Genomic DNA, 57,240 nt, shown 5'->3' with positions numbered 1-57,240 from the left:
CGATGGCCACACCCCACGCCGTGTGCTGCAGATGCAGCCCGACCGGGCTGTTGTTGCCGTACAGCGCCAGCATCACCAGGCTGGCGACGATGGTGGGCAGCGCGAACGGCAGGTCGATGACCGCGTCGACCAGTCTCTTGCCGATGAAGTCGTCGCGCACCAGGATCCAGGCGATCAGCAATCCGAAGACGACGTTGATCACCGTGACCACGGCGCTGATGGTCAGCGTCACCCGGAACGAGTCCACGGCCGCATTCGACGTGACCGCCAGCCAGAAGGCGTGCCAGCCGCCGCCGGCGGCCTGCCACGCGATCGCGGCCAGCGGCAGCAGCACGATCACCGAGAGCCACACCGTCGCCACGCCGATCCGCAGCGACGTGGCCCCCGGCCGGACGAACCTGTCCGCCCGCTGGGCAAGGCCATCGTCGGCGTGCTCGAGTTCGGGCCGGATCGCCTCGGGACTGGCGCTCTTGCCTATAAAAGACCCAGTCATCCGGTGGCCTTCGTATAGATCTTGGTGATGCTGCCGTTGTTCTTGTCGAACAGCTGCGGGTCCACCGTTGCCCAGCCACCCAGGTCGGCGATCGTCCACAGTTTCGCCGGCGCCGGGTACTGGTCGCGGAAGTCGGCGGCGACCGCGGGGTCCACCGGCCGGAAGCCGGCCTGCCCCCACACCTTCTGCGCGGCGGCGGTGTACTGGAAGTTCTTGAAGGCGGTCGCGGCGTCCAGGTGCGGGCTGGTGGTCACCACCGCAACCGGGTTCTCGATCTTGAAGGTCTGCGACGGGATGACGTGCTCGACGGGCTTGCCCGCCCGCTCGGTGGCGATGGCTTCGTTTTCGTAACTGATCAATACGTCGCCGCTGCCCTGGACGAAGACGTCGGTGGCTTCGCGTCCCGACCCCGGGCGCAGCTTGACGTGTTCGCGCACCAGCTTGCCGATAAAGTCAATGCCCGCTTGGCTATTGCTGCCGCCGTCGCTTTTCGCGGCGTAGGGGGCGAGCAGGTTCCACTTCGCCGAACCCGAACTCAACGGGCTGGGCGTAATGACCTCGACGTCGGGCCGCAGCAGATCGTCCCAATCTTTGATGTGTTTCGGATTACCCTTTCGCACCACCAGCGACACCACCGATCCGAACGGAATGCCCTTGGTGGCATCGGTATTCCATTCCTTGGAAACCTTGCCCGCCTTGACCAATCGGGTGATGTCGGGTTCGACCGAGAAATTGACCACGTCGGCCGGCTTGCCCTCGGCGACGCCGCGGGACTGATCGCCGGACGCCCCGTACGAGGTGATCACCTGCACGCCCTTGCCCTCCTCGGAGGCGTTGAACGCGGGAATCACCTTGCTCCACCCGGGTTCTGGGACGGAGTAGGCAACCAGGGTGATGGTGGTCCGGGCGTTGGACGGCCCGCCCCCACCGACGACATCGCTCGGGCCGCCCTGGCACGCGGCCACCACTACGGCCACCAGTGCGAGCGCCCAGGCATGCCGGAACGACCGCCAGCGCGGTGCGCTGCCGATTCGGTGATGCATTCGCGGCCTTCCAGTGCGGGACGTAGGGATCTTGTTCCCGTTACCGCGGAAAGGCATTCAGAGCTGAAGGAGAATTCGCCTATTTCCAACCAGACCGCGCAACGGGGTGGTAATCAGCGACAACAGTGCACGCAAAGGTGACAGGCCAGGAATCGGGCTGTCAGGTGCATGGCGCGAAGCCTAACAGGAATTCGTTGGCCCGCCACCGGGCCACCCGTGGGCGCAACACGTTCCGGGCTCAGTGCGTCAGCAGCCAGGCGACGATGACGAGCACCACCAGCGCGACGAGCACCAGGGTCACGTGCGACCGCGGCATAGCGATTACCCGGGCGTCCCGTCGGCGTGGCGGGCGCGGCGCATCAGCGCGATGCCCCGGCCCAGCACGGAGTCCAGCACATTGGCGGTGACGTAGGCGACCACCAGAACGACGGGCATCACCACCATGGCCTGCAGCACGAAAGCCAGGCCGGAAAGCCACAGCTCGTTGCCGTCCCACCAATTGAGGAACCCGTTCATCCGCCCCACACTATCTATTCGGCCCAGCACCGGAAACGGGTGTGTCAAGATCGGCCAATGACCACTGCATCCCCGTCCCCCGAGGCTACGACCTGTCTGATCGCCGGAGGCGGTCCGGCCGGCGTGGTGCTCGGCCTGCTGCTGGCGCGCGCGGGCGTAAGAGTCACCGTGATGGAAAAACACGCCGACTTCCTGCGGGACTTCCGCGGCGACACCGTCCACGCGAGCACGCTGCGGCTGCTCGACGAGGTGGGCCTGGGGCCGCGGTTCGCCGCGCTGCCGCACCGCCTCGTCGACACTCTGCACATGGAGATGCAGGGCCAGCCGCTGGACCTCGACCTGTCGCGCCTGCCCGGCGCGCATCAGCACATCGCGCTGGTGCCGCAGTGGGACTTCCTGGAGCTGGTGGCCAGCGCCGCCGCGGCCGAGCCCGGCTTCCAGCTCCTGCGCAGCACCGAGGTGACGGGGCTGGTCCGCGACGGCAACCGCGTCGTCGGCGTCACCTACCGCGACCCGAGCGGCGAAACCAAGCAGATGCGCGCCCTGCTCACGGTGGCCTGCGATGGCCGCGGGTCGACCGTGCGCTCGGCGCTGGGCGTGGCGCCACGCAGCTTCGGCGCCCCGATGGACGTGTGGTGGTTCCGGCTGCCGCGCCACCCCGACGACCCGGGCGGTCTCGCCGGCACCTTCCGGTCCGGCCACGGCGTGATCCTGATCGACCGCGGCGACTACTACCAGATCGCCTACATCATCCCCAAGGGCGCCGACGCCGAGATCCGCAGCCAGGGCATCGAGGCGCTGCACGGGGTGCTGGTGGAGATGGCGCCCTGGCTGGCCGACCGGGTCGGCACGCTGAGTTCGTTCGACGACGTGAAACTGCTTGACGTGCAACTGAATCGGCTGCGGCGCTGGTACTCCGACGGCGTGCTGTGCATCGGCGACGCGGCGCACGCGATGTCGCCGGTCGGCGGCGTCGGCATCAACCTGGCGGTCGCCGACGCGGTGGCCACCGCGCGCATGTTGGCCGGTCCGCTGCTGGCCGGGCGGGTGTCCACCCGGCAGCTGGCCCGGGTGCAGGCGCGCCGCTGGATACCGACGGCGATCATCCAGACCATGCAACGCGCGATTCACGCCCAGGTCGTTGCCGGCGTGGTGGCCGGGGGCGACCCCAACGCGCCGCGCGCGATACGCGTGGTCAGCCGGTCGCTGACGTTGCGGCGATTCATCGCCTACCTGGTCGCCATCGGGCCGCTGTCCGAGCACGCACCCGCGTTTGCCAGGCGCAGCGCGCAATAGCCGTCGGCTCGGCAAAACCGTGGACGCCGGGCAGGTCCACAGATGATGATTGCTGAATGGTCCTGCAAGCTCAGCCTGCCGATCAGCCCGGCGATATCGGTGCGAACGGAACCTTCGAAGGCGTTCCGCCGACCGTCCGCGAACCGGCCCTGGAGTCGCCCCTCGACTTCAGCGGGCCCGCGCAGTTCACGTCCAACACCGCGCTGCGCAACCCGTTCCCGCCGATCGCCGACTACGCGTTCCTGTCCGACTGGGAGACGACCTGCCTGATCTCGCCGGCCGGCTCGGTGGAATGGCTGTGCGTGCCCCGGCCCGACTCCCCCAGCGTGTTCGGCGCGATCCTGGACCGCAGCGCCGGCCATTTCCGGCTGGGCCCCTACGGCGTCTCGGTGCCCTCGGCCCGCCGCTACCTGCCCGGCAGCCTGATCATGGAGACCACGTGGCAGACCCACACCGGCTGGCTGATCGTGCGCGACGCCCTGGTGATGGGGCCGTGGCACGACATCGAGCGCCGGTCCAGGACGCACCGCCGCACCCCGATGGACTGGGACGCCGAGCACATCCTGCTACGGACCGTGCGCTGCGTCAGCGGCACCGTCGAGCTGATGATGAGCTGCGAGCCGGCGTTCGACTACCACCGCGACAGCGCGGCCTGGGAGTGCTCGGGCAGCGCGTACAGCGAGGCCACCGCGCGAGCCAGCAATGCACCCGACGACCATCCCCCGCTGCAGCTGACCACCAACCTGCGGATCGGGATCGAGGGACGCGAGGCGCGGGCCCGCACCCGGATGAAGGAGGGCGACGACGTCTTCGTCGCGCTGAGCTGGACCAAGCACCCGGCGCCGCAGACCTATGCCGAGGCCGCGGAAAAGATGTGGCAAACCACCGAATGCTGGCGGCAGTGGATCAACATCGGCAACTTCCCCGACCACCCGTGGCGGGAGTACCTGCAGCGCAGTGCGCTGACCCTGAAGGGACTGACCTATTCGCCCACCGGCGCGCTGCTGGCGGCCAGCACCACCTCGCTCCCGGAAACGCCTCAGGGCGAACGTAATTGGGACTACCGCTACGCCTGGGTGCGTGACTCGACGTTCGCGTTGTGGGGCCTGTACACGCTGGGGCTGGACCGCGAGGCCGACGACTTCTTCGCCTTCATCGCCGACGTGTCCGGCGCCAACAACAACGAGCGCCACCCGTTGCAGGTGATGTACGGCGTGGGCGGCGAACGCAGCCTCGTCGAGGAGGAACTGCACCACCTGTCCGGCTACGACCACGCCCGTCCGGTGCGCATCGGTAACGGCGCGTATGACCAAGTGCAGCACGATATTTGGGGCTCCATCCTGGACTCGTTCTACCTGCACGCCAAGTCGCGCGAGCAGGTGCCGGAGACGCTGTGGCCACTGCTCAAGAAGCAGGTGGAAGAGGCGATCACGCACTGGCGCGAGCCCGACCGCGGCATCTGGGAGGTGCGCGGCGAGCCGCAGCACTTCACGTCGTCGAAGGTGATGTGCTGGGTCGCGCTGGACCGCGGCTCGAAACTGGCTGAGCGACAAGGCGAGAAGAGCTACGCGCAGCAGTGGCGGGCCATCGCCGAAGAGATCAAGGCCGACATTCTCAAGCACGGGGTGGACTCGCGCGGGGTGTTCACCCAGCGCTACGGCAGCGACGCGCTGGACGCCTCGCTGCTGCTGGTGGTGCTGACGCGATTCCTGCCGCCCGACGATCCGCGGGTGCGCAACACGGTGCTGGCGATCGCCAACGAGCTCACCGAGGAAGGCCTGGTGCTGCGCTACCGGGTGCACGAAACCGATGACGGGCTCGCCGGCGAGGAGGGCACCTTCACCATCTGCTCGTTCTGGTTGGTCTCGGCGCTGGTCGAAATCGGCGAGGTGCGTCGCGCCAAGCGGCTGTGCGAGCGGCTGCTGGCCTACGCCAGCCCGCTCTACCTCTACGCCGAGGAGATCGAGCCGCGCACCGGGCGGCACCTGGGCAACTTCCCGCAGGCGTTCACCCACCTGGCGCTGATCAACGCGGTGGTGCACGTGATCCGCGCCGAAGAGGAACTCGACGGCTCCGGGATGTTCCAGCCCGCCAACGCGCCGATGTAATTGGGCGCCCGGCGCAAAAACGACGGCAACGGGATTCCGGTGTGGAATGCCGACGTATGGGATCTCAATATCGACGAGCACTTGGTCACCATCAACGCCGTCACCGGAGACGTGATCGCCAACAAGACGGTGTAGCCGCCTCAGCTCAACGCGCTGACCTTGTCCATCATGGCGTGCGCGACGTCGATGCCGCTGGTGTCGAGGTCGCCCGATCCCGCGTCGGAGGAGCGCCGGTTGGCGAAGAACACGACCTCGACCTCGACGAGGCAGTTCGCCCGGACGCCTATGACGCGCGCCTGGGGTGTCGGCAGTAGCGGCGGCAGGTTGCCCCCCACCGACGTCGCCGTATTGGTCGCGGCGACAACGGAATCCACTACCCGCACGTCGCTGATGACGTTGGTCGTGGTGATCGGGCCGGCCTGGTCGATCGCGGTCGTGCCGTCGCACTGCTGCCACTGCTGGGCGAATTGCGTGAACAGCGCCCGGGCCTGAGCGACGGAGCCCAGCGCAACCGCGCCCTCGATGACGGTGATCACCTTCCCCCGTAGGCCATAGTTCAACCAGGACGCCGACGCGGCGTCGGTGACTTGGGCGGACCCGTAGACGCTGCGCTGCATCATCGCCGTCACGCCCAGACAGCCGGCCGGCGAGATTGTCTCGTCGCGGTGGAACAACTTCTCGGGGCCGCCGACATCCAAATCGCCGTGAGAGATGAACGGCTGCTTGAGCATTCGTGACAATTCGTCCTCATTGAGGAGGACCCGCGCGACGGTCTCACCGCTGATCGGGTGCGGCTTCAAAGTCGGCGCCGCCTGCACCGCACCGTCGACGATTGTGGTGCAGCCTGTCGAAAGCGCCGCGATCGTCACAAGCGTCGCCGCAGTTTTAACCATCCGCATGGCTACTCCCACCCCGATGTAGCTACTTCTTGCCCTTGTCCCCCGCGGCATCGGTGGACAAGGCCGCGACGAAGGCCTCCTGCGGCACGTCGACGCGACCGATGGTCTTCATCCGCTTCTTGCCTTCCTTCTGCTTCTCCAGAAGTTTGCGCTTACGGGTGATGTCACCGCCGTAGCACTTCGACAACACATCCTTGCGAATTGCCCGAATATTCTCGCGCGCAATGATTTTCGATCCAATGGCGGCCTGGATCGGCACCTCGAACTGCTGGCGCGGGATCAGCTCCTTGAGCTTGGTGGTCATCTTGTTGCCGTAGGCGGCGGCGCCGTCCTTGTGCACGATCGCGCTGAACGCGTCGACGGCCTCGCCCTGCAGCAGGATGTCGACCTTGACCAGATCGGCTTCCTGCTCGCCCGACTCCTCGTAGTCGAGGCTGGCGTAGCCCCGGGTGCGCGACTTCAGCGAGTCGAAGAAGTCGAAGATGATCTCGCCCAGCGGCATCGAGTAGCGCAGCTCGACGCGCTCCGGCGACAGGTAGTCCATGCCGCCGAGCTCACCGCGCCGCGACTGGCACAGTTCCATGATGGTGCCGATGAACTCGCTCGGCGCGATGACGGTGGTCTTGACGACGGGCTCGTAAACCTCGCGGACCTTGCCCTCGGGCCAGTCCGACGGGTTGGTCACGATGATTTCGCTGTTGTCCTCTTTGACCACTCGGTAGACGACGTTGGGCGACGTCGAAATCAGGTCCAGGTTGAACTCGCGCTCCAGGCGCTCCCGGGTGATCTCCATGTGCAGCAAACCCAGGAAGCCGCAACGGAATCCGAAGCCCAGCGCCACCGACGTCTCGGGCTCGTAGGTCAGCGCCGCGTCGTTGAGTTGCAGCTTGTCCAGCGCATCACGCAGATCCGGGTAGTCGGATCCGTCGACGGGATACAACCCCGAATAGACCATCGGCTTGGGTTCGCGGTAGCCCGTCAGCGCTTGCTTGGCGCCGTGGCGCTGGGTCGTCACGGTGTCGCCGACCTTGGACTGGCGGACGTCCTTCACGCCGGTGATGAGGTACCCGACCTCGCCGACCCCCAGGCCGTCGCTGACCTTCGGTTCGGGCGAGACGATGCCGACCTCGAGCAGCTCGTGGGTGGCGCCGGTCGACATCATCGCGATGCGCTCGCGCGGCGTGATCTTGCCGTCCACCACGCGGACGTAGGTGACCACGCCGCGGTAGATGTCGTAGACCGAGTCGAAGATCATGGCGCGGGCGGGCGCGTCGGCGTCGCCCTGCGGCGCCGGCACCTCGCGCACCACGTGGTCGAGCAGGTCGCCGACGCCCTCGCCGGTCTTGCCGGACACCCGCAGCACGTCGGTGGGTTCGCAGCCGATGATGTGGGCGATCTCGCCGGCGTAGCGGTCCGGGTCGGCGGCGGGCAGGTCGATCTTGTTGAGCACTGGGATGATGTGCAGGTCGCGATCCAGCGCCAGGTACAGGTTGGCCAGCGTCTGCGCCTCGATGCCCTGCGCGGCGTCGACCAGCAGCACCGCGCCCTCGCACGCCTCCAGCGCGCGGGACACCTCGTAGGTGAAGTCGACGTGGCCGGGGGTGTCGATCAGGTGCAGGACGTAGTCTTCGCCATCGACCTGCCACGGCAGCCGGACGTTCTGCGCCTTGATGGTGATCCCGCGCTCGCGCTCGATGTCCATCCGGTCCAGGTATTGCGCCCGCATCGACCGCTCGTCGACGACGCCGGTGAGCTGGAGCATCCGGTCCGCCAGCGTCGACTTGCCGTGGTCGATGTGAGCAATGATGCAGAAATTCCGAATCTGCGCCGGCGCGGTAAAGGTCTTGTCGGCGAAACTGCTGATGGGAATCTCCTGGTCGGCTGTGCTGCAAATCTGGGTTGAGCGGCGGTTTGTGGGCACATCCAGGGTATCCATGACCCGCCGTCCAGACACACTCGGACACAATCCCGCCCGGCCGCTCGCGTCTATGCTGCGAATATGGCGTCTGCCGGGAAATCGCAGTGGAAGACGTTCCAGCGGTTTGCCGAGAATCTGGTCGTCAACACGGCTCCCCGGCTCGTCCGGCACGTGCAGACGTCGCAGGTCGTGCTGCGAGAACTGCAGCACGCCGTGAAGATCACCGCGAACGTCATCGCCGCGGCCGCACCGCCACCGCCCGCCGCGATCACCGAGGGCCGGCCGGTGACCAGCGCCAGCACCCCCACCGCGCACCGCGCCCGCAAGGTCGTCTACGCCCCCGACCTCGACGGCCGGGCCGATCCCGGCGAGATCGTGTGGACGTGGGTGGTCTACGAGGACGATCCGACCCGCGGCAAGGACCGACCGGTGCTGGTCGTCGGCCGCGAGCGCAGCGTCCTGCTGGGCCTGATGCTGTCCAGCCAGGAACATCACGCGGCCGATCCGGATTGGGTCGGGATCGGTGCCGGCGACTGGGATTACGAGGGCCGGGCCAGCTGGGTCCGGCTGGATCGAGTGCTCGACGTGCCCGAGGAGGGCATTCGCCGCGAGGGCGCGGTCCTGGGACGCGAGACGTTCGACGTGGTGGCGGCGCGGCTGCGCGCCGAATATTCCTGGCGCTAGCTCGGCGAAAAAGGGCCGCGGTCAGCCCTGCGCGATGTAGGAGTGCAGCTGCTCCTGCTCGGCCTCGAGTTGCTCCATCCGCGTCTTCACCACGTCGCCGATGCTGACGATGCCGATGAGCTTCTTGCCGTCGAGCACCGGAACGTGACGCACCCGGTTGGTGGTCATCAGCCGGCTGATGGCGTCGACCGTGTCGGTCTTGGTGCAGGTGGCCACCATCGTGGTCATGATCTTGGAGATCGGCCGGGACAGCACGCTGGCGCCGTGGGTGTGCAGCTGGCGCACGACGTCGCGCTCCGAGACGATTCCGACGACACCCTCGTCGCCCACCACGACCATGGCGCCGATGTTCTGCTCGGCGAGGCCGGCGAGCAGCTCGGCAACCGTGGCGTCGGGGTTGATCGTCGTCACCGCCGCACCCTTGTTCCGCAAGACGTCCGCGATCCGCATCAAGCCTCCCGCCGTTGTGATCTGCTTCACACAGGCTACGGCCAACTCGCGCGGCGGGAAAGCCAACGCGAAAACCGGCAGCCAGCAGGCGCCATACCCTCAGGTCCGCGGCCGAAAATCAGCACCGGCGATCGGAGTGAAATCTTGGCCCGCAACCGATGTGTGTCCGCCGAATCGGCCGCCGCGCGGCGGCTCGGCTTGCGAGGATTGGGGACATGATCGAGATCATCCTGCTGGGCACCGGCAGCCCGATACCCGACCCGAACCGCGCCGGCCCCTCGACACTGGTACGGGCCGGAGGACAGGTGTTCCTGGTGGACTGCGGCCGTGGCGTGCTGCAGCGCGCCGCCGCGGTCGGCGTGAGCGCCAGCGGGCTGTCGGCGCTGCTGCTCACGCACCTGCACAGCGACCACATCGCCGAGCTCGGCGACCTGCTGATCACCCGGTGGATCAGCACCTTCGACCCCGACCCCACGCCGCTGCCAATCATCGGGCCGCCGGGCACCGCCGAGACGGTCGACGCGATGCTCAAGGCGTTCAGCCACGACATCGGCTACCGGATCGCCCATCACGCCGATCTGAATGCGCCGCCGGCGATCGAGGTGCACGAGTACACCGAGGGCTCGATCTGGGCCCGCGACGGCGTCTCGATCCGGGTGGCACCCACCGATCACCGCCCGGTGGCGCCGACCATCGGGTTCCGGATCGAATCCGGCGGCGCCGCAGCGGTATTGGCTGGGGATACCGTGCCCTGCGCCACTCTCGACGAGCTGGCGGCCGGCGCGGATGCGTTGGTGCACACCGTGATCCGCAGGGACATCGTCATGAACATCCCGCAGCAGCGGCTGCAGGACATCTGCGACTATCACTCGTCGGTGGAGCAGGCCGCGGCGACCGCGGCCCGCGCGGGTGCGGGCACCCTGGTGATGACGCACTATGTCCCGGCCCTGGTGCCAGGCCAGGAAGAACAGTGGCGGGCGCTGGCGGCGTCGGAGTTCAACGGGCGCATCGAACTCGGCGACGACCTGCTCCGCGTCGAGGTCTCGCCGTCCTGACGCGGCCGACTAGGCCAGCCGGGTCACCTCGACCACCACGTCGAGGTCGGTCGCGCCCTGCCCCGAGTAGATCCCCTTCAGCGGCGCCACGTCGGTGTAGTCGCGGCCGACGCCGACGCTCACGTAGCGTTCGTCGATTTCGCTGTCATTGGTGGGGTCGTAGTTCCACCAACCGTCGGTCCAGGCCTGCAGCCACGCGTGGCTTCGGCCGTCCACGGTGTCGCCGATGACGGCGTCGCGATTGGGATGCAGGTATCCCGAGACGTAGCGCGCGGGAATCCCCATGCTGCGCAACAACATCAGCGACAGGTGCACGAAGTCCTGGCAGACGCCCTTGCCCGCCTTCAGCGCGTCCAGCCCCGACGTGTGCACACTGGTGGTTCCGGGCAGATAGTCGAGCTCGCCGTGCACCCACTTGGCCGCGGCGACAACGGCTTCGGCGGGGTCCCGGTTCTTGGCGATCTTCTTGCCGATCGACTTCAGCCGCTTGCCTTCCGGGGCGTGCTCGGTGGGCCGCAACAGTTCGTCGAAACGGTCGATCACCGCGTCGGACTGCAGGTCGTCCCAGCCGACGTCGGTCGCCGGCGGCTCCGGGCGTTCGGTCTCGACGACCGACGACGACGTCACCGTCAGATCGGCGTGCGGCGCGTGCAGGTCGAATGCCGTCACTGCGGTGCCCCAGTAGTCGATGTAGCGGTAGGACCGGGTCGCGGGGATGGTTTCGACGCGGTTGAGGATGACGTTCTGCCGGGTGTCCGACAGCGGCGTCAGGCGGGCCTCGTTGTAGGAGGCGATCACCGCCGACTGGTAGGCATACCCGGTCGTGTGCACCACACGCAGCCGCCACATCAGGCGTCCCCCTGCCTGCTCACCAGCCCGGCACCGGCGTCCGACCACGCGACCCACGGGGTGACATGGAAGTACTGCAGCGCCAACGCTTCTCCGACGTCACTACAGGTTTTCTGCAGCCCGGCCAGCCGGCTCTCCAGCGACTCGAGCAGCACACCGGGCTGGACGAACTCCAGCTCGCTGCGCGCCCGGCCGAGCAGGCGTTGTGCCTCGGCGGTGGCCCCGATTCGGCTCTGCGGACTGTGCACCAGCTCGTCGAGGTTGTCTTCGGCCAGCCTTAGCGAGTAGTACACCGAACGCGGAAAAAGCCTGTCCAGCAACATGAATTCGACCACCCGGCTGGCGTCGAGCACCCCGCGGTAGGTGCGCAGATACGTGTCGTGCGCACCCGCCGACCGCAACAGCGTCACCCACGCCGGCGACGACGCGCTGTCCCCCACCCGTGACAGCAGCAGCCGCACCGTCATGTCGACGCGCTCGATCGCGCGGCCCAGCAGCATGAAGCGGTACCCGTCGTCACGCGACAACGTCGAATCGGCCAGGCCGGCGAACATCGCAGCGCGGCTCTCGATGAACGACAAAAACCCATGCGGCCCAAGGCGTTTGGCTGAACGCTGGCGTTCGCCCAGCGCGTTGTAGGTGGTGTTGAGGCACTCCCAGATCTCGCTGGACGTCACCTCGCGCGCCGATTTCGCATTCTCGCGCGCGGCCGTGATCGCGGCGACGATCGACGAGCCGCCCCGGTTGTCGGTGCTGTAGGCCACGACATCGGTCAGCGACCACACGTTCAACTCCTGCTTCGGAGCCTCGATGCCGAGGACCCTCAGCAGCACTCGGGATGCCTGGTCGGGGTCGACGCTGGAATCCTCGAGCAACTGGTGCAGCGCGACGTCGAGGATTCGGGCGGTGTCGTCGGCCCGCTCGACGTAGCGGCCAATCCAGTACAGCGCCTCGGCATTACGGGCCAGCATCGTCGACCGCCTTTTGCTGTTGGCGCTGCTGTCGCTGCTGCCGGGGCTGCCCATTCTGCGGCGGATCGGCGGATTGTTGCGCCGACCTCGACGCCCCGTCCGGCGCCGCATCCGACATCGACGCCGGCAGCGAACGCACCACCTCGGCGGCGCCCAGCTCACGGTCGGCGGAAGAGGCCCGCGACGCCAGCACCCAGGTGTCCTTCGAGCCGCCGCCCTGACTGGAGTTGACCACCCGCGAGCCCTCGACCAGGGCCACCCGGCTCAACCCGCCCGGCAGCACCCACACCTCGTCGCCGTCGTTGACCGCGAAGGGCCGCAGGTCGACATAGCGCGGCGCCAGGGTGTTGTCGATCTGCGTCGGCACGGTCGACAGCTCCATCATGGGCTGGGCGATCCAGCTGCGCGGATCGTCGCGGATCTTCTTGCTGATCGCGGCCAGCTCCTTCTCGGAAGCCTCCGGGCCGAAGACGATCCCGTAGCCGCCCGACCCCTCGACCGGCTTGACGACCAGCTCGGCGATCCGATCGAGCACCTCTTCGCGCTCGTCGTCGAGCCAGCAGCGGAAGGTGTCGACGTTGGCCAGCAGCGGCTTTTCGCCCAGGTAGTACTCGATCATCGTCGGCACGTAGGTGTAGACGAGTTTGTCGTCGCCGGCGCCGTTGCCGATCGCGCTGGAGATGACGACGTTGCCGGCGCGCGCGGCGTTGACCAGACCCGCGACCCCGAGCACCGAGTCGGCCCGGAACTGCAGCGGGTCCAGGTAGATGTCGTCGATGCGGCGATAGATGACGTCGACCTGGCGCTCACCCTCGGTGGTGCGCATGTAGACCTGGTTGTCGCGGCAGAACAGGTCGCGGCCCTCGACGAGTTCGACGCCCATCTGCCGGGCCAGCAGCGAATGCTCGAAGTACGCGGAGTTGTAGACCCCCGGGGTCAGCACCACCACCGTCGGGTCGGCCTCGTTGGTGGCCGCGGAGTTGCGCAGCGCCCGCAGCAGGTGCGACGAGTAGTCGTCGACGGCGCGCACCCGGTGGGTGGCGAACAGGTTGGGGAAGACCCGCGCCATCGTGCGCCGATTCTCCATGACATAGGAGACGCCGGACGGCGAGCGCAGGTTGTCCTCGAGGACCCGCCAGGTGCCCTTCTCGTCGCGGATCAGGTCGATCCCGGCGACGTGGATGCGCACGCCGTTGGGCGGGACGATGCCCATGGCCTGGCGGTGGAAGTGTTCGCAGGAGGTGACCAGCCGGCGCGGGATGACGCCGTCGCTCAGGATTTCCTGGTCGCCGTAGATGTCGTCGAGGTACATCTCAAGGGCTTTGACGCGCTGGATGATGCCGCGCTCCAGCCGGCTCCACTCGGCGGCCGAGATCACCCGCGGCACCAGGTCCAGCGGAAACGGCCGCTCCTGGCCGGACAGCGAGAAGGTGATGCCCTGGTCGATGAACGCGCGGGCCAGCGCTTCGGAGCGGGCCTCGAGGTCCGAGGCGTCCGACGGCGCGAGCTCGGCGTAGATGCCCTTGTACGGTCCGCGGACGTTGCCCTGGGCGTCGAACATCTCGTCGAAGGCCAGCTCGTAGGAGTCCGAGGTGGTGTTGTAGCCGCCGAAAATCCGCTCGTTGCGCGCGAGGGAGCCCTTGGCATCGCGGGATCCACGCCTGGCTTTATCCAGTTGAAGACTCACTTTTCAGATGCTGCCTCAAATTGACGTTATGGCAGGCCACGGGTTCCCGTTTTGGGAGAAAACGTAACCGACTGCTAACCTGGGCAGTCGCAATCGGGTGTGGGACTCCCCGAGACGAAGACTGCAAATCTGAGGAAAAGACGAAGGAATCTCCGTGGCCAACATCAAGTCGCAGCAGAAGCGCATCAAGACTAACGAGCGCGCCCGCCTGCGCAACAAGTCGGTGAAGTCCTCGCTGCGTACCGCCGTGCGCGCGTTCCGCGAGGCCGCCGAGGGTGGCGACAAGGAGAAGGCCACCGAGTTGCTGGTCGCGACCAACCGCAAGCTGGACAAGGCTGCGACCAAGGGCGTGATTCACAAGAACCAGGCGGCCAACAAGAAGTCCGCGCTGGCCCGCGCCCTCAACAAGCTCTGAGACCACCGGGGCACTCGCCCTACCGGCCGCCGTCGGCCACCAGTTCGGCAACTTGCCGCACCGCTGATTCCAGCGCGTAGTCGGCGTCCGCCGCGGCTCCCTTGACGTTCGCGTTGAGCGCCGCCACCACTTTCATGGCCTCCGCCACCGAGTCGCGCGACCATCGCCGCGACTGCTTCTGTGCCTTCTGCACCCGCCACGGCGGCATGCCCAGCTGCCCGGCCAGCCGGTAGGGGTCGCCGGACAGCGGCCCGACCCGCCCGATGGTGTGCACGGCCTCGGCCAGCGCATCGGCCAGCACCACCAGCGGCTCACCGCGCATCATCGCCCACCGCAGCGCCTCGGCGGCGCCCGCGACGTCGCCGGCGACGGCCTTGTCGGCGATGTCGAAGCCCTTCACCTCGGCCTTGCCGCTGTGATAGCGGCGCACCGCGGCGGCGTTGACCTCGCCGGCGGTGTCGGCGACCAGCTGCGAGCACGCCGCGGCGAGCTCGCGCACGTCGGAGCCGACGGCGTCGATCAGGGCGGTCACGGTCTCCTCGTCGACCTTGACGCGCAGCGCACGGAACTCCTTGCGGATGAAGTCGACGCGCTCGCCGACCTTGCTGATGCGCGCGCACGGATGCACCACGGCGCCAAGGGATTGCAGCTCGGTGGCCAGCGCCTTGGCCCGTCCGCCGCCGGAGTGCACGACCACCAGCACGGTGCCGGGCGGAATGTCGGCGCAGGCCGACGCGATCATCGCCGCGGCCTCCTTGCCCGCTTCACCGGCGGCCTCCAGCACCACGACGCGCTCGTCGGCGAACAGCGACGGGCTCAGCAGCTCGGCGAGCTCGTAGGTGCTGACGTCGCCCGCCCGCATGCGGTTGACCGGCATCGCGTCGGGGTCGGAGCCCCCGCTCTTGCGCGCCGACTGCAGCACCTCGGCCACCGCGCGCTCGACCAGCAGCTCTTCGTCTCCCAGGACCAGGTGCAACGGCGAAACCTCGCTCACCCCTTGATGGTGTCACGCCGCACCGACCGAATCAGAACGCCCATGGGGCCGGCGGGCCCGGTGATAGCTTGCTGATCGAGCGACACGACAACGGGGGTGGCTGATCGCGGCCCTGCCAGGAAACCGAGAGCCATGTCGAAACCGGCATCCGAATCGCCGTCCGGCCACGCGGATGATTCCCCGCCCGAATCCGCGGACCCGCCGGGGCAGCCCAAGCCGACGGACTACGACGCGTTCCTGTCGTATGCGCATCACGACCGTCAGGTGGCCGCCGGCATCCAGAAGGGGCTGCACCAGATCGGGCGGCGGCTGGGCCAGCTGCGCGCGCTGCGCGTGTTTCGCGACGACACGGACCTGACCGTCAGCCCGGACCTGTGGGGCAAGATCACCGACGGCCTCGACCGGGCGCGCTATCTGGTGGTGGTCCTCTCGCCGGAAGCCGCCCAGTCGTATTGGGTGAACCAGGAAGTCAGCTACTGGCTCGAGCGCGGCGGCCGCGAGCGTCTGCTGCTGGTGCTGGCACGCGGACAGCTGCAATGGGATCCGGTGCACGCCCGGTTCGATCCAGACGTCTCGGATGCGGCGTTGCCGGTGTTGACGGAGCGCGGGTCGCTGCCGGCCGAACCGTTCTTCGTCGACGTCAGCGACGATGCGCCGTGGGACCCGAACGCCGCGGGGCCGCGCGAGAAGATCACCGCGCTGGCGGCCCCGATTCACGGCAAGCCGAAGGACCAACTCGCCAGCGACGACCTACGCGAACAGCGGCGGTTCCGTCGGTTGCGCGCTGCGGCCATCGCCGGGTTGGTGCTGCTGACCGTCCTGGCCGTCGTCGCGGCGCTGATCGCCATCGGCCAGCAGCGCGAGGCGGTCCGCCAGCGTCAGGCCGCCATCCAGCAGCGGGATCAGGCCATTGCGCTGAAGTTGACGTCGCAGGGCCAGGCCATGCTCGGCGGCGTGCAAGGCGGCGGCGACGAGCGGGCGATTCAACAGATCCTCGCCGCCCGGGCGATCGCGCCGGGCACCGGAATCGGCGCGCTGCTGGATACGGTGGCCGCCCGGAGCGCCACCCTCAAGATCCTTCCGCTGTCGCCGACGACCGACGGGGTGATGGCGCTCGGCCCGGACGGGCGGCGCATTGTGACCGGCGGCAGCGACAAGGCGCTGCGGCTCTGGGACGCAGCCACCGGCGCGGCCGTCGGCACCCCGCTCGCCGGGCACACCGACGACGTGACCGCAGTGGCGTTCAGCCCCGACGGGCGGCGCATCGCCTCCGGTAGCCGGGACAACACGGTGCGGCTGTGGGACGCGGCGACCGGCGCGCCGATCGGCGGCCCGTTCGTCGGGCACACCGAGCCGGTGTCCAGCGTGGCGTTCAGCCCGGACGGGCGGCGCCTCGTTTCTGGCAGCTGGGACGACACGGCCCGCCTCTGGGACACCGGCACCGGCGCGCCGATCGGCGGACCGCTGCGAGGCCACGCCAACGACGTGATCAGCGTGGCGTTCAGCCCCGACGGGCGCCGCATCGCCACGGGCAGCACCGACTACACGGTGCGACAGTGGGACGCGGCCACCGGCGCACCGATCGGCGCTCCACTGACCGGCCACACCGACAACGTTGCCAGCGTGGCCTTCAGCCCCGACGGGCGCCGCATCGCCTCCGGCAGCTGGGACGACACGGTCCGGCTCTGGGACGCGGCCACCGGCGCGGCCGTCGCCGCCCCGCTGAGCGGCCACACCGACAACGTCACCAGCGTGGCGTTCAGCCCCGACGGGCAACGCGTGGTGTCCGGCAGCTGGGATAAAACGTTGCGGCTCTGGGACGCCGGCACCGGTGCCCCGATCGGGACACCGCTGACCGGGCACACCGACTACGTCACCACCGTGGCGTTCAGCCCCGACGGCAAGCGCATCGACTCCGGCAGCCGCGACGGCACCATGCGACTGTGGGCGGCCGACCCGGACGCCGCGATCGGCACACCGCTGGTCGGCCACACCGACACCGTGACCAGCGTGGCCTTCAGCCCCGACGGCAAACGCATCGTCTCCGGCGGCTACGACAACACCGTGCGGCTGTGGGACGCCGCGACCGGCGCGCAGATCGGCACCCCGCTGACCGGCCACACCGGCTACGTGACCGGCGTGGCCTTCAGCCCCGACGGCAAACGCATCGTCTCGGGCAGCTGGGACAGGACCCTGCGGCTCTGGGACGCGGCCACCGGCGCGCCCATCGGCGCCCCGCTGACCGGCCACACCGCCAATCTGACCAGCGTGGCCTTCAGCCCCGACGGCACCCGCATCGCGTCCGGCAGCGGCGACCAAACCGTGCGGCTGTGGGACGCCGCGACCGGCGCGCAGATCGGCACCCCGCTGACCGGCCACACCAGCTTCGTGCAGAGCGTGGCGTTCAGCCCCGACGGCAAACGCATCGTCTCCTGCAGCTGGGACAACACGCTGCGGCTGTGGGACGCCGGCACCGGCGCGGCCATCGGCGGCCCAATCACCGGCCACACCAACCACGTGCGCAGCGTCGCGTACAGCCCCGACGGGCGACTCATCGCGTCGGGCAGCTGGGACAAGACCGTGCGGCTGTGGGACGGCGCCACCGGCGCACCGGTCGGCACCCCGATGGTCGGCCATAGCGCGGCGGTGCTCGGCGTGGCGTTCAGCCCGGACGGTCGGTACATCGCGTCCGCGGGTACGGCCAAAACGGTGCGCCTGTGGGACGCCGTCAGCGAGCAACAGGTCGGCGCACCGCTTTACGGGCACACCAGCCGGGTGACCAGCGTGGCATTCAGCCCCGACGGGTGGTACCTCGTGTCAGGCAGCGAGGACCACACGCTGCGGCTGTGGCCGGGCCCGGCGGCGTGGCCGGACCTGTTGTGCGACAAGCTCACTGCGAACATGAGCCATCGGCAGTGGAGCGACTGGGTGTCCCCCGACATCGGCTACATCACGGTGTGCCCGCGCCTGCCCGTCGCGCCCGACTGATCACCGCCGGGCAGATCAGCTCCCGCCCGCCTCCTGCAGCAGGGCGAGCGCGGAGGCGTGGGTGATCTTCCAGCCGCCTTGATCGACGAAGGTTATGTTGCGGGTAGTCGGCGCGACCTTCGGACCTGAGATGGTGACGTCGACCGTGGCCGAATTAGCCCCGGCCGCATGGATATTCGCCAGGCTCGCCGTCAGCGGCACCTCGCCCCGGGCGACGGCCTGCTTCATCCGCACATCCGCGATGCGCGCTTCGACCGGACTGATGCCGCCCTCGACCAGATAGCTCTTGTTGGCGAACGGAACGCCGGGGTCCTGCAACGCGTTGAGCACGCCCAGCAATTGGTCGACGGTCGGAACGTCGGCCGCTGGGTCCAGCGGCAGCGGCAGGTCGAGGACGACGAGGCGCGCGGGCGCCGCGGGGCTCACCACGGCGACCGACGTCATCCCGGCGCCGGCGACTCCGATGGCGACCGCGACGCCGACGAGCGTTTTGATGGGCATGCTGTCCCTTCGATTCGGACGTACCAGAGGCCGATGATATCGCCGGTGACAGCGTCGAATTCGGTATTCGCACGCAATCGGGCGACGACACCTAACCGGAGAACAGCCAGGCCACGGCGGCCAGCGCGGCCACGCCCGTCGCGATGCGAAACGGGCGCCACCGCCACAGCACGAACCCGAACACCGCGACGGCGCCGACGATCGCGACGCCGGGCACGCCCTCGGGCATCGGGATCGTCGCGCCGGGCAAGCCACCCGCCCACCTCGCCACCCCCAACACCCACCACAGTTCGGGACCGGTGAAACGGATCAGCAGCTGCGCACCGGCCGGCCACCCCACGCACAGCAGCGCCGCGGCGCTGCCCAGCACGGTGATCGGCGCGATCACCGGCGCCACCGCGATGTTGGCGGCCGGCGCGACCAGGCTGAAGCGCCCCGAGATGCCGGCCACCAGCGGGGCGGTCACCAGGTGTGCCGCCGCCGCCACCGCGAGCGCCTCCGCCAACGGTTTGGGGCAGCCCCTGGCCACCAGGCGCCGCGACCACGCCGGGGCGATGACGACCAGCGCGGCGGTCGCCACCGCAGACAGCGCGAAGCCGACGTCGACGGCCAGCTGTGGGGCGACGGCCAGCAGTATCAGAATCGTCGCCGACAGCGCCGGAATCGCTTGGCGCCGACGGGAAGACAGGATCCCCAGCAGCGCGATGGCGCCCATCACGGCAGCGCGCAACACGCTCGCGGTCGGCTGCACGACGATGACGAACGCCACCAGGGCGATGGCCGCGGCCAGCACGGCCGTCCGCCGGCCGATCAGCCGCGCGCAGAACAACACCGCCGCGCACACGATCGTGACGTTGGCCCCCGACACCGCCGTCAGGTGTGTCATCCCCGCCGCGCGAAATTCGCCGGCAGTGTCGGTGTTGAGCGCCGAGGTGTCGCCGAGGACCAGCGCGGGCAGCGCCGCGGCCTGATCGGCCGGCAGCACGTCGCGAACCGCGGCGGCGAACCGGCTGCGCACCGCGTGGGCGGCGCGCTGGATCGTTCCGGCCCGGCCCATCGTCGGGCGACCGGCCGCGTTGAGCACCGCAACCGTCAGGTCGTGGCGAGTCGGGCGAGTGATCCGGGCGCTGAACCGCACCGGCTGGCCGACCATCACGTCGCCGAAGTCCGAGGCGCGCGCGAATACGACGACCCGTCCCGAAGTCTCGTCGGCGCCCGCGCGCTGCAGGCTAGCCCGGAACATCAGCCGGCCCCGGCCCAGCGACTGCGGGCTTTCGGTCGGCGTGACCGTCACGGGCGCGGTGGTTCCGAATGCGGCGGTAAGCGGGTGGCGAGCGACCGCCTCGGCCCGCAGGCCGATCGCCAGCCCGAACCCCGCGCCCACGACACCGCACGCGACCAGGCCGGCGCCGATGCGCCGCAGCCGTGCGCCGGTGCGGGTTGCCCAACACAGCAGGGCCGCCCCGGCAACCAGCGCGACGCTGCCCAGCGCCAGCGCGCGGCCGACCGGCCACACGATCCCCGCGGCGGTGACGATCCAGCCGGTGAGCGCGGCGGGAACCAGGCGGACGTCGATGTGGGCCGGCGCCGCGTCGCCCAGGCCAGGATGCTGCACCGGCGTCAGACACGGACCAGCGCACGCAACTTGTCCAGCCGCGCCGGGCCGATGCCCTCGACGTCGCCGAGCTGGTCGACGCTGGTGAACTTGCCGTTGGCCTGCCGCCACGCCACGATCGCCGCGGCGGTGACCGGTCCGACGCCGGGCAAGGCATCCAGCTGTTCGGTGGTCGCGGTGTTGAGATCGACCGCCCCGCCGGCCTTCGGCTTGCCCGGGCCCGGGCGCGGCGCCGGCGGTTTCGAGGCCGGCGGCGAACCCGGCGTCACGGCGCTGCCCAGCGCCGCGGGCTGCCCGGGTGCCGGGGCAAGCCCGACGACGATCTGCTCACCATCGCCGAGAGGTCGGGCCATGTTCAACCCGATCGTGTCCGCGCCGTTCACGGCGCCGCCGGCGGCCTGCAGCGCATCGGCGATGCGCGCGCCGGGAGCCAACGTGACCAGGCCGGGGGTGCGCACCAGGCCGACGACGCTCACGACGACCGGGCGATCAGGAGCGGCCGACGGGCTCGCCGAGGAGCGGAGGCTCGTCGTGGACGCCTTCTCCACCGGCGGCAGCTTGGCGGACATCACCGGCGCCGGCCGGTCGCGCACCAGCGTGAAGATCGTGATCAGCACCGCCAGCACGGCCACCGCCCCCAAGCCGATCGCGCCGGCGCGCCCGGGATCGGCGCGCAGCCGGGCCAACCAGCCGTCGCCCTGGGAGGCGTCGGGCAGCCAGCGTGGCAGCAGCGAATTCTGATCCTCATCCGGCGCGTCGGGGCCGGATTCCGCGTCCGGATCGGGATCGTGCGGCTCGGTATCCGGGGCGGCGCCGAGCCGTCGCTGCAGCCGATCGGCGGGAAGTTCTGCTCGCATGGGCCGACGGTAGGTGCGCCGACCCCCAAACCGCTCCGCCCGAGGGCGTCGGCGCGGCCCGTTGTGGACTAACCGGAGGCTGTGCACAGGCACAGCGGCCGATAGGTCAAGATGGAAGTTGGAACGCGTCGCTCATCTCACCGAAGCGAACGCCACGTTCACCCCCCATGCAAAGGAGGCAGCCATGCAACTGGCGCTCACACCGGAGGAAGCCGCGTTCCGCGACGAACTTCGCAACATCTTCACGACGAAGATCCCGCAAGAGATGCGCGACCGGGTGCGTCAGGGCTCGGCCGAGGCCAACCGCGACGACATCGTCACCAGCCACAAGATCCTGCACGAGCACGGCCTGGCCGTACCGAGCTGGCCGGTCGAGTGGGGCGGCAAGGACTGGACCGCCACCCAGCACCAGATCTGGGCCGACGAGATGCAGCTGGCGTGCGTCCCGGAGCCGCTGAATTTCAACACCAAGATGGTCGGCCCGGTGATCGCCGAGTTCGGGTCGCAGGAGATCAAGGAGCGCTTCCTGCCGCCGACGGCCGCCCTCGACATCTGGTGGTGCCAGGGATTCTCCGAGCCCGAGGCCGGTTCGGACCTGGCCTCGCTGCGCACCACCGCGGTCCGCGACGGCGACAGCTACGTCGTCAACGGTCAGAAAACGTGGACCACGCTGGGCCAGTATGCGGACTGGATCTTCTGCCTGGTCCGCACCGACCCCCAGGCACCCAAGCGCCAGGCCGGCATCTCGTTCCTGCTCTTCGACATGAATACGCCCGGCATCACCCTGCGGCCCATCAAGACGATCGACGGTGGCCACGAGGTCAACGAGGTGTTCTTCGAAGACGTCCGGGTGCCCGCCAATCAGCTTGTCGGAGAAGAGAATAAGGGCTGGACGTACGCGAAGTTCCTGCTCGGCAACGAGCGCACCGGCATCGCGGGCGTGGGGCGCACGAAGGTGCGCCTGGCGGAGGTGAAGAAGTTCGCCAACGAAACCGGGATCATCTCCGACCCACTGTTCGCCGCCCGGCTGGCCGAGGCCGAAAACGAGCTGCTGGCACTGGAACTCACGCAGTCGCGGGTGGTGACCGACTCGGCCGACGGCCAGCCCAACCCCGCGTCGTCGGTACTCAAGCTGCGCGGCAGCCAGCTGCAACAGATCGCCACCGAGCTGCTCGTCGAGGTGGCCGGCCCGGATGCGCTGCCCGCCAACGGCGCAGACATCGCGTCCCCGAGCTGGGCACAACACAGCGCGCCGCACTACCTCAACTACCGCAAGACGTCGATCTACGGCGGCAGCAGCGAGGTGCAGCGCAACATCATCGCGTCCACCATTCTGGGATTGTGAGGCAGCCATGGACTTTCAGCTGAGCGACGAGCAGGGCCTGCTCCGCGACACCACCCGCGACCTGCTGTCGCGCACCTATGACCCCGAGACCCGCAACAAGGTCATCGGCTCCGATCTGGGCTGGAGCCGCGAGGTGTGGAGCCAGCTCGCCGACACCGGAATCCTCGGCCTGGGCTTCGATCCCGACGAGTCGGGCCCGATCGAGATCGCGGCGGTGCTGACTGAGGTCGGGCGCCGGCTGGCCCCCGAGCCGATCCTGCACGCCGCGCTGGGTCCCGGCGCGCTGATCGCCGAGCTGGGCACCGACGAGCAGAAGCAACTGCTCGACGAGGTCGCCGCCGGGCAGCGGTTGCTGGCGTTCGCCCACCTCGAGCCCAAGCAGCGCGACCTGAGCAAGGCGGTCGCGACTAAGGCTGTGCAGCAAGGGGATTCGTGGGTCGTCAGCGGCCAGAAGAACCCGGTGCTGGCCGGCGACAGCGCGGACACGTTGGTGGTCAGCGCGGCGCTGCCCGACGGCGGCACCGGGCTGTTCCTGGTCGACGCGAGCGCAGTCGCCCGTCAGCCGTACCGGACCTTCGACGGCCAGCGGGGCGCCCAGGTCGACCTGGACTCCGCACCCGCCGAACCCCTCGGCCAAGCGGCCGACGCCACCCAAGCCATCGTCGGCAACATCGTGCGCGTCCAGGCGGCGCTGTGCGCCGAGGCCCTCGGCGCGATGGAGGAAGCGCTGCGCCTGACCACCGACTACCTGAAAAGCCGCAAGCAGTTCGGGGTGACCCTCAACAAGTTCCAGGCGCTCACGCAGCGCGCCGCGGACATGTACGTCTCGCTGGAGCTGGCCCGCAGCATGAGCATGTACGCGTCGATGTCGATCGCCGACGGCACGATCGACCCGATCATCGCCTCGCGCGCCAAGCTGCAGATCGGCCGCTCCGGCCGGCACATCTCCCAGGAGTCGATCCAGATGCACGGCGGCATCGGGGTGACCGCGGAATACCCGGTCAGCCACTACGCGGCCCGGCTCACCGCGATCGAGCAGACCCTGGGCACCTCGGGCGAGCACCTGCACAACCTGATCGACCACATCGGCGACTACGACCTGGCCCGCCTGTAGCGCATGGCCGAAAGGCTGTGCCCCGGACCGTGATCCGCGGGCCGAACGTCGAGTTGTCGGGCCGTGATGGCTGGTTCGGGCCCAACAAGTCGACGTTCGTGCACCGGCTCCCGACGCGGTTCGCATAATGAGTCAACCCGCACCGGCAAAGGAGCCACGATGACCACAGCCAGCACCGACCGTCCCTTGCGCGTAATCCAGTGGACGACCGGCAATATCGGACGGCGGTCGCTGCACGCCATCATCGGCAGGCCGGACATGGAGCTGGTCGGGGTCTACGCGCACGGCGCGGACAAGGTCGGAGTCGACGCGGCCGAACTCTCCGGCTGGCCCGAGCCGACGGGCGTGCAGGCCACCAACGACATCGACGCGCTGATCGCCCTGGGCGCCGACGCCTGTTGCTATAACCCGTTGTGGCCCAACGTCGACGAACTGGTTCGGCTGCTGGAGTCCGGCGTCAACGTGTGCTCCAGCGCCGCGTGGATCACCGGCGGCAAGCAGACGCCGCAGGACCGCAAACGCATCGAGGACGCCTGCCGGAAGGGCAACACGACGATCTTCGGCAGCGGCGCCCACCCCGGGATGACGAACATGGTCGGCATGGTCCTGTCGGCCTCCTGCGAACGGGTCGACGAAATCCGCATCACCGAGTCGGTGGACTGCTCCACCTACGAGTCCGCGGAAACCCAGACCGCGATGGGCTTCTCGCAAGACCCCGAAACCCCCGGCCTGGCCGAGAACGTGCGACGGGAAAGCGAGGTGTTCGCCGAGTCGGCGGCGATGATGGCCGACGCCATCGGGGCCAAGCTGGACCGGATGACCTTCGACGTCACCTTCACCCCCGCCACCGGCGACTCCGATCTGGGCTTCATGAAGATCCCCGCGGGAACCGTCGGCGGCGTCTACGGCTACCACCGGGGCTGGCAGGGCGATCGCAACATCGTCAGCGTCGGATTCAACTGGACGATGGGCAGTCACGTGAACCCGCCGAAGCCGCTCGAGCACGGCCACGTCATCCAGGTCTTCGGGTTGCCCAACATGCGGACAGTCCTGCACTGCCTGCCGCCGAAGGAGTGGACGGAACCCGGATTCATGGGTTTGGGAATGATTTATACGGCGATGCCGGTTACCAATGCGGTCCCGGCGGTGGTGGCTGCCGCACCCGGGATCATGACGCTTGCCGATTTGCCGCCGGTAACCGGCCGCGTCGCGACCTGACCCTATGGCGTTGGCCACAACGAGTGGACCCGGAGGAACGGTTCCGTGCCTTAAGGTTTAGAGTTCTTAGCCGAGCAAATAGTTTGTCGACAACAAGTGTTGCCAATGGCGGTGGTCCGCAGCGGCGAGCGGAAGGCGGTCAAGGTGGGTGCCATAACCCGGGCGCTCAGGCGAGCGTGGATACCTGTGCTGTTGGTGGTGGTGCTCTCCGTATCGGCCTTGGTGGTGTCGCGACTGCACAAGATTTTCGGGTCCGAGGACCTCAACGCGAATGCGGGCAAGGGGATCGAGATCGTGCAGTTCAACCCGAAGGTCGTCGTCTACGACATCTCCGGCCCGCCAGGCGCCACCGCGAGCATCAACTACTGGGACGAGAACGCCAACACCCACCAGATCGACAACGCCCCGCTGCCCTGGTCGACGACGATCTCGACGACGCTTCCCTCGGTGAGCGCCAACGTCATGGCGCAAAGCGACGGCAGCGCGATCAGCTGCAAGATCACGGTGGATGGCGTCGTCCGCGATACACAGAAGTCCGACGGCCATAACGCCCAGACCTTCTGCCTGGTGAAGTCCGCATGACCGACATCGACAAGACCGAACGCGACGCGAGCACGGCCGACACGGGCCCCATCCAAACGAAGAGCCCCAGCATGGCCGACCGCGGCCACCGGCCCTACCTCCCCCACGCGATCCGCATCTTCGCGATACCGATCATCCTGATCTGGGTGTTCGTGACGGTCCTGGTGAACGTCATCGTTCCGACCCTGGAAGTCGTCGGCGAGGCGCACTCCGCCCCGATGGCGCCCCTGGACGCGCCGTCGATGAAGGCGATGATGCGCCTGGGTCACAACTTCCACGAATTCGATTCCAACAGCACGGTGATGATCGTGCTGGAGGGTCAGCAACCGCTGGGCCCCGACGCACACAAGTACTACGACAAGCTGATTCGCGACCTACGCGCGGACCCGAAGCACATCCAGCACATCCAGGACTTCTGGGGCGACCGGCTCACCGCCGCGGGCGCACAGAGCGCCGACGCCAAGGCCGCCTATGTGCAGATCAACCTCGCCGGTAACCAGGGCACCACGCAGGCCAACGACTCCGTGGACGCCGTCCGCAAGGTGATCGAAGAGAACAAGGCGCCGCCCGGCGTCAAGGCCTACGTCACCGGTCCCGCGGCGCTGTCCGACGACATGCACCTCATCGGCAACGCCAGCCTGGCCACGATCACGCTGTTCACCCTCGGCGCCATCGCGATCATGTTGCTGCTGGTCTACCGGTCCATCGTCACCACCGTGGTCCAGCTGTTCATGACCTTTGTCGCCCTGGCGTGCTCGCGCGGTGTCGTCGCGGTTCTGGCCTATCACAACGCCTTTGGGCTCACCACCTTCGCCGCCAACATCCTCACCATGCTGGCGATCGCCGCCGGGACCGACTACGGCATCTTCCTGGTCGGCCGCTATCAAGAGGCCTTGCGCGCCGGCGAGGATCGAGAAACCGCGTACTACACCACATTCAAGGGCGTCGCCCCGGTGGTGTTGGGGTCGGGCCTGACGATTGCCGGGGCGACCTACTGCCTGAGTTTTTCGCGGCTGCCCTGGTTCAACACCATGGGCGCACCCGTCGCGATCGGTATGCTGGTCGTGGTCGCGGCAGGACTGACGCTGGGCCCCGCGGTGGTCTTCATCGGCAGTCGCTTCCACCTCTTCGAGTCCAAGCGGGTCGCCAGGCAAGGCCGGCTGTGGCGGCGGGTGGGCACCGCGGTAGTGCGTTGGCCCGCACCCATTTTGGCGGTCAGTACCGCGGTGGTGCTGGTCGGCATGATCGCTCTACCGAGCTTCCACACGAGCTACAACGACCGCCATTACCTGCCGTTGTCGGCGCCGTCCAACCAGGGGCAGGAGGCCGCGAACCGGCACTTCTCCGAGGCCCGGATGAACCCCGACCTGTTGATGGTCGAGTCCGACCATGACATGCGAAACCCGGCCGACATGCTGGTGTTGGACCGGGTGGCGAAAAACGAGATGCGCACGCTCGGCATCGCCATGGTCCAGGACATCACCCGGCCGCTGGGCATTCCGATTCAGCACAGCTCGATTCCGTTCCAGAACAGCATCCAAAGCCAGACGACGATGCAGAACATGTCCTTCCTCAAGCAGCGCATCGAGGACATGCTCAAGATGACCGACGACCTGCAGACCCAGATCGAGACCACGCAACGCCAGTACGAGGTGTCGCTGGATCTGGCCAACGCCGCCGACGACAGCGCAAGAACCACGAAGGTCACGTCGCAGATCACCGACACCCTGCGCGACCACATCGCGGATTTCGACGACACCTTCCGGCCGGTGCGCACGTACTTCTACTGGGAGAAACACTGCTACGACGTCCCGTTGTGCTACGGGCTGCGCTCCCTGTTCGACACGCTGGACGGCTTCGACCAGCTCGCCGAGCAGTTCCACTTCCTCACGGCCGACATCGAGCACACCGCCAAGGCCACCCACGACCTGAACGCGCTGTTTCCGATCCTGATCAACACGCTGAAGGCGACCAGAGGCATCCAGCTGACGCTGTACCAGACGTCCAAGGCGCTGATCGACCAGATGGAGGCGATGAGCAACACCGCCATCGTGATGGGGCAGAGCTTCGACAACTCCAAGAACGACGACTTCTTCTACCTGCCGCCGGAAGCCTTCGACAACCCCGATTTCCAGACGGGTCTGCGAATGTTCCTGTCGCCGGACGGTAAGTCGGCGCGGTTCTTCATCACCCACCAGGGCGACCCGATGTCGCCGGAGGGCATCGCGCGGGTCGACGCGGAACGCACCGCCGCGCAGGAGGGTTTGAAGCAATCCTCGCTGTCGGATGCCAGGGTGTATCTCGGCGGAACCGCCGCGACCTTCAAGGACATGGCCGACGGCGAGAAATACGACCTGATGATCGCCGTGGTGTCGGCCCTGACGCTGATCTTCATGATCATGCTGCTGCTCACCCGCAGCGTGGTGGCCGCGCTGGTGATCGTCGGCACCGCGGCCAGCTCGATCGCCGCGTCATTCGGTCTGTCCGTGTTGATTTGGCAGGACTTGTTCGGCATCAGGATCCACTGGATCGTGATGGCGCTGTCGGTCATCATCCTGTTGGCCGTCGGCTCCGACTACAACCTGCTGCTGGTATCGCGGTTCAAAGAGGAGATCCATCGCGGCCTCAAGACCGGGATCATCCGGTCGATGGCCGGCACCGGTGGGGTGGTGACGGCCGCGGGGCTGGTGTTCGCCTTCACGATGGCGTCGATGCTCGGCAGTGACCTGCGGGTGCTGGGGCAGTTCGGGTCCACGGTCTGCATCGGTCTGCTGCTCGACACGTTGATCGTGCGAACGCTGTTGATGCCGTCGATCGCGACCCTGCTCGGGCGCTGGTTCTGGTGGCCGCTCGTCGTGCACCCGCGCGGTGACTACGGTCGTCCACCCGTGCCCGCCGCGAAGCCCGCCCCGTCAGGCGTCAGCAGCTAGGTCCACGCACACCGCGACGGCCCCTGGGCCCACGTGCACACCGAGCACCGGCCCCAGCGACGTGATGATGGCGGGCGCGCAGGACGGTAGCCGCTGCGCCAGCGCGGCCGCCACCTCGTTCGCGCCGTCCGGGTTGACGACGTGGTGCACCGCCAAGGCGGCGGGGCCGTCGCCGACCGCCTCGCAAACCCGGTCGAGCATCGCCGCGGTCGCTTTGGTGACCGTCCGGACCCGTTGGGCCAGAACGAGTTTGCCGTCCTCGATACACAGCAGCGGCTTGAGCGACAGCGCGGTGCCCAGCCACGCCTTGGCGCCGCCGATCCGGCCGCTGCGCCGCAGGTTGTCCAGCCCGTGCACGACGATGAACGCGCGGCTGCGCCTCACCGCCGAGCTCGCCGCATCGGCCACGCCGTCGAGGTCGCCACCCGCGGCGGCGGCGCGCGCGGCGGCCAGTGCGATGAACCCGGTGCCCATCGCCGCCGATCGCGAGTCGACAACCCTTACGGCGGGCCCGATCTCGGCCGCAACCCGCTGGGCCGCACCGCAGGTGCCCGACAGCGCCGACGAAATGTGCACCGCCACAACACCCTCGCCCCCGCTGTCGGTTAGCGCCTGGCGGTAGGCGGCGTCGAGTTCGGCGGGGGTGGCCGCCGCGGTCGTCGCGTGGTGCCGATAGATCTCATCGGGAATCTCGTCCACACTGTCGCGCAGATCGTCACCGTCGAGCAGAACATGCAGCGGCACAACGCGTATCGCACCTTCGGCCAGCAGATCGGCCGGCAGGCGCGATGACGCATCGGTCACCACCACGACGGGCATAGGTCAGCCGCGCGGTTTCTCGGTCGCCACATCGGCTTGATTGCGCGGCTTCTCCTCATCGCGCTGCGCGCTCTGCATCGTCGCCACGCCGGCCTCGGCCAGCGCCTTGAGCATCAGCTCCGCGACCGCCTGGTGGGCCTCGAAATTCCAGTGGATGCCGTCGGGATTGCCGCGCCCGCTCATCACCTGTTCGGCCACAGCGGCTTTGAGGTCGACCAGGGGAACGTCGTGTTCCTGCGCCCAGTCCGTGATCGCCGCAACGGTCCCCGGCCGGCCGTGATGCGCACGGCCGTAGGTGTCCGCCATGTGCACCGACGGCAGCGACGCCACGATGGGGATGCCGGGGCGGTTGAAATCGATTGCGTTCCGGGTCTGTTCGAGGTAGTCGGCACTCAGGCGCGGGGGCAGGGCGGGCCTGGCCACCGGCGAGAGCCGCGGCTGCAGCCACCCGTAGCCGTCGCGGGCCCAGCGCCGCAGCCACGGTGGCCGCACATAGCGGATCAGCTCGCGCAACGCGGTCGGCAGCACCGACGGCAGGGAATCCATCCCGCTGGTCGCGAATATCACCGCGCCCGCCCGCGGCAGCGCCGCCCAAGCGCGGGGGTCCTGGGTCGCTGCCCACCAGACGTCCCGGCAGGTCCAGCCGATGCGACCGATCAGCTCCACATCCCAATCCAATTGGGCGGCAACGATATTGGGCCAGATGCGAGGATGGTCGGCTGGCAGGCCGCCGGTCGGGCCGTAGTAGGACAGCGAGTCGGCGAAGATCAGCAGCGTGGGCCGCGCGTCAGAGGACATCGTTGGACACCTGGGCCGAAGCGTTCCACACGTCAAGGCGCCAGCGGATGTCATCCAGGCCGGCGGCGTCGTCGGAATGGCCCGACAGCTGCACCCAGCTGGCATTGCCCATGCCGCCCAGGACCGGCCAGTTGTCGACCGGAAGTTTCAGCAGCGCGGCGACCAACGCCGCGATCAGGCCGCCGTGGGCCACCAGCACCACCGGCCGGCCCGGCTCGTCCGCATCGCCCCACTCCGGTTCGCCGGACACCAGTTCCGCGACCAGCGGCACGCTGCGCGCGGCGACGTCGACCCTGCTCTCCCCGCCGTGCGGCGCCCACGTCGCGTCGTCACGCCACGCCAGCCGCGCACCGGGGGCCTCCGCGTCAACCTCGGTGTGCGTCAAGCCCTGCCAGTCGCCCAGGTGCGTCTCCCGGAGTCGCTGGTCCGCCCGCACCCGCAGCCCGGTCCGCTCCCCCAGCATGATCGCGGTGTCGTAGGCGCGATGCAGATCCGACGAAACGATCAGCAGCGGCTGCAGTTTGCCGAGCACCTCGGCCGCGGCCACCGCCTGGGCGCGACCCAGTTCCGTCAGGTCGGAATCCAGCTGCCCCTGCATCCGGCTGTCGGCGTTGAAGTCGGTTTGGCCGTGGCGCAACATGATCAGACGACGGATTCTCATGGCGCGCTCGCCGAGCCCTGGGAGTCGTCCGGCTCCTCGGTCAAATTCACCAAGACCACAGGGCAATCGCCCCACAGTCGGTCCAGCGCATAGAAGTCGCGATCGTCCTGATGCTGGATGTGCACGACGATGTCGCGATAGTCCAACAGCGTCCAACGACCTTCCCGGGTGCCTTCGCGCCGCGCGGGCTTGTGGCCGGCCTGGCGCATCTTCTCCTCGACCCCGTCGACGATGGCGTTGACCTGTCGCTCGTTGGAGGCCGAGGCGATCACGAAGCAATCGGTGATCACCAGTTGCCCCGAGACGTCGATGACGACGACGTCGTCGGCGAGCTTGGCGGCCGCCGCGTTGGCCGCCACCGTCGCCATGTCGACGGCTTCCTGGGTGGCGCTCATGCCGACCCCTCGGCAGCCGGCTTGGTGTAGAGCCGGCGCTTGGACACGTATTGCACGACGCCGTCGGGCATCAGGTACCACAGTGGCCGGCGCTCGACGGCGCGCTCGCGGCAGTCGGTCGATGAGATCGCCAGCGCCGGGATCTCGACGAGGGTCAGCGCGTCCTTGGCCAGCTCGCCCAGGACCCCGGTGATGTGCTCGTGGTGCAGCTCGTACCCGGGGCGGCTGACCCCGACGAACCGCGCCAGCTCGAACAGCACCTCCCAGCCCTGCCAGGACAGGATGGACGACAGCGCGTCGGCGCCGGTGATGAAGAACAACTCGGAATCCGGGTTCACCGCGCGCAGATCCTGCAGGGTGTCCTTGGTGTAGGTGGGGCCGACGCGGTCGATGTCGACCCTGCTCACCGAGAACCGGGGATTGGAAGCCGTGGCGATCACCGTCATCAGGTAGCGGTCCTCGGCGGCCGAGACCTCCCGGGTCTTCTGCCACGGCTGGCCGCTGGGCACGAACACCACTTCGTCGAGGTCGAACAGGTCGGCCACCTCGCTGGCTGCGACCAAGTGGCCGTAATGGATGGGATCGAACGTCCCTCCCATCACTCCCAGCCTGCGACGGTGTTTTTGCACGATGTGCCAGCTTACTTGAGGCCCCGGGGCGCCCCGATTGCCGAGCCGACCGCCGCGAGGTCGTGTAGAAGATCCCTCTGGACAGTTCGCCGGTCGCACCGCTCGACGGGAGGCCTCCGCTCGCCGAAGCCATGGCCCCCGAGGACGAGAACGAGCCCGGCCCTCTCGAGCTGCGCTGGCTCGTGTATCGGAAAGCAGGATCAGACCGGTAGCAGTTGGTCGATCACGGCGGCCAGCTGCTTGGCCGAACGGCATTCGTGCATGGTGATCACATCCTGGTAGCGCGGCACCGCCGAGTCGCCGCTGCCCCACAGGTGTTTGGGCTCGGGGTTGAGCCAGTGCGCGTGCCGGCTCGCGTTGACCATGTCGTCAAGGATCTCGAGCGCCGGGTCGCGGTAGTTGGTCCGGCCGTCGCCAAGGATCAGCAGCGAACTGCGCGGCGACAGTACATTCGGGTTGGCCTGCACGAACGACTCGAACGCGTTGCCGTAGTCGGAGTGGCCGTCGCGGCTGTACACGCCGGCCTCCCGGGTGATCCGCTGAATCGCCACGGCCAGGTCGCACTCCGGGCCGAACATGTGCGTCACCTCGTCGGTGGTGTCGATGAAGGCGAACACGCGGACCCGCGAAAACTGTTGCCGCAGCGCATGTACCAGTAGCAGGGTGAAGTGGCTGAAGCCGGCGACCGAACCCGACACGTCGCACAGCACCACCAGCTCAGGGCGCGCCGGGCGCGGCTTGGCCAGCACCACGTCGATCGGCACGCCGCCGGTGGACATAGACTTGCGCAGCGTCTTGCGCAGGTCGATCGCGCCGGCGCGGCTGCGCCGGCGGCGCGCCGCCAGCCGGGTAGCCAGGGTGCGGGCCAACGGCGCTACGGCTCGTTGCATCTGGCGGAGCTGGTCGCCGGAGGCGCGCAGGAACTCGACGTTCTCCGAAAGCTGTGGGATGCCGTACATCTGGACGTGGTCGCGGCCGAGCTGCTCGGCGGTACGGCGTTTGGTCTCGGCGTCGACCATTTTGCGCAACTGCGAAATACGCTGGGCGGCCATTGCTTTGGCGATCTGCTCCTGCGTCGGCGACGGCTCGTCGCCGTACGGGGCGAGCAGCCCCGCCAGCAGCTTGCCCTCCAATTCGTCCAGCGCCATCGCCTTGAGCGCCTGATATGACGAGAAGGACGGGCCACGGCTGGAGCTGTATTTGCCGTAGGCCTCCACGATCCGCGCGATCATGGCGACCAGGCGTTCGTCCATGTCGGCCAGCTCGGGGTTGTCGGTCAGCAGATCCAGCAGCATCTGGCGCATCGCGTCGACGTCGTCGTCGGGCAGCGAGGCGTCACCGGAGAACGTGCCGGACTCGTCGTCGGACACGACCGTCCGTTCGCCCAACGCCGCGGGGAACCACAGGTCGAACATCGCGTCGTACGTCTCGCGATGCTCGGGCCGCCGCAGCACCGCGCAGGCAAGGCCCTCGCGCAGCACCTCGCGATCGCTCAGTCCGAGGGTGGCCATCACCCGGCCCGCGTCCACCGTCTCCGACGGTCCCACCGAGATCCCGCTTCCGCGAAGGGCTTCCACGAAGCCGACCAGGTGGCCCGGCAGGCCGTGCGGGGCCAGCGGGCGGGACGGACGGATGCGGCGGATGGCCATCAGTTGAGCCTTAACTCCCCGGAGGCGCGCTGCTGGTCGGATTGGTGTTTGAGAATCACGCCGAGCGTCTGGGCTACCACCGCGTCGTCGATGGTGTCCAGGCCGAGCGCGAGCAGCGTGCGGCCCCAGTCGATGGTCTCGGCGATGGACGGCACCTTCTTGAGTTGCATTCCGCGCAGCACCCCGATGATCCGCACCAGCTCCTCGGCCAGGTGCGCGGGCAGTTCGGGCACGCGGGACAACAGGATTCGACGTTCCAGGTCGGGGCTGGGGAAGTCGATGTGCAGGAATAGGCAGCGGCGCTTGAGCGCCTCGGACAGCTCACGGGTCGCGTTGGACGTCAACACCACGAACGGTGTCCGGGCCGCGGTGATCGTCCCGAGTTCGGGGACGGTCACGGCGAAATCGGAGAGCACCTCCAGCAGCAGGCCCTCGATTTCGATGTCGGCCTTGTCGGTTTCGTCGATCAGCAGCACGGTCGGCTCGGTGCGGCGGATGGCGGTCAGCAGCGGACGCTGCAGCAGGAACTCCTCGCTGAACACGTCGTCTTTCGTGGACTGCCAGTCGCCGGACCCGGCCTGAATGCGCAGGATCTGCTTGGCGTGGTTCCACTCGTAGAGCGCGCGGGCCTCGTCGACGCCCTCGTAGCACTGCAGCCGAACCAGGCCCGCGCCGGTGGCCTGCGCGACGGCGCGGGCCAGCTCGGTCTTGCCGACACCGGCCGGACCCTCCACCAGCAGCGGCTTACCCAGCCGGTCGGCCAGGAACACCGCCGTCGCGGTGGCGACGTCCGGCAGGTAACCGGTCTCGGACAGCCGCCGGGCGACGTCGTCGATGTCGGTGAAAAGGGGGGTGGGCCGGGCGGGCACACTCACGATCAGGTTCTCCTAAAGCGTTGTCGGCGAGGGGTTTCAGGCCGGACGGATGTGGCCGTCGCCCCACGCAATCCATTTGGTCGAGGTCAGTTCCGGCAGCCCCATGGGACCGCGGGCGTGCAGCTTCTGGGTGGAGATGCCGATCTCGGCACCGAAACCGAACTGCTCACCGTCGGTGAAGGCCGTCGAGGCGTTGACCATCACGGCCGCCGCATCGACCCCATCCGTAAACCGTTGCGCGGCAGCCATATTGCTGGTGACGATCGACTCGGTGTGCCCGGTGCCGTACTCGTTGATGTGGGAGATCGCGGCGTCGACACCGTCGACGACGGCCACCGCGATCTCCATCGCCAGGTACTCGCGGCGCAGATGATCGTCGTCGGGGTCGAGGTGCACGGTCACTCCCGAATCCTGCAGGGCTCCGACCAGCCGGGGCACCGCCTGCTCGGCGATCGCGGCGTCGACCAGCAGGGTCTCGGCGGCGTTGCAGACGCTGGGCCGACGGGTCTTGGAGTTCAGCACGATTCGTTCGGCCACGTCCAGGTCGGCACCCTCGTGCACGTACACATGACAGTTTCCGACACCGGTCTCGATGGTGGGCACCTGCGCGTCGCGCACCACCGCGTCGATCAGGCTCGCTCCCCCGCGCGGGATCACCACGTCGACGAGGCCGCGGGCCTGGATCAAGTGCGTGACGGTGGACCGGTCGTCGGCCGAGAGCAGCTGGACCGCGTCGGCGGGCAGGTCCTCGCTGACCAGCGAGGACCGCAGCACCTCGACCAGCGCCTGGTTGGACCGCGCCGCCGACGAACTGCCGCGCAGCAATACCGCATTGCCGGACTTCAGCGCCAAACCGAAGGCGTCGACGGTGACATTCGGGCGTCCCTCGTAGATCATCCCGATCACGCCGAGCGGAACCCGCTGCTGGCGCAGCTGCAGGCCGTTGGGCAGCGTGTAGCCGCGCAACACCTCCCCGACCGGGTCGGGCAGCCCCGCCACCTGCCGCAGTCCGGCGGCGATACCCTCCACGCGCGCGGCGTCCAGGGCCAGCCGATCCAGCATCGCCTTCGAGGTACCCGCGTCCCGGGCCGCCTTGAGGTCTTCGGTGTTGGCCGCCAGGATTTGCTCGGTGTTTGCCACAACGGCTTGGGCAGCGGATTCCAGGGCCTGATCTTTGGCAACAGTCGGCAATAACGCCAGCACGCGCGACGCGACGCGGGCACGTCGTGCAGCGTCGTGCACCTCCCGGCGCAAGTCAGGACGCGATGGTGCTTGCAGACTCATTTATCCAGGGTATCGGGCTTTAACGGGCCAAGTTAAGCGGGCCGCTGTTGGCCGTCGCTACCCCACCAACTCGCCGCGCTCGGCCTGGCGCACCTTGCTTTGCCGCTCCTCGAGGATGTGGCCAAAGTTCTGCAGCAGCAACGGTTCACGCATCACCAGCGCCTCCAGGTGTTCACGCTCGATCTCCAGCGCGGTCACCTCGTCGATCGCATACGCGGTGGCGAGGTTGGGTTGCCGGGTCAGCGCGGTCAGACCCAGAAACTCGCCCTCCTCGATTGTGCTGATGTCGATCACCCCCCCGTCCTCGGTCGTGGCCGCCAGCCGGACCCGCCCCGAGACCAGGAACGTCATCGCGGAGGGCACCTCGCCGGCGTATTCGACGGTCTCGTCGGCGCCATAGCGCACGACTCGCGCGCTCGACTGCAGCAACTGCTGATCGGGGACGCTCAGCCGCAACACCGGCGCCACCACCATGCGCAGCGCGAACTCGATGCGTTCCCTGGTCGAGTAGTCGTCATCGGCATCGTCGAGGTGCAGGTCCTCGCGGCGTGCGGCGTACCAGATCCAGCGCAGGAAGGTCGCTCGCGCTGCGCCCTCGTCGGCGGGTGAATTCAGCCCGATGCTGGTCGAATACTCGCCGGCCCCGGCGGGCGCCGAGCGAGGCTGGCTGCCCGCCTTGAGCTGCGGCAGCCCGCCGGCGACACGGGTCAGCATCGCGCACACCCGGTCGGGCGGATCGGCCGTGGAAAAGGTGGTCTTCACCGACACTTTGTGCTTGTCCGGCGGGCGGCTCAGGTTCGTGAACGGCGTGCTGGCCAGCACCGAGTTCGGGGTGATCCGCGTGCCGCTGCCCGTGTCGATGTGGACTGCGCGCCAGTTCACCTCGACGATTCGTCCCCGCGCGGTGGACGTGTCGAGCCAGTCGTTGATGCGGAAGGGTTGCTCGAACAACATGAACAGGCCCGACACGATCTGACCGACCGAGTTTTGCAGCATCAGACCGATCACCACCGAGGTGACGCCCAGCGCGGTGAACAGGCCGCCGACCCGGACGCCCCAGATGTAGGACAGGATCAGCGTGAGTCCGACGCCGATCAGCGCGAACCGGGCGACATCGATGAAGATCGTCGGCAGGCGTTTACGCCAGCTGTCTTCGGGCGCTCCCTCGAACACCGTGGCGTTGAGCCCCGACAGCAACAGCACCAACACCAGGAATCCGAACAATGTGCTGAGAATTTGCACCAGGCCGTCTCCGGCCGGGATTTGCACGGCGTTGACGAGCAACAGCAGCAGGGCACCCAGTGGCCACAAGAAATTGCGCAACAGGCCGACCTGCCGGGCCAGGCGACTGTTTCGGCGCAGCAGGGCGTGATGCAATTCGGTGAGCAGGATGACCCCGACCGGGAATCCCAGCGCAACACCGACGGCCCAATAGAACCAAGAAGAGTGGAAAAGGTTCACTACCGCTCCAACAGCCGGTAAATCGGTTGATCGACTCCGCCAACCGAAATGGTTCCGGCGGGCGCGAATTGCCGCACATCCTCCAATGCCTGGTGTACTTGAGAACTGACGTAGATGCCGGGTTGCGGTGCGCCACTGTGCATTTGGTAGGCCAGGCTGACCGCGGCGCCCCACATGTCATAGACCAGGCTGGACCGGCCCACCAACCCGCTGACGACGTTGCCGGTATTGATGCCCACTCGCATCCGCAGATCACGGCCGGTCTGATTGTTGAACCGATCGATGATCTGGCGCATTTCCAGAGCGAACTCGACGCTGCGGTGAATGCTATCCAGCCGAGGGGTCACGACCCCACAGCTGGCCAGGTAACCATTGTGGAAGGTCCGGATCCGTTCGACGCCACGGGATTCGGCGGCGGCGTCGAATTGCCGGAATAGGTCGTCGACGATACCGACCAGTTCGTCGCCCGACATTTCGTTGGACATCTCGTCGAGGCCGACGATATCGGCGAAGATGATCGCGACGTCTTGGTGCTTCTGCGAGATGGTCTCCTGACCCTCGCGATATCGTTGCGCGACCGACTCGGGCATCAGCGCGAGCAACAGGCGGTCGTTCTCCTTGCGCTGCTCGGCGAGCAGCTCTTCCTTGATCGCCAGATTGCGGCTCATCTCGTTGAAAGCCGCAGTGAGGTCGCCTACTTCGTCACGTGAGGTCACCGGGATGTTGACCTCGTAGTCACCGGAGCTGATCTTCTGCGTCCCGGCCTGCAACCGCCGAACCGGCCGCAGCAGCACCTGAGCGAGCAACATCGACGCGACGCAGACCGCGAAAATCATTGTCGAGACACCGATTACCAGTGTTTTGCTGAACCTGCCCAGCCGCGCAAAGGCATCGGAGTCGTCGCGTGTTACCAGGATCGCCCAATGCAGGTCCGAATGCGGCACGGTCAACGGGGCGTACGCTTCCATCTCCCTGTTGCCCGTGTAGTCGGTGTCGGTGACAGTCCCGGTCTGTCCGCGTAGGGCGGCGCGAACGCCCGCGCTCGGAACCGCTTGCTGCAGAATCGTGGTTCCCAATTCGATCGCCCTGTTGGCCACCTCGGGCGCAGTCCCGTTGGCCACGGCCTCACGCCGGTATTCCTCAGGGTCTTCCAGGAACAGGCGCGAATCCGAGCGCATCAGATTGTCGGGGCCCACCAGGTATGACTCGGTCGACGAGCCCATGCCCGCGGCTTCCCACTGTTTGTCGGCGGTCAGGATCCTGTTGATCTTCGCGGTCGGCAACGGCCACGCCATGACGCCATCGATCTTTCCGTTCATCCCGACCGGCGACACCACCCATCCGATGGGGGCATCCAGCGCGGGCTGGTACGACTGGAAGTCGGTGAGCCAGACGAAGTCGACGTCGTTGGAGCGCAAGGCTTTTTGGTACGCATCGCGCAGCTTGGATTCCCGGTACGGGCCGGTGAGAATGTTGGTGCCGAGGTCGGGACCCTTGTCCACGGAGTAGACCACGTCGCCCTGGTTGTCGAGTAGCAGCACGTCGTGGTAGTCGAAGCGCGTGACGATTCCGCGCATGTAGAAGTCGAATCGGGCGTTGGCCGCCGACCAGGCGCTGCCATCGCCGGCATCCACGATGGGCAATGGACCACCGTTCGGCCTCGGGGCTGCCGTGTAGTACGCCTGAATGTACTTCTGCGCGTTGGAACTCGGCATGACCGCTTTGATATCGACCGTCTCGCCCGTGATGCGTTTGATCGGCTTGATCATCTCGCTGTCGTAGTAGTTGACGAGCGCCTGTTCCTGGGCGGGCGTGATCGTCGCGTTGGCCAATTGGTTGAAACCGGCCGTGAGGGCGTCCAACGCCTGGACGATGCTGAACCCGCCGCTGTAGGTGATCAGCGAACTCCTCACCTCCTTGAAAAGCGCCTCCAGCTCCCGCTTCTGCGACTCGCGCAATTCGGTCAGCCGGTCGGCCTCGACTTGGCGCAGCGCGTTGCGACCGGACACCGCCCCGATGAGGCCGACCACCGACACCGACAACACGCTGCAGAGCAACAGCGTCATCAGCAGCTTGGATTGGATGCCGATCCGAAAGAAGTGCCGGCGCCGAAGCTTGAGGGTCTTCTGCAGCTCGCTCTCTTCGGCCGCCGGATCCTCGTCCGGGGCCGGCGTGCCCTCGGGTTCGGAGGCGGGTCGGGCGTCTGTCAACTCGCTCGATGTCAACGCAGCCCACTTTCCTCGGAAAAGACTCAGCACCGCTAACGCAGCACAGTAGCGCGCGGAGGCAAAGAAATCGGCGTTTGCGCGCCGCAATTACCGCCAAAATGCAGGGCACACGCGGCTAACGTCGGTGGAATGGCGCGGGTATGCGTAGTCGGGAGCGTCAACCTAGACCTGACCGTGGACGTGGCTGCGCTGCCGCGCCCGGGCGAGACGGTGTTGGCGTCGTCGTTGACCTACGCGCCCGGTGGCAAGGGCGGCAATCAGGCCGTGGCCGCGGCGCGCGCGGGCGCGCACGTCGAGTTCGTCGGCGCGATCGGCGACGACCCGGCCGCCGAAAGGTTGCGGGCCCATCTGCAGTCCAACGGTGTTGGCCTCGACGGAACAGTTACCGTGCCCGGCCCGAGTGGCACCGCGATAGTGGTCGTCGATGCCCGCGCCGAGAACTCAATCGTGGTCGCGCCCGGCGCCAACGGCCAGCTGAGCCTGCGCGCCGCGGACCTGCCCGCGGCCATTGCCGACTGCGATGTGTTGTTGACCCAGTTGGAGATTCCGGTGACCGCAGCGGCGGTGGCCGCGCGGGAGGCCGGCTCGCGCGGGGCGGTCGTCATGGTCAACGCGTCACCGGCCGGCCGGGACCGAAGCGCGCTGGCTGAACTGGCGGACGCGGCGGACGTGGTGATCGCCAACGAAGCCGAAGCCGAGGAATGGCCTTGGCGGCCAACGCACTTGGTGACGACGCTCGGCGCCCGCGGCGCCCGCTGCGTCAGCGCCGACGACGAGTTCTGGGTGCCCGCCCCGACGGTCCAGGCGGTGGATACCACCGGGGCCGGCGACGTGTTCGCTGGAGTGTTGGCGGCGAACTGGCCCCGCAACCCGGGTTCGCGGGCCGAGCGCCTGGCCGCGCTGCAGCGCGCCTGCACCGCGGCCGCGCTGTCGACGCTGGTGCCCGGCGCCGGCGACTGCGCACCGAACGCCGAAGCGATCGCAGCGGCGTTAGTCCGGTGCGCTACCTAGTTGGTTGTCGGTGGTGGTTGCGGCTGGAAGGGTTCGTACCACCACCAGTCGGCGCGCTCTACCACCACCAGTCGGCGCGCTCGCCGGTAGGTCCGGGACACGGTGAGACAGCGGGCGGGGCCAGGTTGGGCGGACGCGCGAGCGATCCTGAGTTGAGCCGTCGACCGGAGCTGTCGGTGACAACGAGATCGTCTGCGGGCCCGGTGATCGTGATGACGCCGCGGTGGTGCAACCGATGGTGATACGGGCACACCAGCACCAGGTTGGCCATGTCGGTGGGGCCGCCGTCCTCCCAGTGCCGGAGGTGGTGCGCGTGCAGACCGCGGGTGGCACCACAACCCGGGACCGCACACATGGGGTGGCGGTGCTCGAGGGCGCGGCGAAGCCGCCGGCTGATCTGGCGGGTCGCTCGCCCGGCTCCGATGACCTCGCCGTCACGCTCGAACCACACTTCGCAGGTGGCATCGCAGGTCAGGTATTGGCGTTCGGCGTCGGTGAGCAGCGGGCCCAGATGCAGTGCCGCGGCGCGCTGCTCCGCATCGACGTGCACCACCACCGTGGTGTGCTGCCCATGGGGTCGGCGAGCCGCCTCGGCGTCCCACCCAGCCTCCACCAGGCGCAGGAACGCCTCGACGGTGCCCGGAAACGGCGGTACCTGGTCGCAGGCGCAATCGCCATTGTCGTGGTCGCGCTTCCAGTCGGCGACCAACGCATCACGATGCGACGCCAACGCCGCGTCGAACTTCGCCGCGTCGTGGTGCGGAAGTCTGATCCGCCAACAACTGCCCTCGTCGTCGGAGGCCTTGGTGATCGAGCGCTGAAATTCCGGCCGCGACTCAGGTTCGAACCTCGGTTCCAGCTTGACCGCGGTACGCAACTGGCTAACAGTCGCGACCGCGGCGAGCTCCGCGTAATGCGCATCGGATCCCTCGCCCGCCCGCGCCGCAATGACACCGACCTGATCCAGCGACAGCCGACCCTCGGCCATGCCCCGCGCGCAGCGAGGAAACTCCGGCAGCCGGCGCGCGATCGTCGTGATGGTGTGGGCATTTGCCGAGGACGAGCCGAGCTTCCAAGCCACCAACGCCGGCACCGAGCGCGCACCCGTAGCACCCCACAATTCGTCGCGCTCGATCTCGGCGACGATCTCTACAGTGCGCCCGTCAATCGCGTTGCGCTGACCGGCCAACTCCGCCAACTCCTCAAACAGCACATCCAGACGTCGCGGAACGTTTTCTGCCAGCGGAGGCGCAGCGGTCGAGAACATGACGCCATCATCGCAGGGGGGTCCGACAAGTTTCGGCGCTCAACCCGCCCCACGGCGTGGCCGCCGTCATTTACCCAGCGGCACAGCGTGACCGGCACCTACGAGCGCTAGTCCTCGGGAACCTCGCTGTCGATCTCGGCGAGCCAGATGCGCGCCGACATGTCCGACGGGGCACGCCAGTCGCCGCGCGGCGATAACGAGCCCCCGTGAGAAACCTTGGGGCCGTTGGGCAGCGCGGAGCGCTTGAACTGGCTGAACGAGTAGAACCGCTGCACGAAAATCTGCAGCCAGTGCCGAATCTCCTTGAGCGAGTAGGACGGTCGTTTGTCTTCGGGGAATCCGGCCGGCCAGTGGCCATGCTCGGGGTCGCTCCAGGCATGCCAGGCCAGGAAAGCGAGCTTCGACGGCCGGAATCCGAAGCGCAGCACATGGAACAGCGAGAAGTCCTGCAGGGCGAACGGACCGATCTTGGCTTCGCTGCTCTGCAGCTCTTCTTCTTCGCCGCTGGGGATGAGTTCCGGGGTGATCTCGGTGTCCAGCACCGACTGCAGCACCCTGCCCACCTCGGACTCGAACTGGTGCGACGCGATGATCCAGCGGATCAGGTGCTGGATCAGCGTCTTGGGCACCCCGCCGTTGACGTTGTAGTGCGACATCTGGTCGCCGACACCGTATGTCGACCAGCCCAGCCCAAGCTCCGACAGATCGCCGGTGCCCAGCACGATGCCGCCGCGCTGGTTGGCCAGCCGGAACAGGTAGTCGGTGCGCAGGCCGGCCTGGACGTTCTCGAACGTGACGTCGTAGACCTTCTCCCCGCGGGAGAACGGGTGATCCATCTCCTTGAGCATCAGCGCCGCGGTGTCGCGGATGTCGATCTCGGCGAAGGTCACACCCAGCGCCGCGCACAGCTCGATCGCGTTGCGCTTGGTACGTTCTCCCGTCGCGAACCCCGGCAGCGTGAACGCGAGAATGTCGCTGCGGGGCCGCTTTTCGCGGTCCATTGCGCGGGCCGCGACGATCAACGCGTGTGTCGAGTCCAGGCCGCCGGAGATCCCGATGACGACCTTCGGGTAGTCCAGCGCGCGCAGCCGCTGTTCGAGGCCGGAGACCTGGATGTTGTAGGCCTCGTAGCAATCCTGTTCCAGCCGTTGCGGATCGGCGGGGACGAACGGGAAACGCTCCACCTGCCGCCAGAGTCCGATGTCGCCGGCGGGCGGGTCGAGCCGGAATTCGATGTGCCGGAACGATCCCGACAATGCGCGGTGATGACGGCGGTTGTCGTCGAAGGTGCCCATCCGCAGCCGCTCGGCGCGCAGCAGTTCGGTGTCGACGTCGGCGACCGATCGCTGCTCGCCCTTGGGGAAGCGCTCGGATTCGGCGAGCAGCACGCCGTTTTCGTAGATCATGGTCTGGCCATCCCACGCCAGGTCGGTCGTCGATTCGCCCTCCCCCGCGGCGGCGTAGAGGTAGGCGGCCAGGCACCGCGACGACGCGGAGCGGGCCAGCAGGTTGCGGTCCTCGGCGCGACCGATCGTGATCGGGCTGCCCGACAGGTTCGCCAGCACCGTCGCTCCCGCCAACGCGGCCTCGGCGCTGGGCGGAATGGGCACGAACATGTCCTCGCAGATTTCGACGTGCAGCACGAAATCGGGAAGGTCGGATGCGGCGAACAACAGATCGGGGCCGAAGGGCGTCTCGATGTCGCGGATCCGGATGGTGCCGCGTTCGTCGTCTCCCGGCGCAATTTGGCGGCGCTCGTAGAACTCGCGGTAGGTCGGCAGGTACGACTTCGGCGCCACTCCGAGCACCGTGCCGCGGTGGATAACCACGGCGGTGTTGTAGATGCGCTGCCGGTGGCGCAGCGGGGCGCCGACGACCAGGACCGGCAGCAGATCGCGGGATGCCGCGACCACGTCGAGCAGGGCGGCTTCGACGTCGTCGAGCAGCAGGTCCTGCAGCACGATGTCTTCGATCGAGTACCCGGACAGCGTCAGCTCCGGGAAGATTGCGATCCCGACGCCGTCGTCGTGGCACTCGCGGGCCAACCGCAGCACCGACTCCGCGTTGGCCGCCGGATCACCGATGGTGGTCCGGTGCGTGCATGCGGCAACGCGGACAAAACCCTGGCTGTAACTGTTGTAGAAGTCCATCGCCCTTCCATTGTCGCCCAACCGGTGTCAACAAGTATTCGCCGGGTATCACCCACGCATGGGCAATACCGCTGTGTTGGTCGTCGACATGATGAACACCTATCAGCATCCCGACGCCGAACTACTGATGCCCAACGTCGGCACAATCATTGATCCACTGGCCGATCTGGTCCGCCGCGCACGCGAATCGGGCGACGTCGACCTGATTTATGTCAACGACAACTACGGCGACTTCACCGCCGAATTCGGCGATCTCGTCGAATCAGCGTGTAACGGCGCGCGTCCCGATCTGGTGGAGCCGATCGTGCCGTCGAAGGGCAGCCGGTTGCTGACCAAGGTGCGCCACAGCGCGTTCTACGCGACTCCCCTGGCGTATCTACTCAATCGGCTCGACACCGAGCGACTGATCGTCACGGGCCAGGTCACCGAGCAATGCATCCTGTACAGCGCGCTCGACGCCTACGTGCGTCATCTGCAGGTCGTCATCCCGACCGATGCCGTCGCCGGTATCGACGACGAACTCGTCGCGGCGGCGTTGAAGATGATGGAGGCCAACATGTCCGCCGAGCTGACGACGGCAGCGGACTGCTTGGGTTAGTCCGATAACCAAAAGTGTTGAATGAGAATGCATTTTGCACAGCAAAGCCGTCTGAGCGCGACCTCAGTCGACGCAGCGAATCCTCGCATCTGAGTGACTAGCTTATTCCCGCGCGAGCTCTAAAATAATCGAGGTGGCGGATGCACTACGGGTCAGCAATGAGGGGCTGCAAGTACTGGCAGCCCATTGCGACGCGGTGTCAGCGAGCTTGGTAGCAGCGGCTCCGGTGCCGACTGTTGGGCCGCCAATCCAGGCGACTTCTGGCGCCGTCGGTACCGCTTACGCGGTTATCAACGGCCTGATTAGCAGCTTGGCGGGACGAGCGCAGACAAGCGCAGACAAGGCCAGCGTGACAGGCGCCGAGTTTGACCTCACCGACGCTGCCGGTGCACATAGTGTCAGCGCAATCGAACAGGCTTAACCGATGGCTGCGGTAGTTGGCGTCTGAGCCACCCCCGCACTGGCACGGTCCGCATGTACTAGGCGATGGCGCTGAAGAACCGTGGGAAGACGATCACCATTGATAAGCAACACCTTCGTTAGGCTGAGTCCATGACCCCGACCGAGCTCGTCGACATTGCCTTGACTGATGATGAACGTCGGCTTTTGTTCCACGGCCTTAACGAATATGGCGGCTCGATTCAATACAAACCTGTAATGACCCGGGCTTTAGGATTATCGGACCGCGATACCTTCTATGACCTGATCCAACGGCTCCTCAACGCTATTGGGCAAAATCAACCGCTGTCCAAGCTCGATTGGGCCCGCGTTGTCTTCCTGACTGAAGTCTCCTGGGTAAGTACCCTGGTCGGCTCAGGGCTCGACTTCGCAACCAACTTCCGCGACGACGCGGCCGCACCACTACTGCGCTCCGTACAGTGGAAAATCAATCGCCATGGCATCGACGGCAGTGTGCTATCTCCGGAGCACACAGATGGGCAAACCTAATCGCACCCGACTCTCGGCGCGGCAATGCCACCAACTCCTTAGGCTGGTCTCATGACCGAATCGGAACTGATCGACCTCGGCCTAACTGACGATGAACGTCTGCTCATTTCACACGGACTCAGCGAATACGGTGGGCCTATCCGCGGACAAGTCGTGATGACTCGGGCTTTGGGGTTATCTGATTCAGGAGCTTTCAATGATCTCGTTGCACGACTGCGAGGCGCAATTTTTCGGAAACAACCGCTATCTAAGCTTGATTGGGCGCGTGCAGTCTTCCTCACCGAAGTCTCCTGGGCGAGTGACCTGGTCGGCTCCGGGTTGGACTTCAAGACCAACTTTCATGACGATGAAGCTGCGCCGCTACTGCGCTCTATTCAGTGGAAGCTGAATCGTCTAGAAATCGGAGGAAGCTTGCTCTTTACCGAGCACGTTGATGAGCATGGCTAGTCACACACGCCTCCGTTGCGCATGACGTAGGGACCACCACCTAGCGGCCCGGCAATGCGATCGGGTTCAGCCCAGCCGGACCAGCGCCCGGCGACTGGAATGGGATGGACGGCAACGAGTTTGCAGCCCCTTGTAGTGGGAACGGCATGTTCCCGTTCGCGAGCGAGGTCATGAAGCCGGGGCATTCCATCTGAATCGCCATGCTGGTGACCATCCCGGCCATGTTCGGCGAAAGTCCCGTACTTCCAGACACTTTCGATGCTATCGACGCCAGGGTCGCACCCGGCTTGACCAACGATGGGCAGATCGATCTGCCGAGTCCGGCGATGGCGTTGCTCACCGAACCGTTGTTGGCAACCCCTGCGCCGGTCAGCGCGTTCGCGATGGGGTCGTTGGGCGCGTCGGCGTGCGCGGAAGCGGACAACGCTGCGCCGGCGGCGGCGACACAAGCCGCAACCGCCAATGGACGAAGGGCTACCGAAGCCGCATTGATGAGGCCTGCCCATCTCGTCCGTGTCGTCAATGGGCGGGACGTCATCAGTGCAGCCATGCATCGCTCCTCGGCGCTTGGTGAAGTGCACGACCGTGCACCCCCCACACGTCGAAGACGTTGACCGATTCGTTACAAAACGATGCCGAGTCCCCATGGTCAAAAATGCGTAACGTTTGGGTGGCAAATGCAGAACAGTATGGTGTGGCAAGAGGCAACATGGCGAGGAAAGCCCAGGTCGTCGCTGTTTTCTCGGTCTGTGCTGCGCTCATAACGGCTTCGAACGCGGTTGCCGCTCCGGCGGCGCACGCCGACAACCTGGGCAGCGCGATGTACAGCGGCCTCCCGGGGCTTCGCCCGGCGTGCGGCCCGATCGGCGACGATCCGCGCCTGACCGCGGCAGCGCAGCGCCACGCCGACGACATGCTGCGCACCGGCATCAACGGCCACGTCGGTTCGGATGGCTCGTCACCCCGGGCGCGCATCACGCAGGCGGGCTACCGGGCCCACGCCACCGGTGAGGTCGTCTATTGGAGCACCGGAGCCGCCGCGAATCCGGCCTCGATCCTCGACATGTGGATGAATAGCCCTCCACACCGGGCGATCATCCTGAACTGCGCATTCAACTCGGTCGGGTTTGCCACCGCCTCGGACGGCAACAGATTGACCGCCGTCGGCGACTTCGCGTCTTAGTTAACCCACGCCGGGCCAAGCCGTTTCGGCTCACCACCGCCGAAATCACAACTCAATCAACGAAAATTGCAAGCTCGCGCGGTACGGGCGAGATACGCGTCTGTACCGGAATCACGTAACGGCAGCGGCGCTCCCCATAGGAGCGCCTAGCCGCCTATCCCCAGGAAACCCTTATCAAAGGGGCCAACGTGAAATTCGCAAATGTGTTGGTCAAAGCCGCTTCCTTTGTCGTCGCCGGCGTCGTCGGGCTGAGTTGTGCCGTCGCGGCGGGAGCCGACGACGGTGCAGTCGTCCAGCAGATGTGTGCGCAGGGAACGCTGTTCAGCAATGGCGTCGTCCAGGGCTGGACGGTCCTCGACCTGGAGCCGAGCAAGGACGTCATTCCGGCGGACGTTCGCGGCGCGCTGTGGGAGGCGGCCGCCACCGACCAGGCAACTGCCGGCGACGCGGCCCCGCTGATCCCCAATTTTTCTGCCCGCGCACCCAACGGCGACAACTATCGGGCGCTATTCGAAGTGCCCACCCAGCAGGGGATCAGCCCGTCCGGATTGCCGATGGGCCAGTCGGTCACCGGCAAGTTGTACTTCGACGTCACCGGTCAGGCCCCGGACTCCGTGGTGTTCAACGACGGCCGAGATCGACTGATATGGAGGGGTTCTGCCGCGGACCCGGCGCCCGAGCCGGTTCGCACCCTTGCCCTTCCCGATTACAAACCGGCGAGCTTGTCGGTGTTCGAGACCCGCACCGTCTACCTCCAAGGTGAAGTGCGGATGCGTCAACTCAACGACCGGCTCGCCAGCCAAGGCGTCAGCCCGGAGGAACGCGCGCGATTTATGTTCGAACGACGCAACGCATTGCGAACGTGGGCGCGCGCCCTGATGAGTGATCGTGCGGCGGCCGCTCAGCTGGATAAGAAAGACCCGAATGTGACCTTCGAATATCTGGCCGTGAGGAACCAGGCCAAGGGGCTCAGTGGTGACGCTCTTTACAACGCGATCATCACCAGGGCCACCCGCAGCAGAATCAGCGTCAACGAGTCCCTGGGCATCGACCCCGACAATCCGCCCCCGTTGCCGCCGGTGCGGCCCTCCTCCGCAGGCGGGACGGAGTCGTAGATGGTCACCGCAGACGGCCCCGTGCTCGACACGGCGGCAAGCCCACGCTGGCTACGCACGGGCTACCGGCATTTCCCGTATGCGGCCCAGCAGGCGGGCCAGTGGTGGGTTTTGCGGCTTAACCACGGCTTTCCGGAGCACGACATGTACACGTTGTTCATCGACGGCCATGCGGTCGCCGACGCGACCGCTGACGCCGGGCATCCCCTCCCGCTGGTTGCCGGCCTGGCCTCCCTCGCGCCGGACGCGGAGGATTCGACCGAGCCAACGCTCGACGTGGAGCTGGCCGAGGACCTGGTGCGGGCGGTGTCCAGTTACGTGAACTACGGCAGCGAGGAAGGCGAACCGTGCGACTTCTGCTCCGGCGACTACGACGGGATGGCTCGCTGCTGAGCAATCACCCGCTGGATAGTTAACGGGCTCCTGGCGGCGTGTCCGATCGCCTATTCTGAGAGGACCCGGGGCCGGGATCGGCGGGGCATCCAATTGGGTCTTGCCAGCCAGGTTGCGGCGATGCCATTTAGGTCGGAGTCATGAGCGATACCCAGTCCCAGCTTTCGGTTTTGAAGCAGACCGCCGATCGCGCCGTCGCGGATGCCATCGCGCGGCTGATCGAGGACGGTGAAGATCATGAGCTCAATCGAATCAACGCCCTCGATTTTTCCACGCGCACCGGCTTCGACGAAGAGAATGTGATTTCGGGCTTCCTGCACGCCTCGCGGCTTGGCCTGTTCGATCTCAGCTGGAACGTGCTGTGCCCCGGTTGCAGCGGGGTGCTGGATGCGCACGACACGCTTAAATCGCTGCGTGACGACGACTATCACTGCGGTTTGTGCGGCTCCGGTTACGAGCCGTCGGTCGACGAGCAGGTCGAGGTGGCCTTTACGGTCAGCCCGAAGGTCAGGCGGATTGCCGCCCACGATCCCAACACGCTGCCGCTCTGGGAGTACTACAAGCAGATTTTCTGGAGCTCGGGCATCGATCTCGACCAGGATTCCTTTGCCTCGCTGACCGAGGAAGTGACGCTGCACGCGCAGGAGCTCCCCGCCGGCGAGAAGGCGGTGCTGTCGATGCAGCTTCCGCCGGAATTCATCATCGTTTTCGAGCCGGTAACGCATTCCGCGCATTTCATCGACGTCCAGGGCGAGCCGACCGAGGAAACTCAGCAGCTCGGGTTGGTCTTCAACAAAGCGCATCCGCCGACCGGGTCGAGTTCCTTGCGTCCGGGTCCGTTGCGGCTCGCGCTCGACAATGAGTCCAGCCGGCGGACGCTGCCCACCGTCTTTGTCGCTGGCGACGCGCTGCACCGCCTGCTGGGCAAGCGCAGGCCATTCCTCACCGCCAAGCGGATGCTGTCGAACCAGACTTTCCGCGATGTGTTCAAGGCCGACAATCTCGACATCAATCAGCGTCTCAAGATCACCTCGTTGACCTTTTTGTTCACCGACCTCAAGGGGTCGACCGCACTGTACGAGCGGGTGGGCGACCTCGCCGCGTTCGACTTGGTGCGCGCGCATTTTCGTGCGCTGCTGGAGATCATCGCGGCCGAAAAGGGCGCCGTGGTCAAGACGATCGGGGACGCCGTGATGGCGACCTTTGTCCAGCCGGACCAAGCGCTCGCCGCGGGCTTACGGATGCGGGCCGCGATGGACAAGCTCAATGCCGAGCGCGGCAAGTCCGACCTGATCGTAAAGATCGGCATCCACGAGGGGCCATGTCTCGCGGTGATGCTGAACGAGCGGCAGGACTATTTCGGCCAGACCGTCAACATCGCGGCGCGGGTGCAGAGCCTGTCGACCTCACAGGAGATCCACATCACCGGTCCCGTGATCGACGCGCCCGGCGTCGCCGCCATCCTGGACAAGGAGGCGATCCGGCCGATTCGCAAGGAGGCCGCTCTGCGCGGCATCGCAGACAAGGTTGTGGTGTACGAGATTCCGTAACTCGCGACTGCCTGCGACTAAATCGTCGCTGCTCGAACAGAATTGAACGCCCCAAAATTGGGGATAGCAATCCCGCGTCGACGAGTCATCAACCGTGGCCAAAAACGGCATTGTGGATTCCTAGGCGTTAAGTCGTCGCCCGATCTATCGTGTCCTGGACCGTGGACGCCGGGAGGCTGATGTGGACGGAACCCCGTTCGGGCGCTACCGCCTGATCGATTTGTTGGGCCGCGGCGGTATGGGCGAAGTCTGGCGCGCGCACGACACGTCGACCAACCGGACCGTCGCAATCAAGTTGTTGCCCGCGCACTTAGCCCAAGACCACACGTTCGTGCAACGCTTCCGCCGCGAAGCAGAATTGGCCGCCCAGCTCAACAGTCCCCATGTCGTCCCGATCCACGACTACGGCGAGATCGACGGCCGGCTCTTCGTCAACATGCGCTTGATCGAGGGCCGCGACCTCCAAGAGGTGCTGTCCGACGGGCCGCTGCAGCCCGACCGCGCGGTGCGCATCGTCGAGCAGGTGGCGCGGGCTCTGAACGCCGCCCACAAGAGAGGCCTCGTACACCGCGACGTCAAACCCTCGAACATCCTGCTCGACGAGGACGATTTCGCCTACCTGATCGATTTCGGGATCGCCCGCGGTGCGGACCAGACGCGAATGACGGGCACCGGCGGGGTAATCGGGAGCTGGCCGTATATGTCGCCCGAGCGGTTACGGGCGGGCCAGGTCGACGCGCGTTCGGACGTCTACGCCTTGGCGTGCGTGCTGTATGAGTGCCTGACCGGGGCCACCCCTTTCCCCGGAGACAACACCGAGCAGCAAATCACCGCGCACTTCATGGAGCCTCCCCCGCGGCCGTCGATCGCCGACCCCAACGTTCCTGCCGAACTCGACTCGGTGGTCGCCACCGGGATGGCCAAAGATCCCGACCAGCGATACGCGACAACCGTCGAGCTGGCCAGCGCCGCTCAGAATGCCGTCACGGCACCGATTGCCCAGCCGACCGAAAATCTGCGCGCGCCTGCAGCTTTCGTGGCCACACCCGCTGCGCCGAAGATGCCCGCAACCGAGGCCGCCGACCTGAGCCTCGCCGCGACTCAACAAGGCCCAGTCGTCGGCCCGCCGCCCGACATGACAAAAAATGGCCGGTCGTGGTGGCCACCCCGCGGCCGCCCGGGCCTGATCGCCGCAATCATCGTCGCGGTCGTCGTGCTGGTCTCGGGCGTCGTCATCTATCAGCTGCAGCCGTCCGGGTCCGCACAGTCCGCAACGTCAAGCACGCCGGCCGCCATGCCACCACCCCCACCGCCGCCCCCACCGAAACCGGTCGAAGAGGCCGCGCTCGATGGACTGCTGCTCAGCCCCGCCGAGATCAATGCCGCGATGGGCGCGACCGGAATGACCGTCGAACAACCGTGGAAGACGTTGGCAGATGTCGGTCTCGACAATCCCTCGTCGCCTCCCGAGTGCTTACCCCTGGGCGGCGCGGGAGAGGCGCCTGTTTACAACGGGAGTGGGTTTGCCGCCCTTCGCGGGCAGACACTTCAGGAGCCTCAGCACTTCACGCATGCCGTCGACCAGTTTGTGTTGTTGTTTCCCTCGGCGGCTGCGGCGGCCGCTTTTTATAGCACCTCGACGCAAGGCTGGCAGGCCTGCGCCAACCGCAGCTATCACGACAACGTCCACAATGTCGAGATGAACACGGGACCCGTGTCCACCGCCAACGGAATGCTCAGCAACAGTGAAACCAATCCACGCACCAAAGGCTGGACATGCCAGCGGGCGCTCACGGCGCGCAACAACGTGGTGGTCGACGTGGCGGCATGCGGCCACAACACGACAGACCAGGGCGTCAGTATCGCCGCGCAGATCGCTGCCAAAGTGCCCACCAGCCCGTAACGACTCGCCCCGCTCCGTACTCTCGAAGACGTGACCACCCGCAGCGCCGAATCGCCCGAGCTGGTCGCGTTGTTGGCCGGGCGCCGGGTCGCGGTGCTGACCGGCGCGGGAATGTCGACCGACTCCGGCATTCCCGACTATCGCGGCCCCGACTCGCCGCCGAGCAATCCCATGACCATCCGCCAGTTCACCTCGGATCCGGTTTTCCGGCAACGTTATTGGGCGCGCAATCACGTCGGCTGGCGGCATATGCACGACACCCTGCCCAATGCGGGCCATCGGTCGCTGGCCGCGCTGGAAGACAGCGGGGTGGTGACCGGGGTGATCACCCAGAACGTCGACCTGCTGCACACTAAGGCGGGCAGCCAAAACGTCATCAATCTGCACGGCACCTACGCGCAGGTGGTCTGCCTGAGCTGCGCCCACACCATGAGCCGCGCCGCGCTGGCCGAACAGCTCGAGGCGCTCAACCCGGGATTCGTCGAGCGCGCCGAGGCGATCGGCGGGCTGGCCGTGGCTCCCGACGCCGACGCCGTCATCACCGACACCGCATCGTTCCGCTACCTCGACTGCCCTCGTTGCGCCGGCATGCTGAAGCCCGACATCGTCTATTTCGGCGAGAATGTGCCGAAAGATACCGTAGCCCAAGCATATTCACTGCTCGACCAATCCGAGGCGCTGTTGGTCGCGGGCTCGTCGCTGACCGTCTTCTCCGGCTACCGATTCGTGCGGCACGCAGCGGCGCTGAAAATTCCGGTCGCGATCATCAACCGCGGACCCACCCGCGGCGACGATCTGGCCACCGTCAAGGTCGACGGCGGGTGCTCGGAACTGCTCACCCTGCTGGCCACCGAACTGACGGCAACCGCGTTGCGCTAGAACGTGCAGGGCATGCTGCCGACGGCATGCACGAAGTTGCCCGCGACGTACGTCGGTTCACCGGCCCGAATGTCCGGAAGCTGACGAAACAGCTCTTCGAATATCGCGCGCAGCTGCGCGCGGGCGACATGGGCGCCGAGGCAGAAATGCAATCCGCCGCCGCCGAACCCCACGTGAGGATTGGGACTGCGGCTCAGGTCGAAGCGATCCGGGCGGTCGAATGCCTCACTGTCCCAGTTGCCGGACGAGTAGAACATCACCACCTTGTCCCCCGCGGAGATCCTCTGACCGCCAAGCTCGAAATCGGTTGCGGCCGTGCGGCGGAAGGTCATGACCGGCGTTGCCCAGCGCACGAACTCCTCGACCGCCGTGCCGATCCGGTTCTCGTAATCCTCGAGCAGCCATGCCCTTTGGTCGGGAAAGTCGGTCAGCGCCTTCATGGTGTGGCTGATGGTCTGGCGGGTGGTGTCGTTGCCCGCCACCGAAAGCAGCACGAAGAAGGCGGCCACCTCGGCGTCGGTGAGCCGGTCGCCGTCCACCTCGGCGTGCACCAGGCTGCTGATCAGGTCGTCGCCCGGATTCTCGCGGCGCTCGGCGGCGAGCGTGCCGACGACCTGATGCAGGTACATCTGCTGTTCGAAGATGACCTCCAGCGCGGGGCGCCCCTTGAGGAAGTCAGGGTCGGCCCACGACACCAGCGCGTCGGTGGCGTGCGCCATGCGCTCACGCTCGGAATCGGGAATGCCGGCCATGTCCGAGAGGGTGCGGATCGGCAATTCTTTGGAACAGTAATCGACGAAATCCGCACCGCTGCCGGCCGCGCGGAGCTCGTCGACGATGGTCTTGGAGTTCGCCTGGATCGACTCCTCGATGCGGCGCACCTGCCTGGGCGTGAAGGCGGCGTGAGCGAGCTTGCGCAACTTGGTGTGTCGCGGCGGATCCATCGCCAAGAACGACTGTGACGCCTCGAGCAGCTCCACCGGAATGCTCTCGAACATCACCCCCTGGCCGGACACGAACGTCTCGTTGTCGCGGCTGACCGTGACGATGTCACCGCGCCGCGTGACCGCCCAGTAGCCCGGGTCGCTGGGATCCGGCATCAGGGATTCTTCGACCGGCGGATGCCAGCTCACCGGGCGCTCGGCGCGCAGCTCGGCGAAGGAGCGCTCCCGGTCGGCCGCCGTCGTCGACCAGAACCCGCGAGAGGACAGATCGATGGGGTCGTACGCTCGGCGCCTGCCCGAGGTCTCGGTCGCTGTCATCGTTGGGCCTCCCTCACCTATGACCGCCAGTCACAAACTCTGACCGACGATATGCCTAGACATATTGTCTAGTCAATATGTCTAAACATCGGTTATGCTCGGCGAATGCCGTCAGTTACCCGGAAGCCGCTGGCCAAGCGTGAGAACGCGCGGCAACAGCGGCGCGAGCAGATGGAGCGCCGGCTGCTCGACGCCACCGAACGGCTGATGAGCGACGGCGCCAGTTTCACCGAGCTCAGCGTGGACCGGCTGTCGAGCGAGGCGGGCATTTCGCGGGCCAGCTTCTACATCTACTTCGAGGACAAGGGCCACCTGCTGCGCCGGCTGGCCGGGCAGGTGTTCGCCGACCTGGCCGACAGCGCCGATCGCTGGTGGCGGGTCGCGGGGCGGCACGATCCCGAGGACGTGCGCGAGGCGATGACCGCCCTCGTCGCGAGCTACCGCCGCCACCAGTCGGTGCTCGTCGCCCTGAACGAAATGGCCGCCTACGACGCGGTCGTCGGAGCGACCTACCGCAATCTCCTGACCGCGATCACCGGGCGGCTGGCGCGGGTAATCGAGAACGGCCAGGCCGACGGTTCCATCCGCCCCACGCTGGTCGCCGCCACCACGGCAAGCGCACTGACGTGGATGGTGGAGCGGACCTGTCAGCAGAACCTGCCCGGCGAGCCGGGTTCCTACGACGCCGCGCTGGCCACTACCCTGGCCGAAATCATTTGGAACACACTGTATCTGAAGACCGCCTGCTAGACGGCGACCAAATCGTCGGCGTGCACCGCGGGCCTGCGTAGCTCGTCGGGCAACTCGGAGGTGGACCGGCCCATGATGGCGGCGAGCTCGGTCGCATCGTAAGCGACCACACCGCGGGCCACCACGATCGCTTCCGCGCCGCGCAGCTCGACGACATCCCCGCCGTGGAACTGTCCGGACACCGCGGTGATCCCGGCGGCCAGCAGCGAACGTCGTTGCTGCACAACGGCACGCACGGCACCCTCGTCGAGGGTCAGCGACCCGGCCGAGTCGGCCGCGTAGCGCAGCCAGAAGCGGCGCGCCGACATCCGTTGCGGCCGAGCGGCAAACACCGTCCCGACGGAGGCGTCGCTGAGCGCGGTCGCGGCGTCGGAAGCGGCGGCCAGCAGCACCGGCACCCCGGCGTCGGCCGCCAGCAGCGCCGACGACATCTTGGACGCCATTCCCCCGGTCCCCAGCGCGCTGCCCGGACCGGCGACCACGCCGACGAGGTCCGTCGTGCCCGCCACCTCGGGAATGAAGCGCGCGGCCTTGGCTTTTCGCGGATCGGCGTCGTAGAGCCCGTCGATGTCAGACAACAGCACCAGCGCCTCGGCGCCCACCAGGTGGGCCACCAGCGCCGACAGGCGATCGTTGTCGCCGAACCGAATTTCGTTGGTGGCCACCGTGTCGTTCTCGTTGACGATCGCGACGGCGTGCAGCGCGCGCAACCGGTCCAGGGTGCGCTGGGCGTTGGTGTGGTGCGCGCGCATCGAGATGTCCTGCGCGCTCAGCAGCACCTGGCCCACGGTGCGGCCATACCGGGCGAAGGCGGCGCTCCACGAGTTGACCAACGCGACCTGCCCGACACTGGCCGCCGCCTGCTTGGTCGCCAAATCCTTTGGACGACAGGATAACCCGAGCGGTTCGATGCCCGCGGCGATAGCGCCCGAAGACACGATCACCACGTCGGTGCCTGCCTTCATTCGCGACTCGATCGCGTCGGCCAGCCCGGCCAGCCGTCCGGCGTCGAAGACTCCGGAGGGTGTGGTCAGCGCGTTGGTCCCGATTTTGACGACCAGGCTGCGGGCGGTGCGGATCGCGTCGCGATGCGCGCTCACGAGCCGTCACCGTGTTCGCGGCGCCGACGGCGGGCGGCCTTGCGTTCGTCGGCCCCGACCCGCTCGCTGCGTTCCAGCCGCACGTCGGTGCCGCGGCCGGTCATCAACACATCCACCCCTGCGGGGGTCGACGGCTCCCAGTCGAACGTCATCTCACCGATGGTCACCGCACACCCGGCCTTCGCGCCCAGCCGCAGCAACTCCTCTTCGACGCCGAGCCGCGCCAGCCGGTCGGCGAGATAGCCGACTGCTTCGTCGTTGTCGAAGTTGGTCTGCCCGATCCAGCGCTCGGGCCGCGCGCCGCGCACCACGAAACCGCCGTGGGCGTCGGGTTCGACGGTGAAACCGCTGTCGTCCACCGGAACCGGGCGAATCACCGGGCGTCGCGCCACCACCGGCGGGCGCGCGGCGTTGTACTCCGAGATCATCTGCCACAGCCCAAAAATGAACGGCTGCAACCCTTCCCGGGTAGCCGTCGACACCAGGAACACCGGCCAGCCACGCTCAGCGATCTCATCGAGGACGAACTCGGCGAGCTCGCGCGCCTCGGGCACGTCAATCTTGTTGAGCACCACCGCCCGCGGGCGCTCGGCCAGATCCCCCAGCGTGGCGTCACCCTGCAAGGTCGGCGTGTACGCGGCGAGTTCGGCTTCCAGCGCGTCGATGTCGGAGATCGGGTCGCGGCCCGGCTCCGCGGTGGCGCAGTCGACCACATGCACCAGGACCGCGCACCGCTCGATGTGCCGCAGGAAATCCAGGCCCAGCCCGCGCCCCGCCGACGCCCCCGGGATCAAGCCCGGCACGTCGGCGACGGTGAAGGTGTGCTCGCCGGCCGACACCACACCGAGGTTGGGCACCAGCGTGGTGAACGGGTAGTCGGCGACCTTGGGTTTGGCCGCGGAGATCACCGACACCAGCGAAGACTTGCCTGCGGACGGGAACCCGACCAGGCCGGCATCGGCGACGGTCTTGAGCTCCAGGGTCAGGTCGCGGGCCTGGCCCGGTTCGCCGAGCAGCGCGAAGCCGGGAGCCTTGCGGGCGCGCGAGGCGAGCGCGGCGTTGCCCAGCCCGCCGCGACCACCGGCGGCGGCTTCGAATCGGGTGCCCGCGCCGACCAGGTCGGCCAGCATGCGCCCGTTTTCGTCCAGCACGACGGTGCCGTCGGGAACCTTGACTTCCAGGTCCGCGCCGGCCGCGCCGTCGCGGCTGCTGCCCGCGCCCTGCTTGCCGTTGGGAGCGGCGACATGCGGGCGGAAATGGTAATCCAGCAGGGTATGCACGGCGGGATCGACGACGAAGACGATGCTGCCGCCGCGGCCGCCGTTACCGCCGTCGGGGCCGCCGAGCGGCTTGAATT

51 protein-coding genes and 1 pseudogene (2 of these 52 only partly in view) are annotated in these 57,240 nt (G+C 67.4%); 23 read left to right on the top strand and 29 right to left on the bottom strand.

Annotated features, from left to right (window positions below; all coding sequences use genetic code 11):
• From cysT to MRAB57_RS18875, 3 genes are all read right to left on the bottom strand, one after another.
• Positions 1 to 493 carry the 5' portion of a sulfate ABC transporter permease subunit CysT gene (cysT, locus tag MRAB57_RS18885; RefSeq protein ID WP_077088701.1) on the bottom strand. 401 nt of this gene lie to the left of the window's left edge, so only the first 493 of its 894 coding nucleotides appear in the window; its start codon is at positions 491 to 493; its stop codon lies beyond the left edge, outside the window.
• Complete coding sequence (locus tag MRAB57_RS18880; protein WP_083743456.1) at positions 490 to 1,536, bottom strand: sulfate ABC transporter substrate-binding protein; 1,047 nt, start codon at positions 1,534 to 1,536, stop codon at positions 490 to 492. The genes cysT and MRAB57_RS18880 overlap by 4 nt, the downstream gene beginning before the upstream one ends.
• A 321-nt stretch (positions 1,537 to 1,857) precedes the next feature.
• The gene (locus tag MRAB57_RS18875) at positions 1,858 to 2,052 is read right to left on the bottom strand and encodes a hypothetical protein (RefSeq protein ID WP_077088700.1); all 195 of its coding nucleotides are present in this window, start codon (positions 2,050 to 2,052) and stop codon (positions 1,858 to 1,860) included.
• A 57-nt stretch (positions 2,053 to 2,109) separates the two neighbouring features.
• On the opposite strand from MRAB57_RS18875, the gene MRAB57_RS18870 reads away from it, so the two are divergent.
• Genes MRAB57_RS18870 through MRAB57_RS29425 form a run of 3 tightly spaced genes read left to right on the top strand, consistent with a single transcriptional unit; the run spans position 2,110 to position 5,591 of the window.
• Entirely contained in the window at positions 2,110 to 3,348 is a 1,239-nt protein-coding gene (locus tag MRAB57_RS18870) for an FAD-dependent oxidoreductase (RefSeq protein WP_077088699.1), read from the top strand.
• 56 nt (positions 3,349 to 3,404) lie between these two features.
• The gene (locus tag MRAB57_RS18865) at positions 3,405 to 5,456 is read left to right on the top strand and encodes a glycoside hydrolase family 15 protein (RefSeq protein WP_077088698.1); all 2,052 of its coding nucleotides are present in this window, start codon (positions 3,405 to 3,407) and stop codon (positions 5,454 to 5,456) included.
• On the top strand, positions 5,457 to 5,591 hold the full coding sequence (locus MRAB57_RS29425; protein WP_281254377.1) for a hypothetical protein: 135 nt from the start codon (positions 5,457 to 5,459) through the stop codon (positions 5,589 to 5,591).
• 5 nt (positions 5,592 to 5,596) lie between these two features.
• Here MRAB57_RS29425 and MRAB57_RS18860 read toward each other — a convergent pair whose 3' ends face one another.
• Both MRAB57_RS18860 and lepA read right to left on the bottom strand, forming a co-directional pair.
• Positions 5,597 to 6,355, bottom strand: coding sequence for a sensor domain-containing protein (locus tag MRAB57_RS18860; RefSeq protein ID WP_077088697.1), 759 nt, complete (start codon positions 6,353 to 6,355; stop codon positions 5,597 to 5,599).
• Positions 6,356 to 6,377: 22 nt separating this feature from the next.
• Positions 6,378 to 8,291: a translation elongation factor 4 gene (gene lepA, locus MRAB57_RS18855; RefSeq protein WP_077088696.1), complete on the bottom strand. Its 1,914-nt coding sequence runs from the start codon at positions 8,289 to 8,291 to the stop codon at positions 6,378 to 6,380.
• A 63-nt stretch (positions 8,292 to 8,354) separates the two neighbouring features.
• Between lepA and MRAB57_RS18850 the strand changes: the two genes are divergently transcribed.
• Positions 8,355 to 8,957, top strand: coding sequence for a type II toxin-antitoxin system PemK/MazF family toxin (locus MRAB57_RS18850; protein ID WP_077088695.1), 603 nt, complete (start codon positions 8,355 to 8,357; stop codon positions 8,955 to 8,957).
• 21 nt (positions 8,958 to 8,978) lie between these two features.
• Here MRAB57_RS18850 and MRAB57_RS18845 read toward each other — a convergent pair whose 3' ends face one another.
• Positions 8,979 to 9,407, bottom strand: coding sequence for a CBS domain-containing protein (locus MRAB57_RS18845; RefSeq protein WP_077090688.1), 429 nt, complete (start codon positions 9,405 to 9,407; stop codon positions 8,979 to 8,981).
• Between the two features lie 215 nt (positions 9,408 to 9,622).
• Here MRAB57_RS18845 and MRAB57_RS18840 point away from each other — a divergent pair, with 215 nt between their 5' ends.
• Entirely contained in the window at positions 9,623 to 10,462 is an 840-nt protein-coding gene (locus MRAB57_RS18840; protein ID WP_077088694.1) for a ribonuclease Z, read from the top strand.
• 9 nt (positions 10,463 to 10,471) lie between these two features.
• Here the strand turns inward: MRAB57_RS18840 and MRAB57_RS18835 are convergent, their stop codons facing one another.
• From MRAB57_RS18835 to MRAB57_RS18825, 3 genes are read right to left on the bottom strand one after another with little or no spacing between them, the layout of a single operon-like run.
• Complete coding sequence (locus MRAB57_RS18835) at positions 10,472 to 11,311, bottom strand: transglutaminase family protein (RefSeq protein WP_077088693.1); 840 nt, start codon at positions 11,309 to 11,311, stop codon at positions 10,472 to 10,474.
• Entirely contained in the window at positions 11,311 to 12,282 is a 972-nt protein-coding gene (locus MRAB57_RS18830; RefSeq protein ID WP_077090687.1) for an alpha-E domain-containing protein, read from the bottom strand. Before MRAB57_RS18830 ends, MRAB57_RS18835 begins: the two co-directional genes overlap by 1 nt.
• Complete coding sequence (locus MRAB57_RS18825; RefSeq protein ID WP_077088692.1) at positions 12,269 to 13,969, bottom strand: circularly permuted type 2 ATP-grasp protein; 1,701 nt, start codon at positions 13,967 to 13,969, stop codon at positions 12,269 to 12,271. The genes MRAB57_RS18830 and MRAB57_RS18825 overlap by 14 nt, the downstream gene beginning before the upstream one ends.
• 154 nt (positions 13,970 to 14,123) lie before the next feature.
• On the opposite strand from MRAB57_RS18825, the gene rpsT reads away from it, so the two are divergent.
• Positions 14,124 to 14,384, top strand: coding sequence for a 30S ribosomal protein S20 (gene rpsT / locus MRAB57_RS18820; RefSeq protein ID WP_077088691.1), 261 nt, complete (start codon positions 14,124 to 14,126; stop codon positions 14,382 to 14,384).
• Between the two features lie 19 nt (positions 14,385 to 14,403).
• Here rpsT and holA read toward each other — a convergent pair whose 3' ends face one another.
• Entirely contained in the window at positions 14,404 to 15,378 is a 975-nt protein-coding gene (holA, locus tag MRAB57_RS18815; protein ID WP_077088690.1) for a DNA polymerase III subunit delta, read from the bottom strand.
• Positions 15,379 to 15,510: 132 nt separating this feature from the next.
• On the opposite strand from holA, the gene MRAB57_RS18810 reads away from it, so the two are divergent.
• Complete coding sequence (locus MRAB57_RS18810; protein ID WP_083743455.1) at positions 15,511 to 18,366, top strand: TIR domain-containing protein; 2,856 nt, start codon at positions 15,511 to 15,513, stop codon at positions 18,364 to 18,366.
• A gap of 15 nt (positions 18,367 to 18,381) precedes the next feature.
• Here the strand turns inward: MRAB57_RS18810 and MRAB57_RS18805 are convergent, their stop codons facing one another.
• From MRAB57_RS18805 to MRAB57_RS18795, 3 genes are all read right to left on the bottom strand, one after another.
• Complete coding sequence (locus MRAB57_RS18805; protein ID WP_077088689.1) at positions 18,382 to 18,867, bottom strand: MTB12 family secreted protein; 486 nt, start codon at positions 18,865 to 18,867, stop codon at positions 18,382 to 18,384.
• 91 nt (positions 18,868 to 18,958) lie between these two features.
• Positions 18,959 to 20,482, bottom strand: coding sequence for a ComEC/Rec2 family competence protein (locus MRAB57_RS18800; protein ID WP_425436759.1), 1,524 nt, complete (start codon positions 20,480 to 20,482; stop codon positions 18,959 to 18,961).
• Positions 20,483 to 20,487: 5 nt separating this feature from the next.
• The gene (locus tag MRAB57_RS18795; RefSeq protein WP_077088688.1) at positions 20,488 to 21,339 is read right to left on the bottom strand and encodes a ComEA family DNA-binding protein; all 852 of its coding nucleotides are present in this window, start codon (positions 21,337 to 21,339) and stop codon (positions 20,488 to 20,490) included.
• A gap of 184 nt (positions 21,340 to 21,523) precedes the next feature.
• Between MRAB57_RS18795 and MRAB57_RS18790 the strand changes: the two genes are divergently transcribed.
• The 5 genes from MRAB57_RS18790 to MRAB57_RS18770 all read left to right on the top strand — a co-directional run bounded on the left by MRAB57_RS18790 (position 21,524) and on the right by MRAB57_RS18770 (position 28,528).
• Positions 21,524 to 22,684 (top strand): acyl-CoA dehydrogenase family protein, encoded by a 1,161-nt coding sequence (locus MRAB57_RS18790; protein ID WP_077088687.1) that lies wholly within the window; start codon positions 21,524 to 21,526, stop codon positions 22,682 to 22,684.
• A gap of 7 nt (positions 22,685 to 22,691) precedes the next feature.
• Entirely contained in the window at positions 22,692 to 23,798 is a 1,107-nt protein-coding gene (locus tag MRAB57_RS18785; RefSeq protein WP_077088686.1) for an acyl-CoA dehydrogenase family protein, read from the top strand.
• A gap of 159 nt (positions 23,799 to 23,957) precedes the next feature.
• Positions 23,958 to 25,016: an NAD(P)H-dependent amine dehydrogenase family protein gene (locus MRAB57_RS18780; protein WP_077088685.1), complete on the top strand. Its 1,059-nt coding sequence runs from the start codon at positions 23,958 to 23,960 to the stop codon at positions 25,014 to 25,016.
• A 105-nt stretch (positions 25,017 to 25,121) separates the two neighbouring features.
• Positions 25,122 to 25,598, top strand: a complete 477-nt coding sequence (locus tag MRAB57_RS18775) for an MmpS family transport accessory protein (protein WP_173813945.1) — start codon at positions 25,122 to 25,124, stop codon at positions 25,596 to 25,598.
• Entirely contained in the window at positions 25,595 to 28,528 is a 2,934-nt protein-coding gene (locus tag MRAB57_RS18770; protein ID WP_077088684.1) for an MMPL/RND family transporter, read from the top strand. The genes MRAB57_RS18775 and MRAB57_RS18770 overlap by 4 nt, the downstream gene beginning before the upstream one ends.
• On the opposite strand, the gene MRAB57_RS18765 is transcribed toward MRAB57_RS18770, so the two are convergent.
• The 10 genes from MRAB57_RS18765 to MRAB57_RS18720 all read right to left on the bottom strand — a co-directional run bounded on the left by MRAB57_RS18765 (position 28,511) and on the right by MRAB57_RS18720 (position 39,324).
• Positions 28,511 to 29,347 carry a DegV family protein gene (locus MRAB57_RS18765; RefSeq protein ID WP_077088683.1) on the bottom strand — a complete coding sequence of 279 codons (837 nt, stop codon included), beginning with the start codon at positions 29,345 to 29,347 and terminating at the stop codon, positions 28,511 to 28,513. The two genes, MRAB57_RS18770 and MRAB57_RS18765, sit on opposite strands and share 18 nt — an antisense overlap.
• Positions 29,348 to 29,350: 3 nt before the next feature.
• A complete protein-coding gene (gene octT, locus MRAB57_RS18760; RefSeq protein ID WP_077088682.1) occupies positions 29,351 to 30,145 on the bottom strand; it encodes a diglucosylglycerate octanoyltransferase in 795 nt (264 codons plus the stop codon).
• On the bottom strand, positions 30,135 to 30,806 hold the full coding sequence (gene gpgP / locus MRAB57_RS18755) for a glucosyl-3-phosphoglycerate phosphatase (protein ID WP_077088681.1): 672 nt from the start codon (positions 30,804 to 30,806) through the stop codon (positions 30,135 to 30,137). The genes octT and gpgP overlap by 11 nt, the downstream gene beginning before the upstream one ends.
• On the bottom strand, positions 30,803 to 31,201 hold the full coding sequence (gene rsfS / locus MRAB57_RS18750; protein ID WP_077088680.1) for a ribosome silencing factor: 399 nt from the start codon (positions 31,199 to 31,201) through the stop codon (positions 30,803 to 30,805). The genes gpgP and rsfS overlap by 4 nt, the downstream gene beginning before the upstream one ends.
• Positions 31,198 to 31,830, bottom strand: a complete 633-nt coding sequence (gene nadD / locus MRAB57_RS18745) for a nicotinate-nucleotide adenylyltransferase (protein ID WP_077088679.1) — start codon at positions 31,828 to 31,830, stop codon at positions 31,198 to 31,200. Before nadD ends, rsfS begins: the two co-directional genes overlap by 4 nt.
• 200 nt (positions 31,831 to 32,030) lie before the next feature.
• A complete protein-coding gene (locus MRAB57_RS18740; protein ID WP_077088678.1) occupies positions 32,031 to 33,479 on the bottom strand; it encodes a vWA domain-containing protein in 1,449 nt (482 codons plus the stop codon).
• Positions 33,479 to 34,354, bottom strand: a complete 876-nt coding sequence (locus tag MRAB57_RS18735; protein ID WP_077088677.1) for an AAA family ATPase — start codon at positions 34,352 to 34,354, stop codon at positions 33,479 to 33,481. Before MRAB57_RS18735 ends, MRAB57_RS18740 begins: the two co-directional genes overlap by 1 nt.
• A 36-nt stretch (positions 34,355 to 34,390) precedes the next feature.
• Positions 34,391 to 35,638: a glutamate-5-semialdehyde dehydrogenase gene (locus MRAB57_RS18730; protein ID WP_077088676.1), complete on the bottom strand. Its 1,248-nt coding sequence runs from the start codon at positions 35,636 to 35,638 to the stop codon at positions 34,391 to 34,393.
• 57 nt (positions 35,639 to 35,695) lie between these two features.
• On the bottom strand, positions 35,696 to 37,099 hold the full coding sequence (locus tag MRAB57_RS18725) for a mechanosensitive ion channel domain-containing protein (RefSeq protein ID WP_077088675.1): 1,404 nt from the start codon (positions 37,097 to 37,099) through the stop codon (positions 35,696 to 35,698).
• The gene (locus MRAB57_RS18720; protein ID WP_077088674.1) at positions 37,099 to 39,324 is read right to left on the bottom strand and encodes an adenylate/guanylate cyclase domain-containing protein; all 2,226 of its coding nucleotides are present in this window, start codon (positions 39,322 to 39,324) and stop codon (positions 37,099 to 37,101) included. The genes MRAB57_RS18725 and MRAB57_RS18720 overlap by 1 nt, the downstream gene beginning before the upstream one ends.
• Before the next feature lie 132 nt (positions 39,325 to 39,456).
• Here MRAB57_RS18720 and MRAB57_RS18715 point away from each other — a divergent pair, with 132 nt between their 5' ends.
• Positions 39,457 to 40,338: a ribokinase gene (locus MRAB57_RS18715; RefSeq protein WP_077088673.1), complete on the top strand. Its 882-nt coding sequence runs from the start codon at positions 39,457 to 39,459 to the stop codon at positions 40,336 to 40,338.
• On the opposite strand, the pseudogene MRAB57_RS18710 reads toward MRAB57_RS18715, so the two are convergent.
• Together MRAB57_RS18710 and MRAB57_RS18705 are read right to left on the bottom strand one after the other, a co-directional pair.
• Positions 40,335 to 41,605, bottom strand: a pseudogene (locus MRAB57_RS18710) (HNH endonuclease signature motif containing protein). The gene MRAB57_RS18715 and the pseudogene MRAB57_RS18710 overlap by 4 nt on opposite strands.
• Positions 41,606 to 41,712: 107 nt before the next feature.
• Positions 41,713 to 43,755, bottom strand: coding sequence for an NAD(+) synthase (locus tag MRAB57_RS18705; RefSeq protein ID WP_077088672.1), 2,043 nt, complete (start codon positions 43,753 to 43,755; stop codon positions 41,713 to 41,715).
• Between the two features lie 58 nt (positions 43,756 to 43,813).
• Between MRAB57_RS18705 and MRAB57_RS18700 the strand changes: the two genes are divergently transcribed.
• The 3 genes from MRAB57_RS18700 (at position 43,814) to MRAB57_RS28630 (ending at position 45,748) form a co-directional block, all read left to right on the top strand.
• A complete protein-coding gene (locus MRAB57_RS18700; RefSeq protein WP_077088671.1) occupies positions 43,814 to 44,353 on the top strand; it encodes a cysteine hydrolase family protein in 540 nt (179 codons plus the stop codon).
• A 552-nt stretch (positions 44,354 to 44,905) separates the two neighbouring features.
• Positions 44,906 to 45,301, top strand: a complete 396-nt coding sequence (locus tag MRAB57_RS18695; protein ID WP_077088670.1) for a hypothetical protein — start codon at positions 44,906 to 44,908, stop codon at positions 45,299 to 45,301.
• Positions 45,302 to 45,352: 51 nt separating this feature from the next.
• On the top strand, positions 45,353 to 45,748 hold the full coding sequence (locus tag MRAB57_RS28630) for a hypothetical protein (RefSeq protein ID WP_157900632.1): 396 nt from the start codon (positions 45,353 to 45,355) through the stop codon (positions 45,746 to 45,748).
• 40 nt (positions 45,749 to 45,788) lie between these two features.
• Here the strand turns inward: MRAB57_RS28630 and MRAB57_RS18690 are convergent, their stop codons facing one another.
• On the bottom strand, positions 45,789 to 46,298 hold the full coding sequence (locus MRAB57_RS18690) for a DUF732 domain-containing protein (RefSeq protein WP_083743454.1): 510 nt from the start codon (positions 46,296 to 46,298) through the stop codon (positions 45,789 to 45,791).
• 159 nt (positions 46,299 to 46,457) lie between these two features.
• On the opposite strand from MRAB57_RS18690, the gene MRAB57_RS18685 reads away from it, so the two are divergent.
• The 6 genes from MRAB57_RS18685 to MRAB57_RS18660 all read left to right on the top strand — a co-directional run bounded on the left by MRAB57_RS18685 (position 46,458) and on the right by MRAB57_RS18660 (position 52,771).
• The gene (locus MRAB57_RS18685) at positions 46,458 to 46,931 is read left to right on the top strand and encodes a CAP domain-containing protein (RefSeq protein ID WP_173814038.1); all 474 of its coding nucleotides are present in this window, start codon (positions 46,458 to 46,460) and stop codon (positions 46,929 to 46,931) included.
• A 188-nt stretch (positions 46,932 to 47,119) separates the two neighbouring features.
• Entirely contained in the window at positions 47,120 to 48,046 is a 927-nt protein-coding gene (locus MRAB57_RS18680; RefSeq protein WP_077088668.1) for an MPT63 family protein, read from the top strand.
• Entirely contained in the window at positions 48,047 to 48,439 is a 393-nt protein-coding gene (locus tag MRAB57_RS18675) for a hypothetical protein (protein WP_077088667.1), read from the top strand.
• Between the two features lie 140 nt (positions 48,440 to 48,579).
• The gene (locus MRAB57_RS18670) at positions 48,580 to 49,989 is read left to right on the top strand and encodes an adenylate/guanylate cyclase domain-containing protein (protein WP_077088666.1); all 1,410 of its coding nucleotides are present in this window, start codon (positions 48,580 to 48,582) and stop codon (positions 49,987 to 49,989) included.
• A gap of 181 nt (positions 49,990 to 50,170) precedes the next feature.
• A complete protein-coding gene (locus MRAB57_RS18665; protein WP_083743453.1) occupies positions 50,171 to 51,892 on the top strand; it encodes a serine/threonine-protein kinase PknH/PknJ in 1,722 nt (573 codons plus the stop codon).
• Between the two features lie 30 nt (positions 51,893 to 51,922).
• A complete protein-coding gene (locus MRAB57_RS18660; protein ID WP_077088664.1) occupies positions 51,923 to 52,771 on the top strand; it encodes an SIR2 family NAD-dependent protein deacylase in 849 nt (282 codons plus the stop codon).
• Here the strand turns inward: MRAB57_RS18660 and MRAB57_RS18655 are convergent.
• Positions 52,768 to 54,063: a cytochrome P450 gene (locus tag MRAB57_RS18655; protein ID WP_425436820.1), complete on the bottom strand. Its 1,296-nt coding sequence runs from the start codon at positions 54,061 to 54,063 to the stop codon at positions 52,768 to 52,770. The genes MRAB57_RS18660 and MRAB57_RS18655 overlap by 4 nt on opposite strands.
• A 75-nt stretch (positions 54,064 to 54,138) precedes the next feature.
• On the opposite strand from MRAB57_RS18655, the gene MRAB57_RS18650 reads away from it, so the two are divergent.
• Positions 54,139 to 54,783: a TetR/AcrR family transcriptional regulator gene (locus MRAB57_RS18650; RefSeq protein ID WP_077088662.1), complete on the top strand. Its 645-nt coding sequence runs from the start codon at positions 54,139 to 54,141 to the stop codon at positions 54,781 to 54,783.
• Here the strand turns inward: MRAB57_RS18650 and proB are convergent.
• Together proB and obgE are read right to left on the bottom strand one after the other, a co-directional pair.
• Entirely contained in the window at positions 54,780 to 55,883 is a 1,104-nt protein-coding gene (gene proB / locus MRAB57_RS18645) for a glutamate 5-kinase (RefSeq protein ID WP_077088661.1), read from the bottom strand. The two genes, MRAB57_RS18650 and proB, sit on opposite strands and share 4 nt — an antisense overlap.
• Positions 55,880 to 57,240, bottom strand: the 3' portion of a protein-coding gene (gene obgE / locus MRAB57_RS18640; RefSeq protein WP_077088660.1) for a GTPase ObgE. Its footprint extends 82 nt past the window's final position; only the last 1,361 of its 1,443 coding nucleotides appear in the window; its start codon lies beyond the right edge, outside the window; its stop codon occupies positions 55,880 to 55,882. The genes proB and obgE overlap by 4 nt, the downstream gene beginning before the upstream one ends.

The organism is Mycobacterium rhizamassiliense (assembly GCF_900157375.1).
In the GTDB taxonomy this organism is placed as follows: domain Bacteria; phylum Actinomycetota; class Actinomycetes; order Mycobacteriales; family Mycobacteriaceae; genus Mycobacterium; species Mycobacterium rhizamassiliense.
Note: the sequence above shows the minus strand (reverse complement) of the source record. Positions and strands in the feature narration are given on the sequence as shown.

Coding starts and splice junctions, on each gene's coding strand:
- MRAB57_RS18880 (WP_083743456.1), bottom strand. CDS start 1,536: ATGCATCACCGAATCGGCAGCGCACCGCGCTGGCGGTCGTTCCGGCAT.
- MRAB57_RS18695 (WP_077088670.1), top strand. CDS start 44,906: ATGACCCCGACCGAGCTCGTCGACATTGCCTTGACTGATGATGAACGT.
- gpgP (WP_077088681.1), bottom strand. CDS start 30,806: ATGAGAATCCGTCGTCTGATCATGTTGCGCCACGGCCAAACCGACTTC.
- MRAB57_RS18835 (WP_077088693.1), bottom strand. CDS start 11,311: ATGTGGCGGCTGCGTGTGGTGCACACGACCGGGTATGCCTACCAGTCG.
- rsfS (WP_077088680.1), bottom strand. CDS start 31,201: ATGAGCGCCACCCAGGAAGCCGTCGACATGGCGACGGTGGCGGCCAAC.
- MRAB57_RS18875 (WP_077088700.1), bottom strand. CDS start 2,052: ATGAACGGGTTCCTCAATTGGTGGGACGGCAACGAGCTGTGGCTTTCC.
- MRAB57_RS18865 (WP_077088698.1), top strand. CDS start 3,405: ATGGTCCTGCAAGCTCAGCCTGCCGATCAGCCCGGCGATATCGGTGCG.
- octT (WP_077088682.1), bottom strand. CDS start 30,145: ATGTCCTCTGACGCGCGGCCCACGCTGCTGATCTTCGCCGACTCGCTG.
- MRAB57_RS28630 (WP_157900632.1), top strand. CDS start 45,353: ATGACCGAATCGGAACTGATCGACCTCGGCCTAACTGACGATGAACGT.
- MRAB57_RS18705 (WP_077088672.1), bottom strand. CDS start 43,755: ATGGACTTCTACAACAGTTACAGCCAGGGTTTTGTCCGCGTTGCCGCA.
- MRAB57_RS18840 (WP_077088694.1), top strand. CDS start 9,623: ATGATCGAGATCATCCTGCTGGGCACCGGCAGCCCGATACCCGACCCG.
- MRAB57_RS18830 (WP_077090687.1), bottom strand. CDS start 12,282: ATGCTGGCCCGTAATGCCGAGGCGCTGTACTGGATTGGCCGCTACGTC.
- MRAB57_RS18770 (WP_077088684.1), top strand. CDS start 25,595: ATGACCGACATCGACAAGACCGAACGCGACGCGAGCACGGCCGACACG.
- MRAB57_RS18795 (WP_077088688.1), bottom strand. CDS start 21,339: ATGCGAGCAGAACTTCCCGCCGATCGGCTGCAGCGACGGCTCGGCGCC.
- MRAB57_RS18690 (WP_083743454.1), bottom strand. CDS start 46,298: ATGGCTGCACTGATGACGTCCCGCCCATTGACGACACGGACGAGATGG.
- MRAB57_RS18845 (WP_077090688.1), bottom strand. CDS start 9,407: ATGCGGATCGCGGACGTCTTGCGGAACAAGGGTGCGGCGGTGACGACG.
- MRAB57_RS18780 (WP_077088685.1), top strand. CDS start 23,958: ATGACCACAGCCAGCACCGACCGTCCCTTGCGCGTAATCCAGTGGACG.
- MRAB57_RS18670 (WP_077088666.1), top strand. CDS start 48,580: ATGAGCGATACCCAGTCCCAGCTTTCGGTTTTGAAGCAGACCGCCGAT.
- MRAB57_RS18790 (WP_077088687.1), top strand. CDS start 21,524: ATGCAACTGGCGCTCACACCGGAGGAAGCCGCGTTCCGCGACGAACTT.
- MRAB57_RS18740 (WP_077088678.1), bottom strand. CDS start 33,479: ATGGCCATCCGCCGCATCCGTCCGTCCCGCCCGCTGGCCCCGCACGGC.
- MRAB57_RS18650 (WP_077088662.1), top strand. CDS start 54,139: ATGCCGTCAGTTACCCGGAAGCCGCTGGCCAAGCGTGAGAACGCGCGG.
- lepA (WP_077088696.1), bottom strand. CDS start 8,291: ATGGATACCCTGGATGTGCCCACAAACCGCCGCTCAACCCAGATTTGC.
- MRAB57_RS18715 (WP_077088673.1), top strand. CDS start 39,457: ATGGCGCGGGTATGCGTAGTCGGGAGCGTCAACCTAGACCTGACCGTG.
- MRAB57_RS18810 (WP_083743455.1), top strand. CDS start 15,511: ATGTCGAAACCGGCATCCGAATCGCCGTCCGGCCACGCGGATGATTCC.
- MRAB57_RS18860 (WP_077088697.1), bottom strand. CDS start 6,355: ATGCGGATGGTTAAAACTGCGGCGACGCTTGTGACGATCGCGGCGCTT.
- MRAB57_RS18700 (WP_077088671.1), top strand. CDS start 43,814: ATGGGCAATACCGCTGTGTTGGTCGTCGACATGATGAACACCTATCAG.
- MRAB57_RS18850 (WP_077088695.1), top strand. CDS start 8,355: ATGGCGTCTGCCGGGAAATCGCAGTGGAAGACGTTCCAGCGGTTTGCC.
- MRAB57_RS18870 (WP_077088699.1), top strand. CDS start 2,110: ATGACCACTGCATCCCCGTCCCCCGAGGCTACGACCTGTCTGATCGCC.
- MRAB57_RS18775 (WP_173813945.1), top strand. CDS start 25,122: ATGGCGGTGGTCCGCAGCGGCGAGCGGAAGGCGGTCAAGGTGGGTGCC.
- MRAB57_RS18730 (WP_077088676.1), bottom strand. CDS start 35,638: ATGAGTCTGCAAGCACCATCGCGTCCTGACTTGCGCCGGGAGGTGCAC.
- MRAB57_RS18785 (WP_077088686.1), top strand. CDS start 22,692: ATGGACTTTCAGCTGAGCGACGAGCAGGGCCTGCTCCGCGACACCACC.
- MRAB57_RS18685 (WP_173814038.1), top strand. CDS start 46,458: ATGGCGAGGAAAGCCCAGGTCGTCGCTGTTTTCTCGGTCTGTGCTGCG.
- MRAB57_RS18765 (WP_077088683.1), bottom strand. CDS start 29,347: ATGCCCGTCGTGGTGGTGACCGATGCGTCATCGCGCCTGCCGGCCGAT.
- MRAB57_RS18805 (WP_077088689.1), bottom strand. CDS start 18,867: ATGCCCATCAAAACGCTCGTCGGCGTCGCGGTCGCCATCGGAGTCGCC.
- MRAB57_RS18675 (WP_077088667.1), top strand. CDS start 48,047: ATGGTCACCGCAGACGGCCCCGTGCTCGACACGGCGGCAAGCCCACGC.